Source organism: Halalkalibacter sp. APA_J-10(15), from assembly GCF_023017105.1.
In the GTDB taxonomy this organism is placed as follows: Bacteria; Bacillota; Bacilli; order Bacillales; family Bacillaceae_D; genus Halalkalibacter.
Genome location: NZ_JALKEV010000005.1, coordinates 1 through 57,671, shown reverse-complemented (window position 1 = coordinate 57,671; position 57,671 = coordinate 1). Strand labels below are relative to the sequence as shown.

General features: G+C 37.5%; 37 protein-coding genes, 3 pseudogenes and 1 other annotated feature (1 of these 41 running past the window's edge). Of the genes and pseudogenes, 9 read left to right on the top strand and 31 right to left on the bottom strand.

Going from position 1 to position 57,671, the window contains the following annotated elements; all coding sequences use genetic code 11:
* The 10 genes from MW695_RS22820 to MW695_RS07380 all read right to left on the bottom strand — a co-directional run.
* Window positions 1-1,850 carry the 5' portion of a rhamnogalacturonan lyase family protein gene (locus tag MW695_RS22820; protein ID WP_274169697.1) on the bottom strand. The gene continues 1,843 nt to the left of window position 1, outside the view, so 1,850 of the gene's 3,693 nt are visible here — the first part of the coding sequence; the start codon lies at window positions 1,848-1,850; its stop codon lies beyond the left edge, outside the window.
* Between the two features lie 170 nt (window positions 1,851-2,020).
* On the bottom strand, window positions 2,021-3,088 hold the full coding sequence (locus MW695_RS07425; protein ID WP_247104567.1) for a glycoside hydrolase family 88/105 protein: 1,068 nt from the start codon (window positions 3,086-3,088) through the stop codon (window positions 2,021-2,023).
* Window positions 3,066-3,728 (bottom strand): YesL family protein, encoded by a 663-nt coding sequence (locus tag MW695_RS07420; RefSeq protein ID WP_247104566.1) that lies wholly within the window; start codon window positions 3,726-3,728, stop codon window positions 3,066-3,068. Before MW695_RS07420 ends, MW695_RS07425 begins: the two co-directional genes overlap by 23 nt.
* A gap of 97 nt (window positions 3,729-3,825) precedes the next feature.
* Window positions 3,826-4,665 (bottom strand): carbohydrate ABC transporter permease, encoded by an 840-nt coding sequence (locus tag MW695_RS07415; RefSeq protein ID WP_035347025.1) that lies wholly within the window; start codon window positions 4,663-4,665, stop codon window positions 3,826-3,828.
* A gap of 3 nt (window positions 4,666-4,668) precedes the next feature.
* The gene (locus tag MW695_RS07410; protein ID WP_247104565.1) at window positions 4,669-5,613 is read right to left on the bottom strand and encodes a carbohydrate ABC transporter permease; all 945 of its coding nucleotides are present in this window, start codon (window positions 5,611-5,613) and stop codon (window positions 4,669-4,671) included.
* Between the two features lie 128 nt (window positions 5,614-5,741).
* Window positions 5,742-7,067, bottom strand: a complete 1,326-nt coding sequence (locus tag MW695_RS07405; RefSeq protein ID WP_247104564.1) for an ABC transporter substrate-binding protein — start codon at window positions 7,065-7,067, stop codon at window positions 5,742-5,744.
* 414 nt (window positions 7,068-7,481) lie between these two features.
* Window positions 7,482-8,600 (bottom strand): response regulator transcription factor, encoded by a 1,119-nt coding sequence (locus tag MW695_RS07400; protein ID WP_247104563.1) that lies wholly within the window; start codon window positions 8,598-8,600, stop codon window positions 7,482-7,484.
* Window positions 8,575-10,308, bottom strand: a complete 1,734-nt coding sequence (locus tag MW695_RS07395; protein ID WP_247104562.1) for a cache domain-containing sensor histidine kinase — start codon at window positions 10,306-10,308, stop codon at window positions 8,575-8,577. The genes MW695_RS07400 and MW695_RS07395 overlap by 26 nt, the downstream gene beginning before the upstream one ends.
* A 988-nt stretch (window positions 10,309-11,296) precedes the next feature.
* Window positions 11,297-11,974 (bottom strand): 4'-phosphopantetheinyl transferase family protein, encoded by a 678-nt coding sequence (locus MW695_RS07385; protein WP_247104561.1) that lies wholly within the window; start codon window positions 11,972-11,974, stop codon window positions 11,297-11,299.
* 27 nt (window positions 11,975-12,001) lie between these two features.
* On the bottom strand, window positions 12,002-12,367 hold the full coding sequence (locus MW695_RS07380) for a hypothetical protein (RefSeq protein WP_247104560.1): 366 nt from the start codon (window positions 12,365-12,367) through the stop codon (window positions 12,002-12,004).
* Window positions 12,368-12,473: 106 nt separating this feature from the next.
* Here MW695_RS07380 and MW695_RS07375 point away from each other — a divergent pair, with 106 nt between their 5' ends.
* The gene (locus MW695_RS07375; RefSeq protein WP_247104559.1) at window positions 12,474-13,421 is read left to right on the top strand and encodes an acyltransferase domain-containing protein; all 948 of its coding nucleotides are present in this window, start codon (window positions 12,474-12,476) and stop codon (window positions 13,419-13,421) included.
* Between the two features lies 1 nt (window position 13,422).
* Here the strand turns inward: MW695_RS07375 and MW695_RS07370 are convergent, their stop codons facing one another.
* From MW695_RS07370 to MW695_RS07335, 8 genes are all read right to left on the bottom strand, one after another.
* Entirely contained in the window at window positions 13,423-14,112 is a 690-nt protein-coding gene (locus tag MW695_RS07370; protein ID WP_247104558.1) for a response regulator transcription factor, read from the bottom strand.
* Window positions 14,090-15,592, bottom strand: coding sequence for a sensor histidine kinase (locus MW695_RS07365; RefSeq protein ID WP_247104557.1), 1,503 nt, complete (start codon window positions 15,590-15,592; stop codon window positions 14,090-14,092). Before MW695_RS07365 ends, MW695_RS07370 begins: the two co-directional genes overlap by 23 nt.
* Window positions 15,593-15,861: 269 nt before the next feature.
* Window positions 15,862-18,150 carry an MMPL family transporter gene (locus MW695_RS07360; RefSeq protein ID WP_247104556.1) on the bottom strand — a complete coding sequence of 763 codons (2,289 nt, stop codon included), beginning with the start codon at window positions 18,148-18,150 and terminating at the stop codon, window positions 15,862-15,864.
* Between the two features lie 109 nt (window positions 18,151-18,259).
* On the bottom strand, window positions 18,260-19,426 hold the full coding sequence (locus tag MW695_RS07355; RefSeq protein ID WP_247104555.1) for an acyltransferase family protein: 1,167 nt from the start codon (window positions 19,424-19,426) through the stop codon (window positions 18,260-18,262).
* Between the two features lie 75 nt (window positions 19,427-19,501).
* Complete coding sequence (locus MW695_RS07350; RefSeq protein WP_247104552.1) at window positions 19,502-28,639, bottom strand: type I polyketide synthase; 9,138 nt, start codon at window positions 28,637-28,639, stop codon at window positions 19,502-19,504.
* 17 nt (window positions 28,640-28,656) lie between these two features.
* The gene (locus tag MW695_RS07345) at window positions 28,657-29,820 is read right to left on the bottom strand and encodes an MFS transporter (RefSeq protein ID WP_247104550.1); all 1,164 of its coding nucleotides are present in this window, start codon (window positions 29,818-29,820) and stop codon (window positions 28,657-28,659) included.
* 16 nt (window positions 29,821-29,836) lie between these two features.
* Window positions 29,837-35,794: a non-ribosomal peptide synthetase gene (locus tag MW695_RS07340; RefSeq protein ID WP_247104548.1), complete on the bottom strand. Its 5,958-nt coding sequence runs from the start codon at window positions 35,792-35,794 to the stop codon at window positions 29,837-29,839.
* A 334-nt stretch (window positions 35,795-36,128) separates the two neighbouring features.
* Window positions 36,129-37,826 carry an RICIN domain-containing protein gene (locus MW695_RS07335; RefSeq protein ID WP_247104546.1) on the bottom strand — a complete coding sequence of 566 codons (1,698 nt, stop codon included), beginning with the start codon at window positions 37,824-37,826 and terminating at the stop codon, window positions 36,129-36,131.
* 965 nt (window positions 37,827-38,791) lie between these two features.
* Here MW695_RS07335 and rpsN point away from each other — a divergent pair.
* Both rpsN and MW695_RS07325 read left to right on the top strand, forming a co-directional pair.
* Complete coding sequence (gene rpsN, locus MW695_RS07330; RefSeq protein ID WP_247104544.1) at window positions 38,792-39,061, top strand: 30S ribosomal protein S14; 270 nt, start codon at window positions 38,792-38,794, stop codon at window positions 39,059-39,061.
* Window positions 39,062-39,094: 33 nt separating this feature from the next.
* On the top strand, window positions 39,095-40,123 hold the full coding sequence (locus MW695_RS07325; protein ID WP_247104542.1) for a GTP-binding protein: 1,029 nt from the start codon (window positions 39,095-39,097) through the stop codon (window positions 40,121-40,123).
* 207 nt (window positions 40,124-40,330) lie between these two features.
* Here MW695_RS07325 and MW695_RS07320 read toward each other — a convergent pair whose 3' ends face one another.
* The 4 genes and pseudogenes from MW695_RS07320 to MW695_RS23085 all read right to left on the bottom strand — a co-directional run.
* Window positions 40,331-40,882 (bottom strand): DUF2703 domain-containing protein, encoded by a 552-nt coding sequence (locus tag MW695_RS07320; protein ID WP_247104540.1) that lies wholly within the window; start codon window positions 40,880-40,882, stop codon window positions 40,331-40,333.
* 69 nt (window positions 40,883-40,951) lie between these two features.
* On the bottom strand, window positions 40,952-41,416 hold the full coding sequence (locus MW695_RS07315) for a MarR family winged helix-turn-helix transcriptional regulator (protein WP_247104538.1): 465 nt from the start codon (window positions 41,414-41,416) through the stop codon (window positions 40,952-40,954).
* Window positions 41,417-42,102: 686 nt separating this feature from the next.
* Window positions 42,103-42,513: pseudogene (locus tag MW695_RS07310) on the bottom strand (TetR/AcrR family transcriptional regulator); the annotation flags it as partial.
* 30 nt (window positions 42,514-42,543) lie between these two features.
* Window positions 42,544-42,991 (bottom strand): annotated as a pseudogene (locus MW695_RS23085) (DUF4277 domain-containing protein); the annotation flags it as partial.
* A gap of 473 nt (window positions 42,992-43,464) precedes the next feature.
* Here MW695_RS23085 and MW695_RS07300 point away from each other — a divergent pair.
* Both MW695_RS07300 and MW695_RS07295 read left to right on the top strand, forming a co-directional pair.
* On the top strand, window positions 43,465-45,090 hold the full coding sequence (locus tag MW695_RS07300) for an MFS transporter (protein ID WP_247104534.1): 1,626 nt from the start codon (window positions 43,465-43,467) through the stop codon (window positions 45,088-45,090).
* Window positions 45,091-45,189: 99 nt separating this feature from the next.
* Complete coding sequence (locus MW695_RS07295; RefSeq protein WP_247104532.1) at window positions 45,190-45,780, top strand: TetR/AcrR family transcriptional regulator; 591 nt, start codon at window positions 45,190-45,192, stop codon at window positions 45,778-45,780.
* Between the two features lie 579 nt (window positions 45,781-46,359).
* Here the strand turns inward: MW695_RS07295 and MW695_RS22815 are convergent.
* Complete coding sequence (locus MW695_RS22815) at window positions 46,360-46,662, bottom strand: hypothetical protein (RefSeq protein ID WP_274169696.1); 303 nt, start codon at window positions 46,660-46,662, stop codon at window positions 46,360-46,362.
* A gap of 507 nt (window positions 46,663-47,169) precedes the next feature.
* Between MW695_RS22815 and MW695_RS22670 the strand changes: the two genes are divergently transcribed.
* Window positions 47,170-47,343, top strand: coding sequence for an SDR family NAD(P)-dependent oxidoreductase (locus MW695_RS22670; RefSeq protein ID WP_373647161.1), 174 nt, complete (start codon window positions 47,170-47,172; stop codon window positions 47,341-47,343).
* Between the two features lie 314 nt (window positions 47,344-47,657).
* Here the strand turns inward: MW695_RS22670 and MW695_RS07280 are convergent, their stop codons facing one another.
* Window positions 47,658-48,551: a LysR family transcriptional regulator gene (locus MW695_RS07280; RefSeq protein WP_247104530.1), complete on the bottom strand. Its 894-nt coding sequence runs from the start codon at window positions 48,549-48,551 to the stop codon at window positions 47,658-47,660.
* Between the two features lie 132 nt (window positions 48,552-48,683).
* On the opposite strand from MW695_RS07280, the gene MW695_RS07275 reads away from it, so the two are divergent.
* Window positions 48,684-49,697: an alpha/beta fold hydrolase gene (locus MW695_RS07275; protein WP_247104529.1), complete on the top strand. Its 1,014-nt coding sequence runs from the start codon at window positions 48,684-48,686 to the stop codon at window positions 49,695-49,697.
* 285 nt (window positions 49,698-49,982) lie between these two features.
* Here MW695_RS07275 and MW695_RS07270 read toward each other — a convergent pair whose 3' ends face one another.
* The 4 genes from MW695_RS07270 to MW695_RS07255 form a co-directional block, all read right to left on the bottom strand.
* Window positions 49,983-50,540: a CBO0543 family protein gene (locus MW695_RS07270; protein WP_247104528.1), complete on the bottom strand. Its 558-nt coding sequence runs from the start codon at window positions 50,538-50,540 to the stop codon at window positions 49,983-49,985.
* Window positions 50,541-50,689: 149 nt separating this feature from the next.
* Entirely contained in the window at window positions 50,690-52,126 is a 1,437-nt protein-coding gene (proS, locus tag MW695_RS07265; RefSeq protein WP_247104527.1) for a proline--tRNA ligase, read from the bottom strand.
* A 62-nt stretch (window positions 52,127-52,188) separates the two neighbouring features.
* Window positions 52,189-52,405 (bottom strand) — a binding site (T-box leader).
* Between the two features lie 95 nt (window positions 52,406-52,500).
* Window positions 52,501-52,878 carry a DUF8051 family protein gene (locus MW695_RS07260; protein ID WP_247104526.1) on the bottom strand — a complete coding sequence of 126 codons (378 nt, stop codon included), beginning with the start codon at window positions 52,876-52,878 and terminating at the stop codon, window positions 52,501-52,503.
* Between the two features lie 68 nt (window positions 52,879-52,946).
* Complete coding sequence (locus MW695_RS07255) at window positions 52,947-53,585, bottom strand: TetR/AcrR family transcriptional regulator (protein ID WP_247104524.1); 639 nt, start codon at window positions 53,583-53,585, stop codon at window positions 52,947-52,949.
* A 337-nt stretch (window positions 53,586-53,922) separates the two neighbouring features.
* On the opposite strand from MW695_RS07255, the gene MW695_RS07250 reads away from it, so the two are divergent.
* On the top strand, window positions 53,923-54,087 hold the full coding sequence (locus MW695_RS07250; RefSeq protein WP_247104522.1) for a hypothetical protein: 165 nt from the start codon (window positions 53,923-53,925) through the stop codon (window positions 54,085-54,087).
* Window positions 54,088-55,091: 1,004 nt separating this feature from the next.
* Complete coding sequence (locus MW695_RS07245; RefSeq protein WP_247104521.1) at window positions 55,092-55,340, top strand: hypothetical protein; 249 nt, start codon at window positions 55,092-55,094, stop codon at window positions 55,338-55,340.
* A gap of 520 nt (window positions 55,341-55,860) precedes the next feature.
* On the opposite strand, the pseudogene MW695_RS07240 reads toward MW695_RS07245, so the two are convergent.
* The 3 genes and pseudogenes from MW695_RS07240 to MW695_RS07230 all read right to left on the bottom strand — a co-directional run.
* Window positions 55,861-56,004, bottom strand: a pseudogene (locus MW695_RS07240) (transposase); the annotation flags it as partial.
* A 57-nt stretch (window positions 56,005-56,061) separates the two neighbouring features.
* Complete coding sequence (locus MW695_RS07235; RefSeq protein ID WP_247104520.1) at window positions 56,062-56,454, bottom strand: hypothetical protein; 393 nt, start codon at window positions 56,452-56,454, stop codon at window positions 56,062-56,064.
* A 446-nt stretch (window positions 56,455-56,900) separates the two neighbouring features.
* On the bottom strand, window positions 56,901-57,140 hold the full coding sequence (locus MW695_RS07230) for a hypothetical protein (protein WP_247104519.1): 240 nt from the start codon (window positions 57,138-57,140) through the stop codon (window positions 56,901-56,903).
* Between the last annotated feature and the right edge of the window lie 531 nt (window positions 57,141-57,671).

Here is a 57,671-nt window from a genome sequence, read left to right as displayed (position 1 = left end):
AGTGGAATACTTAAATATTGCTCTGACCATACATCAACAATTTCTGTTAACGGATCACCGCTACCATTATTAACTCTCACTTGATACGTCGAATCAATCGTTCCATCTGTATCGACATAATTTGTACTAGAGGTGATTGGCTCTGAATTAATCTTCACTCCATCCCGGTAAACGTCAAAATGAACATGCGAAGGGTCTGTTCCAAGCATCCTCCAGCCGATATAAACCCCCTCTTCAGTCTTCGCCGCCACTAATGACCGATTCAAGCTCTCCATCTGTCGTAAACGCTGTTCTGTAATAGGTGATTCAATTGGTTCAGAACGACCCGATATTCCTCCATCATTCACAGCACGAACAACATAATAATAATGATTATACGTAAAGATAGAATCATCGGTATAACTTGTCTCAGAGCTCTCTCCAACTTTTGTATACTCGATTTCATAATTCCGATATTTAGACTGATCAAAACGAGAACGGTAAATATAATACTGGGTAGCTTCATCTACTTCATCCCACGAAATCGTCACTTCGTCTAATAAAGCTCCTTCGATGCTTAATCCTGTTGGAGCATTGGGAATTGTAACTTCTTCATCAACCATTTGCACAGTCACTTCATTACTGTAATCAGATTCAATCCCTAGTTCCGTAACCAACGTAACCGCATAATTGTAAGCGTAACCAATATTAACCGTATGATCTATATAGATTCCTTCTTCTGCTTCGTCAATAAGGGTAAAGTCGTTTTCCCCTACTAATTTCCGATAAACATGATACGTTTGCGCTGAAGAATCTTCATCCCACCGTAATGTAACGGCCGGTTCTGGTGATAACACCTTATCCACTACTTCAAGACTCGTAATCGCCGACATCGGAATGATCTCTAGCCCATTAATACGACCATTTTCTCCAATTTCAATATTTAATTGACCATCCTCTACCGTCGTCATCGCTGTTAATATTCCATACTCCCCTGCATTTGAAGTAATATTGCCTTGGTTCTCACCTTCAATGACGAAGCTTGATCGATTAAAGGCTATCTCATCTCCAGCAATAATTCGAACGAAATAATCTCCATTTGGTAAATCAACCATAAACTCATAATCATTATGAATAATGAAGTCTCGTCTAAGTGGATCAGGAGCTCCTCGGTCTCTTTGATCAACGTTCTTATTAATTCCATATCCTCTTTCATCAGTATATTGCATCGTATTGGTTACTTGTAAATACCCGTCCTCAACAGGACTACTGGCCGACCCAAAATCAAACATTAAATGTAAAGGCTCTTCAGGTAAATCTAGCTCTTCCTCTTCAGGTATTTGAATGATTTCTATCGCATTGATTCTTGCCCATTCATCGGAGAAATCAATTGTAATCTGTTCATCCTCTACAAGTGCAACGTCCTCATAAACAATAAACTCCCCTTCACCTGTACGCTCACCGCCCTTCACATTACCAGCTTGAAGAGCATAGCTTGTCCGATTGTTATCCCATTGAGAGCCAGTCGTAATCAATACTTCATACTCTCCATTTGGTACATCTATGGTAAATTGATTTCCGCTTGCCAATACAAAATCTCGTCTAAGATCATCTGGACCCTCTTGGTCTCTAGAATCATTAACTCTCACTAACTCAAAGCCATAACCTAACTCATTAGTATACTCTGTCATTTGTGAAACCTTCGTATAACCTTCAGCAACCGGGCTTGTCTCCGTTCCTAGATCAAACTTCAAATGTAGCATTTCCTCGGTCTCAGATAATATGCTCGTTTCAGCGAAGACACCGCTACTCGCAAACAATGAAAAAATCATTAAAAAAATCATTAGAACCGTCATCTTTTTTTGGATCATGCCCATCCTCCTCATTTTTTAACTCCTCACATTCATAATGAATAAAAAAAACGCATCGTGCTGAGCTGTTACAAACAAGTTGAATTTTACTGAAATGACTCCTTCCTCCACCTCGCCTCCTTCCTTCAAAAAATTTCTATACAAAATAGTGAATAGATACATAAGAAGTTCTATTCACTACTCGTATTGCCTCTTTCATAAGACTGTGCATTTTTATTTCTTAAGAGAACATGTGAAAAGAAGGTCAATGCTAATCCTTGCCCCCAGCCCTCAATTCTTTTTTTCGATGTTTGTAAATATCCTTCAACCGTATTCATAACAGCCGTTCCTGTTGACACATCTAAAACATTTCCATGCTTATCAACTTTCTCTAATATGCCTTCTAAAACCCTTTGTGCAGCACGATATGATTTAGGTGTATGACCTGTTAGAACAAGCGCTGCTCCTATTCCTGCTGATCCAGACGTTTCTTCATATGACGTTGGATCCGTCAAGACGGTGTGCCATAATCCTTTATCAGATTGTAACTCTATTAGAGCACTTAATTGATCTCGTAAAGAACCGTATATTTCCATAAAGGTAGGCTCTTTTACATCGATCATTCTTACAACTTGAGCCATCGTATACGCCGCCCAAGCATTACCGCGCGCCCAATAAATACTCGACATGTTATTTCCTTGAACTTGATCCCAGCCATGATAATATAGATTCGTAATCGGATCTTGTAGATACTTCTCATGTCCCTGAAATTGCAGTAAGCCATCCTGTGTATAGCGTTCATCTCTCAATTCTGTACCGATCCTAATAAGGAAGTAGCCCGCCATAAATAATGTATCGATCCACGCTTGTTCAGGAAAATCATTTTGTCCTACTCCGACCGTATGTTGCAGCACTCCTTCTGCAAAGCGAAGCGCATCGTTCAATAAATAATCAGCCTTATTTTGAGCTAATTCCAAATAGCGCGTATCACCAGTCTCTTGATATAAAGTTAATAAAGTATGACCCATCGAAACGATATTCACTGACATCGGAGGTAAACCAAACGCCATATATTCATCTATCCACTTCTGTAAACGTTCAATATACTGCTCCTTTCCTGTTGCACGAAAGGCCATACCTACGCCGTAAAATGCGACACCAGCTGGCCAATCCCACGAATGATCCATCGCAAACGTTCGTTCAACCATTCGATCAATAATCTGGATTATTTGTTCTTCATTCGCGACTAAAGGCTTCACGATTTTTCACTTCCTTTCGTTTAGCTTCACTTAACATCCCTTTCTTTCGTTGAATCGTTAGAAAAGCATGATGAGCAGGCATCATGATAACAAATGCAAACAAGCTCACACTTACAATAGGCATTAACGCTTGAAACATAAATAAGATATACGCTAATCCAAATGAACCAGCGATCATGGCGAATGTAGGAATCGGGTTAATGACCATCGTTAGAAAAGCTGTCTTTAGTACATTCAAAATAGATTCATCTTCCACATAAAGAAGCGTAGGAAAAACATAAAAGAGCATCAAACTATAGAGGAATACAAGAACAAGGAGAGGAATGCTTAAATAATGTAAAATGACATATTGTGACGAATTCATCACATACAAATCAATATACAAAACAACTCCCGTGCCACCAAACAAATATCCTAACACGTTGCTCGTTATAAAATACGTTTTATACGCATGCCAAAAGGATTGAAAGATCGCCACATCCGGTTTCTTATTTATCCACTGATACATAACGAAAAACGTCGCAATCAATGCTGGAAAAAAACCAAACAGGCCTAAGCCGAGAAGGATAAACAGCATCGCCAAAATATTGAGATACACGAGTTTCGTAAACCATTGTAATACGTTCAAAACAGCTATCACCTTTAATCCCCCCTCTACTAAATCTGTACGGATTAGACTTCCAACAAATTTCTCAACTCTATTATACAGGTGAACAAGCTGTATCTAACTCCAGCCATCACCCTTTTAACCCACTTGTACTAATCCCCTCTACGACATAACGTTGGAAGAAAAAGAACACAAGAAAGACTGGAACAAGTGATAAAATCGACATCGCAAACATCGCTCCCCAGTTAGAAACCGTTTCGTTGCTTAAGAACATGTTTAACGCTAGCGAAACCGTATATTTACTAGGACTATTCAAATAGAGGACAGGTCCTAGTAAGTTATCCCATGTCCAATAGAATGAAAATATGGCCGACGTCGCTAATGCTGGTGTAATGAGAGGAAGAATGATTCGATAGAAAATCTGGAACGTATTACACCCATCAATCGTCGCCGCTTCATCCAGTTCCCTTGGTATCGTTCTAATAAATTGAACAAGTAAAAATATGAAAAATGGGTGCCCGAAGTAAGCTGGTACAACTAGCGGCTTCAAAGAATTCAACCATCCAAGCTCTGAGAAAATAATATATTGAGGAATCATGACGACTTCATACGGTAGTAGCAACGTAAAAATCATCACCCCGAACCAAAATGACCGCCCAGCAAATTTCAATCTAGCAAACCCGTATGCAATCAGAGCACAAGAGACTAAATGTCCAATTAGTGTTAGCACAACGAAAACAGCTGTGTTTTTAATAAAAACACCGAAATGATGACCACCAAACCCTTCCCAGCCTTGAACATAGTTACTTAAGATAAAAGGTCTCGGAATAAGTGAATCAGCCGTAATAAAAATTTGCTCACTCACTTTAAAGGAACTCATTAATAACCATATAACTGGATAGAGGAGGAGGATCGCAAAGCCACCTACTAACAGATGATACAAAAACCATTTTGGAGTAAACTTATTCATCTGCTACTTCCCTCCTTCTGATTCATAATGCACCCAATATTTAGAAGTATAGAAGATTAAACCTGTTAAAATACCAATAATCACTAGCATCACCCATGCCATCGCTGATGCGTACCCCATGTTGAAGTATTCAAATCCTTGCTTAAAGAGATACAGTGAGTAAAGCAATGTTCCATCTAACGGTCCGCCGGTTCCTTTTGAAATAATATAAGCAGGAACAAACGTCATAAAGGCTGCGATTGTTTGCATGATCAAATTAAATAGAATCACCGGGCTTAACATCGGTAATGTAATCGATCTAAACTTCTGAAGAAAGCTGGCACCATCAACGCTCGCAGCTTCATAATAGCTGATTGGAATTGATTTTAGCCCTGCTAGAAAAATTAACATGGAGGATCCAAATTGCCATACCGATAGAAAGATGAGCATCCATAAGGCTGCTGTTGGATTCCCAAACCATGCAATACCATCTAGTCCAAAGAAACGAAGCCCTAAGTTTACGATCCCGTCATCTCCGAAAATATTTCGCCACATAATCCCTACGGCTACGCTTCCTCCAATTAGAGATGGTAAATAATACATCGTCCGATAAAGACCGACTGCACGCGAACCGGCATTTAATAACATCGCAATGAGAAGAGCAAACACTAGCCTCAACGGAACTCCACCAAATACATAAATAAATGTAATCGTTAATGACTGGATGTATCTTGCATCGTCTGTAAACATTTTTGTGAAGTTTTCAAACCCTATCCACTCAGGAGGTGCAAACAAATTGTATTGAGTAAATGAAAAATAAAGTGATGAGCTCATTGGAATGATCGTAAAGGCTAAAAATCCAATAATAAATGGAGAGATAAAGAAATACCCCCACAAGTTCTCTTTTAGCCGTAGATTTAAGTTCTTTTGCGGCGGTACATCGATGTTTTCTTTTAGCCGAGTATTCATGTACTCATCTCCTTTCTCTGTATAAAAATTGAGTAAATCAACTGTTAATAATGGCACTGAAGGAGTAAGCTGTTTACTCCTTCAGTGCCTTCTATTTAGTCGTCTTTAATGACAACTCTTTCACATCATTAATTCAAAATACCTTCTGCTTGCTGTCTAAAGCGATCAGCAGCATCTTCTGGCGTTGCTTGACCATACGCCATTTCTTCTGCTAAATTATCAAGCAAGTCAATGATTTGTCCTGCCTCTGCCGGATCTGGTGGTCCCATATCCGAGCTGTTCTGTTCAGCCCACTCAATATATTCAAAGATGGCTGCTTGCGCTTCAGATACCTCGCTCGCTAATGCATCTTTCACTGCAGAAGAGCCCGGAACTCCACGATCTCCTAAAATGATTTTGTTTGCTTCAATATCATTTACCCAAAAATCAATAAATTGAGCTGCTGCTTCTTTATGCTCTGAGTTTTCTGCAATGGAGAAATACATACTAGGCTTCAAGAACAAACCATCAGATGCCCCAGGCCCTGGCATTGGATGCATGTTAAACGGCACACCTGCGACTTGCTGAAGTCCAACAAACTGATTGGACCATTGCCAAATCCCTTCTCCTTTTACAACAGGGTCATCTTCAAAACCACTTAATTGTGCTAAATAATCTGGTGTCGGTGTAAGACCTTTTTCAACTTGATCTGTCACCATAGTAAAGAAATCAATAAATAATTGATCATCGTCATATCCCAATCCACCGTCTGCTCCATATAAAGAGTGTCCATGTGTACGTAAGTAGTAGTGGAAGAACACATCTGCTTTCATACCTGTATCAAAATAAACGCCTGCATCAGCTGCTTTTTCCGAAATTTCACTATAATCATCCCACGTCCAATCTTCAGGGATTTCATCTACCCCTAGCTCTTCTAAAAGAGCTGGATTATAATGAAAACCAACTGCATTAACTCCAAGGTTAAACCCATAAATTCCATCATTCACTTCTCCACCTGAAACAATTGTATCTGCAATATTTGACACATCAATCTGCTCGCCAATATACGGTGTTAAATCCGCTAATTGATTATTATCTGCATATTGTGTAATACGAGATAAATCCATTTGAATAATATCCGGCAGTTCATTAGCTGCCGCTTGTGGTGCTAGTCGTTGCCAATAGTCATCCCAGCCCGCATACTCAGGCTCAATCTTAATGTGAGGATTTTGCTCCTGGAACATTTCAATGACTTCATTTGTTAATTCATGCCTCGGTTGGTCACCCCACCATGCAATTCTTAATGTAATATCCTCTTGTTCTTCTACTGCTGTATCATCATCGTCAGTCTCTGCGACAGCTCCATTGTCCTCATCAACATCTGCTTCAACTGCTGCATCATCATTACTGTCTCCACAAGCAACAAGCATTACCATCAACATGAATCCAATCAATAAAACAAACCATTTCTTCATTGAATAAACCCTCCTTTTTTATAATTGAAAGCGATTACAAATCAACTATAACATTGACTTTTCCGAAAGCATTAGATAAAAAACAGACATCTTTGTTCAAAAACTAGACATGATGAGAAACGGTTTTCATTATATACCTTTTCTTATTAGCGTTGTGTGGAGCCGTTACAACGGGTTTATTTTATATGAAAGTGAGGTTCTGTCAGAAAAACGCGTAACGAGCGAAGCCAACGCTCTTCATTGAATGGTCCCGCTCTCTTCTTCGGTTCTTCTCACATTTTCTTTATCAAATTTTATACATTCTGATCTTTTAAAAAAAAGAGGCAGTGTCTTCACCTATACACTCCTTGATAAATTTCTAATACAAAAAAAAGATGTCCTTAAAAGCAAACGCTTAGAAGAACATCCTAATCATTACGAATATTTCATAATATCTGAAGGAGTGAACCCTGTAATTTTTTTGAAAAGTTGACTAAAATATTGCGGGTTCTCACCAAAACCTAGTCTTTCAGCTAATTCGCATACTCGAATCCCTCCTTCTGACTCAATCATTTCAACCGCTCTTTCTATCCGTTTATTCGTTACATAGGAAGAAAATTTTACCTTCATTTCTTTTTTAAAGAGCTTCCCTAAATAATCCGCATTCATGTACAGCTCGTTCGTAGCCACCCACTGCAAGGTCAATTGAGGGTTTCCTAATTTTTCATCAACAATCATGAGCATGTTCTGTATAACTTCGGAAGGATACTCTTTTTTCACTTGATTATTTAACGTTTGGAAACGCGTGAAGAAATCCTGAAAAAAAAGAACAAACTCATCTATCGTTTCAAGTTCCTCCATTTTGACGATTGCTCGAATTCGTTCTTTACTTGAAAAAGAGACACTTTTTTTAACAAGAGATAAATAAAGATGTGTAAAGTATGATTTCACTAAACTAGGGTGTAGCTGTATGCTTTTTATTCGATCCACCATATTTACAATTTCATCAACAGCTTGACTGATATTTTTAGACTTTAACAAACGAACTAGCTTTTGTTCATCATAACGATATAATTCACTATCATCTTCACTAAATGGTGCCGTTACTTCGTTTAAAGTGATATCATTTATTCCGTTATAAAACTCCTTAATTCTAGAAGGGTTTGCTTCCTGTGTAGACACTTCGATTTCTTTAACAGTTTCTCTAATCGCCTTTGAAATGATCTCCTCATTACATGGCTTCAATAAATAGTGCTTCACACCAAATCGCATCGCCTTTTGCGCATATTGAAATTCATTAAAGCCTGACAATAAAATCCACTTAATGTTCGGATATAGAGTTGAGCCTCTCTCAACTAACTGTAATCCATCTAAACCAGGCATGGTAATGTCGGTAATAACAATATGTGGCTCTTCCCTCTTAATAAATTCAAGTGCTTTCATTCCATTTTTAACTGCTCCAATTAACGTCACACCTTGACTTTTCCAATCTACAATAGATGAAATCCCTTCCAAAATCATCCGTTCATCATCGACTAACAATACTTTGTACATGTCGATCTCCCCCATTCATTGGTAATACAACCTCTACTCTTGTTCCTTTACCAACTTCACTATCGATCGATACTCCATACTCATCTCCGAATAATGCCACTATCCTCTCTTGTAAATTCCTCAATCCGATTCCATTTCCTTGCGATTCATAATCCCAGGTTTTGATTTTGTTTAAAAGCTGGCCAGCCATGCCCATTCCGTTGTCCTCTACTGTAAATAAGATACACTCGCCTTTTGACTTCGCTGAAACAGTGATGATACAAGTTCCAATCATTTGTTGAAGCCCATACCTAATCGAATTATCTACGAGTGGTTGTAAGATAAATTTAGGAACCTTACACGAATACAATTCAGAAGCAACATTCATTTCGAAATGTAAACGTTCTTCAAATCGATAAGCTTGAATCGTTGTATAACTTTCAACGATCTTCAACTCTTGTTCAAGTGGAATAAGTGCTTCTTTAACATTAATAGAGGATCGCAATATAAAGCCTAATGACTCTGCCATTTTTGAAATATGAAACTGCCCTTTCACTTTCGCTTCCCAATTAATTGAATCCAACGTATTGTACAGAAAATGAGGATTAACCTGTGCTTGTAACACTTTATATTCTGTATCTTTGATGATCGATATCTTTTTATAATTTTCAGAAATGAGAAACTCAATTTGTTTCATCATTTGTTTAAAATTCTCATGCATTTGCCCTGTTTCATCTTGAGGAAACTTCAAATAATCAGTCTCTAACATGTTATAATCACCCGTTTGAATCCATTTCATTTTGCGATTTAAATGTTCAATTGGATTCGTAATACTTCTAACAAATCGTGTTCCTATAAAGAGCACAACGATAAAAAGGAGGCTATATGTGACGATCACTGCATTTCTAACTGCTGTAATGGCCTCAAACAAATTGCTATACGGTGTAACAATCATATACATCCAATTTGTGCGATTCGATTGATGATACGTCACAAAATAACGTTCTCCCTCAGCCTTCATTAAATGATAACCGTTGTCTCCGTGTATTTGTCCGTTAAGGAAATGAGCAGAAAAAGGCGAATGAAGAGGATAAATAAAATCCCCATGTTCATCAAGAATCATCAAATTAGCTCCATCACCACTTACACTATGAGAAAAATGAGAAACAAGCGCTTCAATATCTAAACGAACCATTGCCATACCTAACGAATGAAGGGAAAGACTTAGCGGGGAATAAGAACGAATTTCACGCGCAATAATCAATGAAGGATCCTCTTCATTAGGTAAAACCCATTTGAGCCCACCATGTTCATTCGTTGCTTCCGTCTTCAACCTGTATAAGCGGTCCTCAGAAACCGCAACCGTTTGATTTCCAGATGCCATTTCACGATTGTCAAGATCATAAACTTGTAGAGAGAGCACATATTGATTTAATGCACCTACATCAAGTAAGCGCTTTCTTAAATCGGTACTTGACATAAATTTTTCATAATCAGATCGATCGCTGTTTAAAATGCGTAACGAGTCTTGAATTTGTAAGTCAGTGGACATCTGAAAAGAAAGTCTCTCCATTTTTATTAACTCATTTTCAATTGATCCTAGCGAAACTGCTAACGTCTGAGCAGATTGTCGGTAAATTTCCTCATTATAAGTATTAAATGCATACTGCAAAATAAAAAGTCCACCTGTACTAAAGGCAAGTGTCACACCTGAAATTAGGAACAACATCTTATACTTGATCCTAAGGTTAGCGTAATAAGACTTCAGCTTAGTCAGCATCTCATCACCTTCTTTTTTATCGTTTTAGGCGAGAAGACTCCATCCTCAAACGCAGTAGGGTGGATATGAATCGCCTCGGACAAGGGATGGTATTTGCCATCTCAATTACCCGACCATTTCAATTTTTGAAATAGTTCCCCCAAAAAATGATGATCATGGCATAACAGGAACATACGCTCCTGTTATGAGTGGGCGGTGAAAAATTCTTCGCAACCGTTACAACTTGCTTTCCATACCATTTTGCTTTGTATTCCTTCCAATCAGCTTGCTCTTGCTGTGGCTACCAAAACAAAGACGTTAAGAACCTTGCATTGCGTGAGTGGGATTGCCCAGAATGCAACACCCATCATAATTGAGATTTTAACGCAAGTATCAATCTTCGTAATGAAGCAATACGATAACCGTAGGAACTACGGGGATACCTAATAAATAATCGGTGGTTACACGGATTTTCTTAGGAATCTCCACTTCAATCAGACTGCAAGGTCGATAAGTGGTAAGAGTTTCAAGACAAACCTACTATCAGATTATGAGTTTTCAAGACAAATATGATGACCATGGAGCTTAATTAAGACTTTCCATTCGACGTCTTTTCAACGTTTCCTTTAAATCTTTTTTATTTATTGTTTTTTATAAGGTTTTGTTGTTTTTCAAAACAATGTGAAGAATGGATAAGCCTCACACCTTCCGAAAGGAGCAAAAAATAATAATAATAATAAAATAAAACACGATAGTTGATTTGTTAAGATGCATACGCTAAAAAAATGCGAACTTATAAATTCGCATTTTTATTTAATATGTTCGTTGATTTAATTTTCATTTCATACAAATGCTTTTTTTGTTTCCAGTAAGACTAACTTGACCTTAAACTTACAGATTTTAAGGTAATATGCTAAATTCCCTTATTACGACCACATACCTTTATTGCCCTTTATTGCTATCGAATCACCTTTTGTAATAACTCATCTAGCTTAACAATCTGTGCATACGGAGGAAACATCTTATTTTTTGAACATACAGATGTTACATACGTGGGATCAATATTAAATTGTTTAAATTGTAGATTTTGATCGAGGGTAGAATGATATTGACCTTCTTTTAATTCGATAGAAAAGGAGTCCGTTGCCATTGAGAGTCCGATACCAATATTTTTTAATATACTCTCTTTCATTGTCCAAATTAAATAGAAATAACGTACCCTATCTGCTTCTGCTTTGGATTGCAACCAAACGTATTCAGTAGTTGAAAAGAAACGTTTCGCAATTCCTTCGTCAATTTGTCTGACCTGCTCAATATCTACCCCGATTGGTACGTCATCAATGCCACAAACAATCCAATTTCCTGAATGCGATATATTAAAGTGAATATTTTCTCTATCACGTAGTAACGGCTTCCCATAATGATTGTACTGAAAGTGTATATCTTCTAACGCTATATTTAACTTTCTAGCTAACAAAAACCTGAGTAGTACATCTGCCATTAATGTAACCTCTGCATGCGATTTATTTACAAAACGATTGATCCGATTTCGCTTAGTACTTGATGTCAATGTGAGTAGCTGGGCAAACAACGAATCAGAAAGCGCGTTATTTAATTTCAATGCATAAATTTCCATTTAACCACTTCCATATTGGTAAATTCATTAAAACTCTGGTGAAAAACCTCTCTCCATACACGCTTCCCTCGGCTGGTGAACAACAATTGCTCTCTCAGATACAACCCGATAATCAATTTGCTGTCCATACAATTCAAATCCAATCATTCCAGTCGTACAATTTAAATGAAAATTCATCACATATCCTCTTCCTACAATTCCTTCATTAGACTCATCTAATGCACTAAAGTCAATTGGATTACCAGAATAATTTTCATACGGCGGCTCATAACCTCCACTCGTTTCATCGAATCGACTTATATCTAAATATAGACCAATGACCAAAAGAAGAAACATAACCATACCAAAAATCATAAAGCCCACCATCGTTATTTTCTTTATTGTTGCAGTCACCTTGTCACCTCGTTACTTCCCTTAAAATTATAAACCTTTTAAACATTGAAAAGTTATTGCTGAACGTGTATCCTACAAGTAAATCAATATGAAAAGAGGTTACTTTATGTCTTCCTCCATTATTTTTACTTGCGCTGGTCAAGGCTCTCATTTCCCTTCAATGGGAAAGAAATTAATAGAGCATTACCCTACTTTCAGAGCGACATTAACAGAATTAGATCGACTAGTGCAAAAGAAACTATGCATCTCAATTGTCGATATACTGTATACGATAAAGCCTCAACCTTTTTTAAAATTACTTCACACACATACGGCAATCTTTATGGTCGAATATTCACTAGCTCAATTGTTAATTCAAAGCGGAATTCAACCAAATAAAGTCATTGGAATGAGTTTAGGAGAATATGTAGCAGCAGCTATTACTGGAATGCTCAATCTAAATGAAGCACTTGAAGCTGTTATTTATCAGGCTCAATTAATTGAAAAGCATTGTTCACTAGGGGGAATGCTCATTATTATCGCTCAACCTGACCTTTATCAAAAATACTCTTTATCCAATCATAGTACGCTTATCTCTGAAGGAGACGGATCACATTTCATCGTCGCTGGCGAGCATAGCGACCTACTTTTTGTGGAAAAGCAATTAAAAGCTAATAAAATTCCTTATCAATCGCTTCCTGTTCAGTACGCCTTTCATACTCAAGAAATGGATCGAATTAAGGATTATTTCGTACCTTATTTACACTCTCTATCGTTCCATTCGCCAAAAATACCTTTTCTTTCAAGTTCGTCAAATGAGCATTTTGATCATCCACAGCTTCATTTTTGGAATGTTCTTCGTCAACCCATTCAGTTAGAAAAAGGATTTCGTCCTACAAACCTTACTTCAGATTATTTCATTGATTTAAGCCCAGGAGGTGTGATAGCACATTCATTAAAACGAATGTTTCCACACATTGATTCTCAACAAGTCTTTCCCATTCTTAGTCCCACCCACAAAGATGACGAAAATTTGCGCCATTTGCTTAAATCTATTAAACATGCAGCCACATAAGTTACGCATTAAAACGATAGCCTACGCCCCAAACCGTTTCAATATATTCATAGCTAGTAGACTGTTGAGCTATTTTATCTCTTATCTTACCGATGTGAACCGTTACTGTCGCATTGTCACTAATGGCATCCATGCCCCAAATTTGTTCAAATAACTCATCCTTTGTAAAAATACGACCAGGGTGAGATGCCATATAGAACAGAAGTTCAAATTCTTTCACTCTGAAATAAACATCATTTTCATTAACATATACCTTTCTCGATAACTGATCAATGACTAAATCTCTTATACGAATTTCAGATTTCCCCTTTTTATTTTCTCCTTTTAAGCAGCGATAGCGGTCTAGCTGAGCCTTAATCCGTGCCACAAATTCATTTGTGCTAAAGGGCTTCTTCATATAATCATTCGCCCCTAAACCGAGTCCACGGATAATATCAATTTCTTCCGTTCTAGCTGTAACCATCAGAACTGGCGTCTCCTTAGACTGACGAATTTCCTTACAAATATCAAAACCACTCATACCTGGTAGCATTAAATCAAGTACAATCAAATCATAATGGTGCTTTAGTGCTTGGTTTAATCCAGACTCTCCGTCATTTTCAATATCGACTTGAAACCCATTTAACTCAAGGTAATCTTTTTGTAGTTCAGCAATACTCAACTCATCCTCAATAATTAATATCTTCCCCATTTAAGTCCTCTCCTTCTTCCCAAACGTTCAAAGTTACAAAAAAGGACGTCCCTTCACCATAAGTACTCTCAATCGATACTTTCCCACCATGTGCCTGAATGATCTGTTTCACAATAGCTAATCCAATGCCACTTCCGCCATGTTCTGTATTTCTTGAGCTGTCCCCACGGTAAAAACGTTTAAATACATTAGGCAAGTCTTGCTCTTTAATTCCTTGCCCATTATCCTTAATCATAATGCTAATGTTATGATCCGTCCGTTTTAAAGAAATCATAATTTCCTTTTGTTCTTTATCTAGAAATTTCAAGCTATTAGATAAAATATTTCTAAGAGACCGCTCTAGTTTGTCTCTATCCGCTCTAATACACTCACCTTTGTCTAATGAACTCTCAAACTTCACATGAATATTCTGCTTTTCAAAATCCAACTTCATTTCTTCGAGTAAGACTTTAATAAACTCTACTATCTCAACTTTCTCAAAATGAAAAGCGACACTATTTAAATCCAGCTTGGAAAAAAGTAATAATTCATCAATTAAGCGATCCATGTGAATAGCTTTTGCCTGAATCGTTTTGCAATATTTTTCAAGCTTATCGTGATCGTCAGCAACCCCATCTAAAATCCCCTCTACATAGCCCTTTATAGAAGTAATAGGTGTTTTTAAATCATGTGAAATGTTGTTAATTAACTCTTTTCGATTATGTTCATATTTCACTTGTTTTTCCACAGAATCCTTTAAACGTATGCGCATTTCCTCAAATGCATGACTTAACTCCCCTATTTCATCATCCCTTTTTACAAAGATAGAATGCTGCAAATCACCACTTTTGATTCGATTAGTAGCCTGATGAAGAGCCTTCAATGGATCAATGATATGCTTCGAGACAACATACGTTAAAGCTCCATTTGTGATCATAAATGCTAATAGAAAGATAATGACTAAGGCAGGGACAACAGTACGGACAAATGAATATACTGGTTCAATATCAAGAATTAGATAATAAGAGCCTTCAGTCCCATCTGTAAAATGAAAATTGGTTGTCGTATACAGCCAAGTTCCTATGTCTGTATTTATAAAGCCTTGCTGATTGTTAGAAGCTTTAAGAACTTCAGATTCGTGTGACAAGCTAACAAGAAGTTCATCCTCTACTCTTCCCGATTGATAGATCACATCCTCCTCTTCTTTAACGACAAGCACGGTCCTTCTCTTATCTAATTGCTCTTCATATTGCTCTAAAAAATATGGATCTCTCAGTAGTTCTGGATCTTCCTTAGTATAATTTTGTAAATTTATATAGATTGGGAGATCGTCATTAAGCACTTCATCAAAAAAAGTCTTTTCCACATGATAGTAATGTCTCATTTCTTCAATATTGCCTACAAATAAATGAAACAGTAAATGTAAAAATAAAATAACTAGTACAATGGGTATGAGAATCATGCATATATACGAGATTAATAATTTTAAGCGAATTGACATAGGTGTCCTCCTTTGCTGTTCAACCCATTGAGACGAGTGTTTTAATCAAATAGAGCCCGCACAAACACATTGAGGTGCATACAAAAACAACTCCTGAAATATACTTCGCTTTCAGCGGGAAGCTAGTGAGCCTTTTCGTGCTGCGCGAGGGCACTGTGGGGTCTCACCTTTGCTTTTCATCCCGCCGTCTACGTATATTTCATCCGCTAGGTTCGCACAATGTCCATTCAAGACTAAACACTTTCGTCATATCCAAGAGCTAATCACCATTAAGATACTTCCCCTTTTCTTTCGGAATATCCTGTTTGGGATCTTCTTTTTCTACCCGGGAACCACCAGTTCCAGTCGCCTAATAGCTTCATTGTCGCTGGTACTAATAAGAGTCGAACAATGGTAGCATCTAGAGCAATTGCCACAACCATCCCTAAACCTAATTGTTGCATCGGAAGAACACCAGCAAAGGCAAAAGACGCAAATACTACGATCATAATTAGTGCAGCACCTGATATCATTGGGGCTGTTTGCTCTAAACCTAATGCCACACTCTCTTCATTTGATTTCCCATTCTCATATTCTTCCTGTATACGAGATAATAAAAACACCTCATAATCAGTACTCAGACTAAATAATAAACCTAATAATAATATCGGAATAAAGCTCTGAATGAAACCGAAATCACCAAATCCTAAAATACTGGACCCCCATCCCCATTGGAAGAAAGCCACAAGTATCCCGTAAGTCGCTCCTAATGATAGCACATTCATTAACATCGCTTTTAATGGTAATAAAATACTTCTGAATGTGATCGTCAAAATAATAAAAATTAAAATAAGTGTGAACACTAATACTTGTATTAGTGCACTATTTAAAGAGGCTGATGTATCTACCCCTTCAGCTGTTTCGCCTCCAACATACATTTGAATCGACTCATTCGATGTACTCAATATATCTCTGATTCCCTCTACAATATCTCTATTCGTATCGCTAGATGAATAATCATTTGTAATGACGTCAATGACAGCTATTCCTGCATCTTTACTTAATGAGCGACTCATCATTTGTGAAACATCCTCAGGAAATTCATCCCTTTGCTCTGATAACATTAGATGAATGGTTTCTTGATCCACATCAGGGAAATAAGATAGAAACGATGATACTTCATCGACATGTTCAATTGATTCGATCATCAGCTCTAATTCAGCAATATAATCCAAGTTCTCCACTGAAACAAGGGACTCCTCTTCAGATTCAATCACAACATGAATAGGAGAAGCAAACCCAACACCAAACTCATTCTGTAGATGACTGAGACCTTGTCGAATTTGTGTTGATTCTGGAAGCATCCGTGAATCCGGTGTGGAGACTTCTAATTCTAAAGCAGGGAACGCGATAACTAATAAAAACAAAACCGTACTAACTAAATAAATAACAGGACGCCGCATAATTTTATGTGACAAACGATACCAGAGCCCATGCTGAACTTGACTCTCCTTCTTTTTGAAAAATGGCACTCTTAGAGCATTTATTCTATGACCTAAAATGGATAATAGTGCAGGTAATAGCGTAAGTGTTGTAAGCATTAAAAAGAAGACAACTGCCATGACCCCTAAAGCAATTGAGCGAACCGCTGAAATGTCTGTAAAAAGAATCGCTGCCATTGAACCGATAATCGTAATACTAGAAAATAGAATGGAGTGTCCTGCATGTTGAAATGTATTGGACAATGCACGAATAACGTTTTCTCCCTCTTTTTCCAATTCTTCTTTAAATCGTTTCACAAAGATGAGAGCAAAATCAATTCCAACACCAATTCCTAACATTAAAGCAGAATCTAAAACAAAAACAGATAGCTCAATTTGTCCAGCAAGAAAGTACAATGACCCTAATGTTGAGACAATCGAAAAACCAGCTAATACTAATGGCATAACCGAAGATACTAAAGAACGGAATACCAATATTAAGACAAGTAATATAATAGGAAAAGCATATAAATGAGCTAACTCCAAGCCTTCCTGACTCAATTTCGTTGTTTCACCCCAAAATGCTGGAGCTCCTAAAATAAATGCTTCATAACCAAACGGTTCGACATATTCGACTAATCTCTCTTGTATATCTGGTAATACCTTCTGAGCAAATCCTTCATCTATGTTCATACCAATAAACCCAATGCTAGTACGTCCATCTTCACCTAAAAATTGCTCTTGAAGCTCTGGAGATACATCATTCCAAGTGTCGACACTACTAATCGTTTCTTCATCCTCTAACAAACTGGATACCGATTGGAGCATTTCAGTATATTCTTCAGTACCCGCCTCGTGCTCATCATGTGTCAAAACAAGTGTTAAAGAAGTAGCATCTCGACCATCAATATGTTCAATCATTAACTCATAGGCTTTAGTAGAATCAGCTTCAGGGTCAGCCCAACCTCCCCCTGTCAATAAATCATTGATTTGCATTGCAAAAAATGCACAGAAGATAACAAACACGATCCATATACCGACAATCCCCCAGCGAAATTGATATGTTGTTTTCGCATAACGTTCAATTCCTTTTCGCATATCTCCACACCTTCCCATCATTTTCCTCTTTTAACGTTAGAGTAACTGAAAAACCTATCATTTCTCGAAAAAAAAGATAATCTTTTTCTAAAATGTTTTCATTTATCACTCATATCACTTTTCGTACCCATCGACTTTGTCGGATAGCAAAGCTAAACGCAAAACTAAAAAGGATACCTAGTATCATTTCAATTGATACTTTCACGAGTATTGGTACTGGTAACTGAATGAGCAGAAATTGAATGATCGCGACAACAGGAACATGAAATATATAAACACCATATGTATTAGCAGATAGCCACCTTATCAGTCTACCCGTTCCATTAAGTGTTTCCCTAAACAACACAATGAGTCCAATACAAAGTGAAGTAGTCATCGTACAATCCCATATCGACCAAACCATTGAAGCCAAATTAAAGCCACCTGGCGTTAAAACAAAGGTAAAGTAATGTTCAAAAACAAATGAACAGACAAGTAAAATCACTCCGAAAAGAAGCCATTGAAATCCAGACCTAGTAGGGAATTCCTGTAACCAGTTCATTCGAAAAGCAATCAGTCCTACTAAGAAAAAGCTGATATATTTTGGCCAATTTGCATATTCAATCTGAATTGCCCCTAAAAAGCCATCCCAATAATCAAGAGGATACCAAATCCTAAGAATAAAGGTTAGTACGCTCAGTAAACCAATAAGTAATAATATGTGATTCGATTTAGGAGCAAGCTTTTTTTGTGTGAGCGAAAAGGAATATTTTTGTTGAATATAACGAAAAAAGGCATAAAATACTGCATAGATAAGTAAATGCTGTAAAAACCAAAAGTGAGCTACTTTCAAGTCAGGCCATACCGTTAACCAACGATCTTGACAAACTCCTTGCTCTCCTCCTATTCCCAAGAAAATGGTTACGGTATAATCCCAAATGTTCTCATATCCACAATTTCTAAACTGTAAATGATAAAAAAAATGGAGAGGAATGATAATAAGTAACACGCCTAGTAGAAATGGCAATCCAATACGTTTAAATCGTTCTTTTAGAAACATAGACATACCTTTTCGATCAAATGAATAAGGTAAGAAATAAGCTGATAACAAAAAAAACAACGTCATCGCAATTGGATTAATCAGCTGATAATAAACGAAAAGTCTTGTATTTTCTGTTTCATCCTTAAAAAACCACCAAATATCAGGAGCATAAGCAAGAGCAACATGCACTGTAACAATCGAAATAGCTAACAGTATTTTTAGATTATCTAAATAGTGGAGTCTATTTCTTTCCATAATCTTCTCCTCACATGTAACTAGTTTTGAAAAAGATTATCCCCTTAACCTTTGTTGTTTCTTTCAGTACTCTATCTATTCTTTCCTTGTGTAAAAGCCCTGAAATACGTTTAAATCTTTAGTCAAGCTTTCTAAATCACTAGCTTCATTAACAGGCTTCATTTCTTCTTGTTGATTAAAAAACTCATCCCTTTCCTTATACGTTACTTTATACTTTCTTCGCTCAAACGGATACGTTGGAAGTGGTACTTTCCGTTCATCGTGTTGAAAAACTCGTCCTGGATTATAAGAAACTCCTGCTACAAAAAGCTGCCCCATTACTTGTAAAATAGACTCAATAAGACTCGTGTTTCCATTCGATGTCACCACTTCTTGAAAATAAGCTGAAATTGATTCACTACTTTGCACTCTTAGATTCCCACATTCGAGTAGTAAATCACGCTCAGAAAGAATTTGATGTAGAAACTCCTTTTTCAATGGAGTTTCTAGCTCTAGAGTGAGTCCTTGAATCCATTCATCATTATTTTCTTTAGTCTTAATTCCTGAAGGAGTAACTAGTAAACAATCCCATGGAATGTCTTGATTCGTATTTGTTTTCGATGGTTTCATTTCTTTAGACTCCACTAGCTGCTCGATTAAATCTGTGATCGATACGTAACCTGCTAATACTGCCCCTGCCCAAATTCCTGTACCTTCGCAAATAATCGATTTAGGGTTTAAGCTAAAGCTTTTCAGCATTTCACCGTAAGCATATTGAATGGCAAATCGCTCTAATTTCCCCCTTAGCTCTTTAGCTTCAGCTTCTTCTGTATATTCGATTATACGATCCATACAATATCGATACGCCATTCCGAATTTAGGGAATCTAGTCGAAATAGTTTCAATATCTTTTTTCTCTATCCATATTGAGTCATTTAAATAAAGGTGTACGAATGTTTCTTTATAAGGACTTGATTTCCCTTGTAAAATAGCATCAGAGCGTTGTCCAGACTCAAGTTTTGTAAGTAAAGTAAAAAGGTCATTCTTTGAACTCACTACCATTGCTACTTTATAATTCATTTCCTTCTGCCCCATATTCATCGAGTAGCAAATATTTCCTAATGAGTACTTCTCCTTCTTTTTTAAAACAGTCTTAAGATCCTGAGCTATTCGCTTCACAACATGTTCGTTACGACCACTTATCTGTAAAAGTTGCTTTTGATGCTCAACTTCTTCTTGCTCACCAAATTTATAGACATTAGATTCCAATTTATTCGCCTCTTCTAGTATCACGTGAGCATTCGTTCCACCAAATCCAAATGCATTAACCCCAGCTCTCAGAGGGGTCTCACCCTTATTAACTAATTTTATTGGTTCTTTATCAACGACATAGAAAGGAGTTGATGAAAATACTACATTCGGATTGGGTTTCTCATAATTGATCGTATGTGGCACCGTTTTATGCTTAAGTGATAAGGCAACTTTGATTAAACTCGTCATACCTGAAGCTGCTAGCATATGACCAATTGCTCCCTTTACCGATCCAATACCACAAAATTGTGTTTCATTTGTAAAAGTCCGAAAGGCCTGAGTCAACCCTTCAATTTCAATCGGATCACCAAGCGGTGTAGCAGTACCATGAGCTTCAACATAGGATAGTGTCTCAGGATTTACTCCACTTTTCTCATATGCATCTCTTATCGCTTCAGCCTGACCTTGAGGCCTTGGTGCTGTTATCCCTTTCGAGCGTCCATCATTATTTAAAGCAGAACCTTTAACAACACAATAAATATAATCATTATCCTCTTTCGCTTTTTTAAGTGGTTTTAACAATACTGCACTCCCCCCCTCAGAAAGCACCATTCCATCTGCTTCAGAATCAAATGGACGACACTGACCAGTAGATGATAAGGCAGTGACCCTACTTAAGCTCGCAAAAGGAGTAGGCGACAGATTCAAATTAATTCCTCCCGCAATGGCCATTTCAGCTTGCCCTGTTCGCAAGCTTTCGCATGCATGATGTAAGGCGACTAATGATGATGAACAAGCCGTGTTCACAACCATACTAGGACCCGTTAAATTTAGGGAATGACTTACACGAGAAGCAACTTCATTTAACCCGTTACCAGCTACTGCATCTGGAACCAGTTCTCCTGGCTTTAATACATCAATCATCATTTTAATAAGTTCTTCTTTCTCTTTTCTACTCAATGAATGATAAACTTCACTTTGAAGAAATTTTTCTTTCCACACCATGTAAGATCGATACCCAATAAAATGTTCCATATACGTATTCTGTTCACAACCAACAAAAACACCTATTTTATTCGTCCGATGTCTATTACCATATCCAGCGCTTTGGAGCGCTTCCCAAGCTATTTCTAAAAATATCCTTTGCTGAGGGTCTGTCACTTCGGCTTCATTTGGTGACATCCCAAAGAAAAATGGATCAAAGTCATATGGATGATCAATAAATCCTCCTTCACTTGCATAGCTTCCATGCAGAAGGTCTCGACGGTTATGTCCCTGCTCTTTCATGTTCCAACGATCCTCTGGAACTGGACGAATCATATTTCGACCATGAATAAGTAGATCCCAATATTGATCAGGATTGTTCGCTCCAGGAACTCTTAAGCCTATACCGATAATAGCGATATCTTTGTCTTGTTCAATATTCTTTTCTCTTTCCGTGACAAGTAGCTTTTCCTTAACAGGTTCATTTCGTTTCACAAACGATTGATGAAGATATTGTATAAACTGTTGAGGAGTTTGATATTCAAATAATAATGTTGGATTTAGTTCAAGCTGTAAGTTGTTGTTTAATGTTTCGACAAATTTAACGGCATTAATCGAATCAATACCTAACTCTTCAAAATTCGCACTCGTATCAATTTGCTCAACTGGAAGAGAGCTAATGGTTGATATAAGCTGATAGACAATTGATCGTAATTCTCCTTCATTCATTGGATGTAAAAGCCGTGTCTGACTTTCCACCCTATTAGCGGTCAATTGTTCTTCAAACACATGGATCACAGAAGATTGGAAAGAGCCTAGTGCATTCATAAAGGCATTTCGACCATTTTCTTTTGACAGGACCTTTATTCCTTGTTTCTCTACAGCTGTTGAAGCCACCGAACCAAAAGCAGCTGCCATCGCACTTTCTTCCCATAATGAGTAATTAATCGAAAGTGACCGTCCAGGTGCATTCTGTGTCCTTCTAAAATAGCTATATTGATCGAGGAAGTAGTTAGCCGCTGCGTAATCGCTTAAGCCGGCAGCCCATCTTTTTTTCGAAGCCGACACTGACGAAATTAAAACAAAAAACTTTAAAGGCTCCTCCCTCGTTATTTGGTCTAAAACGATCGTACCATCTACTTTAGGTCTTAAGACTCTTTCAATAGTTTCAATATCCTTTTCCAATAAATTAGTAGCTTGATGTCCTTCAATGACTCCTGCAGCATGAATGACTCCATGAAGAGCACCATAATTCTGTTTACTATCCTGTATCACTTTCTTCATTTGCTCCATATGAGAGACATCGACTTCATAATAAGAGACATTCGCTCCTAATTGCTTTAAACGATTAATCCACTGCAGCTTTTGCTCATTAACCGTTTTTAGTTCTGTTCTTCCAGTTAATATGAGATTTACTTTCGCTTGTTCAGCCAATAACGATGCAATTTCCACCCCTACCGTTCCTAATCCTCCTGTAATAAGGAACGTATCACCATCTTCAACCTTAATCGATTGTAAATGATCTCGTTCTTTTTGAACCAACTGACGAACATAACGCTCTCCTTGACGAAATGCAACAATCGACTCTTCCGGTTCTTCATGATTTAGTTCCTCTACGATTATTTCCATCAATTGATGGTCTGTTATGTCATCAGCTTCCTTTACGTCTAAAATGGTCGTCATAATATGAGGGTTTTCTTGAGCCAATACTTGACCGAACATCGTTGAAATCGATTGAATTGGATTTTCGATCTGGTCATGATCTAATACAACAAAGGCTTGATTCGTAATGATCATATATTTAATTTCATGACGGTTTTCATGCATTTCTTTAGCTAAACGCACTAAACTTGTAGCACATTTTGAGTCAGCTCTTATTTGAATTTCCATATCATCTATTCTTTTAGCGCCTTGTTCATAGTTCCAATAATGAATAATAGCTACAATTTCTTTATTAATTTCTTTCATGATATTTTGATAATCATTTTGGTTTGTAGGATCAATGACAAACACATTCTTCTCATTATTTTTGTACTCAGAATTCCCTGTTACAAAATAGAGAGAATGGGCATCATGATCGAATTTTTCACTTAAGCTCTTTGCATTCTTCAGATCATCTGCAAATATGACAATGGCTCCAGGTTGTAATGGTCTCAAGGTCCGTTGTTCTGTAACTTTCCAACTCCATTCGTGATAATGCTCACGATGAAATCCGAAATGACCATTTCCACTAGTACCAAAATCAGGTGCATAGATTTTACGTTCAAATGGATACAATGGAAGATCTAATTTTTTTACAGTACTCTCTTCATATAAAGCACCCCAATGAATGGTTACACCTAATTCATATAATTTGCCGATCGTATTTAGAAATAATATCCATTCATCTTCTTTACGACTTAAGGTAGGAAATACATGATTCTCTTGAGTTTTTTGAAGCCCTTTTACCATTCCTGTTAGTACTTTTTCAGGACCTGCTTCAAGAAAAACATCCATTCCATGATCAAAGGCATAGTGAATGCTTTGTTCAAACTTCACGGCTGCTAATATATGCTCTAGCCAGTAATCAGCATCTAATGGTCTATCAATAAATTCTGCTCTTACATTTGAAATGATCGAATATTTCGGTGTTGAAAAGGTAGTTTTTTCTAACTCCTTTCTAAATTGTTCTAACATCGGTTCCATTAATGGCGTGTGAAAAGCTTGTGAAACGCTTAATCTTTTATGAGGAATTCCCTTTTCATTTAAATAGCTTGAAAACTTTTCAATATCCTCTTTCTTTCCTGAAACTGCTTGGTGAGTCACATTGTAGCCAGCAATCCATACGTCACCTGAAAATGACTCTAACCAACTTTCTACTTGTTCACTCTTAGCGAAAACCGCAAGCATAGCACCAGGCAATGAAAGTTCATTCATCAACTTCCCACGGATAGCTACTAAACGTATCGCATCTTCAAGTGATACCGCATCAGCTAAACATGCTGCAACCCATTCACCGACACTATGTCCAAGCATACATTCAGGCTCTACTCCCAAATCAAGTAATAGCTTCCCTATAGCGTAGTCAATCGTAAAAACGACTGGTTGTGTCACATCCGTTCTAGCAAGTAATACATCGTTTGCTTCTTCCCCGTAAATTAAACGTGAGATATCCTCATTTAAGTAAGGCAAAAACAGTTTGGTGCATTCTTCTACATATCTTCTAAATGCTGGAATATGATTGTATATCTTTTTAGCCATATTCACATATTGAGAGCCTTGTCCAGTAAACATGATCGCAATTTTACGTCTTTTTACCCTTCTTACTTCGTCTTTTACTAGCAGCTTTTCTTGTAATTCATTTAAGGAAGAAACGACAAAGCTTTTACGATATGGAAATGGATTTCTAGTCACATTTTCGGTATAACTAATATTCTTTAAATCAGCTTCTTTAAATCTGTGAAGGGACTGAGCTAAATTCTCACTCTTTTTTGTTAACGAAGGAGCAGAATTGGCAGCTAAACCGATGACATATGCAGGAGACTGGTGGTGTTCAGTTTCTTCTCGAACCTTTTCTGGAGCTTCTTCTACTAATAGATGACAATTAGTTCCACCGAATCCAAACGAATTAATAGCAGCTCTGCGAATGGTTCCGTTCTCCACCTCCCATTCAGATTCTTTTTCTAACAATGTAAATGGGGTTTCATCTAACTTAAGCAAAGGATTTACACTTTGAACATTCACATTTTGAACCATTGTTTTATTCTTTAATGACAATAGCACTTTCATAAAGCTAGCTATGCCAGCAGCAGCTAGTAGGTGTCCAATGTTAGACTTAACAGATCCTAATGCGATCGAATTTTGGCGAACATTCCAGCTTTTAAAAGCAGAGCCTAACGCCCTTACCTCACTAGGATCACCGATCTTAGTACCTGTTCCATGTGACTCCATATATTGAATACTACTCGGGTCAATTTGATGCTTAACATACAATGATTCAACGACTTGTTTTTGTCCATCTGGATTCGGTGACATAACGCCTATAGAGTGACCATCATTATTAATAGCACTTGCTTTAATAACTCCAGCAATCTCATCACCATCTGCCATTGCTTGTTCGAGAGGCTTAAGCATGACTAATCCTGCTCCTTCACCTGGAACAAACCCATCTGCATCGCGATCAAACACCTTCACTTCCCCTGTTTCAGACAAAGCTCCTGCTTGACTGAATAATAGATAAGGAGTCGGTGTTAACAATAAATTAATTCCACCTGCAATGGCTGCTTCACTTTCCCCTTTTCTAATTGACTCACATGCCATATGCAGTGAAATGAGTGAAGAGGAGCAAGCTGTATCAATAACCATACTTGGTCCTTTAAAATTAAACTCCTGTGATACCCGAGAAGCGACCATATTTAAAATATTATCGACTAATAGATTAGGATGATCACTTGTCTCACCAAATATTTGCTTCCATTCTGTTACTAGTTGTTCCTGTTGTTTTGAATCTAATGAAGCAAAACTTGAGAACTGTTTCAATTTCAGTAAATTTAACTTATTTAAATGATATTCATAATATGTATTGACACCAGCACCTATAAACAAACCTATTTTCTGACCGCTTACTTTTTGCTTCGTATAGCCTCCACGCTCCAATAGTTCAAAAACTAGCTCAAGCATTATTCTTTGCTGAGGATCCATTACCTTAGCTTCCTCATCAGAAATAGAGAAAAGCTCAGCATCAAAATGGTATGGATTTTGTATAAAGGCTCCTTTTTTACAATAGGATTTTCCCTGCTGTTTCAATTCACTATAAAGTTCATCGATATTAAAACGATCCCTTGGTATATCTCGTATACTTATTTTTTTATTTAAGAGGTTGTCCCAAAATTGTTCAGGCGTATCAGCATCAGGAAAACGGCACGACATAGCGATAACAGCAATATCTTGATGAAGTTCATGACTTTGCGAAGTTACCCTTGCATCTTCATCTACTCTCTTCGTTTGAAATCGCTTCTCCTGCCAATGCCTGCATAAGTAATCATCCATTTCCTGAACAGTGCGACATTGAATTAACAGATCATGAGACAAGGTTACTTGTAATTCTTCCTCTAATGCTGCTAGTACTTGGATCGCTTTAATTGACGTTCCACCTAATGTGAGAAAAGATTGATCTAAAGGTATGGAATGATTAGAAACTTGAAGAATTTCAGCCCACACCTTACGAACTAGAGGAATGTACATTCCTCTTGAAACATGATTCATTTGTTTATTCGTTACTTCCTGGACAACTCCTACAACATCTTCTGCCGCAATTGTTTCGTTTTTGAATTCGTCATTTTTAAAACGTTCTATAAGCTCAAATCGTCTAACTTTTCCACTTGTCGTCTTAGGAATTGATTTAATTGTCACTACATAATCAATTGGAATTCCAATTGTTTCATTAACATGACGTAAAATAGCTGAATAAAAAACGTTGCTTCTTTCTGCTTTCACACGCTGAGAAGTAAACAATGCGATTCGGTCCTTACCTTCTTTTTCATCATGCCATCCACATACTGCCATTTTCCCTTCTTTTACAACTTTTACTTCCTCAACCTTCGCCTCTATGTCATGTGCATAGAAATTTTGGCCGTTTAAGAAAATGATGTCCTTAATACGACCAACAACTGTTAAACGACCATTTAATAAAAATCCTGTATCTCCGGTCTTTAACCAGCCTTCTTGAAAAGCTTTTGCATTCGCTTCTTCGTTATTAATGTATCCTGAAGTAACATTCGGTCCTACAATTTGTATTTCTCCGATCACGCCTTCATCAACAACATAACCTTCATCATCAACAATTCGGATACTCATACCATCAATCGGAAAGCCTTCATCAGCCAATGCCATCGCTTGCTTGTTTGCTTTATTAACTGTTTCAACTATTTGCTCATTTGCTAATTTTTCACGATTAACATAGCGAATCGTTGGTTCAGTTCCACACGGTGGAAAGCTAACCGCCACACACGCTTCTGCCATCCCATAGACAGGGTACATAACATTTTCATTCAATCCATATGGTACTAACTTCTCTACAAAGTGATTAAGAATCGAAACCGAAATCGGCTCTGCCCCATTAAAAATCAAACGTAATGAGGATAGATCAAGTTGCTGTAGCTGCTTTTCTTTTACACGATCTAGAAATAGACGGTAACCAAAGTTCGGTGATCCGGTTAATGTAATTTTGTGTTTTGTAACGAGGTCCAACCATAAAAATGGTTTCTTGACAAATTTGAGCGGCGTCATATTAAATTGATTAATTTGAACAGCCATCATTGAAAAATGAAATCCAATTAACCCCATGTCATGATGGTAAGGCATCCAGCTCAAGGAACGATCTTCAATAGTAAACTTAGCTGAGCTTATAATAGAATCAATGTTAGCAAGAAGATTGTTGTGAGTCAGCACGACTCCTTTTGGGGTACTAGTACTACCTGAACTAAATTGAATAAATGCTGGGGAATCCGCTTGACTTAACGAAATAATTCCTTCTCGTTCATCGTCAAGGTTTTGTGAGTTGATTATATTCAAATCAGTATAACTAAATAGTTGATTTTGCTGTCCTTCTACTAATTTATTATCAGAAATAACAGCTGGCTTCTTAAGAAGCCCCCATATCGTTTCTAGCTTTTCCAATGAAGTATTTTGCACTTTTAATGAACTTGGATAGGCTAAAGGCGCAGCGATTATTCCTCCTAATACACAAGCCCAAAATGTAATCACAAATTCAAGATTGTCTTCAAGCACAATTAGGACATACTCACCAGGCTTAATTCCTTGACTTTGAAGTCCTCCTAAACGTCTACGTGCGCGTTCAAGTAGCTCTTTATAAGAAATAAATACTTCCGATTCATCATTCAAAATATACGTGATACCGTTCTCTGAATCCTCAGCAGCACGTATTAAAATATCAGCAAGATTGTGAAGCTTTGTATACTTTTTCGTCATCTTCTTTCCAATTGAAATAGATTCACCCATCATTAAACTCTCCTTTTTCACCCTGTTATTTGCTCTGTTTTCTTCTTTATGGTTAATTGGGTTAGTGTAAGTTGAATAAATAGTAATAGAAAAAATAGTAGACTTATCGTAAACAAATGATTAACACCAAATAACTGAATGGCTATTGCAGATAAGATCGGCCCCGCTGCTGAGCCGATACCATACGTAAATGTAAACAGGGCTGTACCCGATGAAAGCTCATCATTCTTTAAATCTTGAACGGTTAAAGCTAAGGAAAGAGCATACAAAGGTCCAACTGCAAAGCCTGTAATAAAGGAAAAAATAAGGATACCAGTAAAGCTTGTGAACGTCATAATACCGATTATGGATAAAACAGAAATAGCAACAGTTAGCCCATAGCACTTTTCACGTCCTATTCGATCCGCCAAATACGTAACCGGTATTGTTCCAAGAACTCCACCGAACACAAAAATTCCAAATGCAAAACCAATCATCGTGATTTCAATACCGCGCATGAGTAAATACATCGGATAAAGTGCGATGACGGTCGTTTCAATAAAGCCATACACAAATGCGCCATATAAAGGTAACTTAACACGCGTAAACACATTTCGCTTTTGATTAGGAGGAACAATTATGGCTCCCTTAAGCTTTAAATATATAAACCATGAAGTGACAAACAGAGCGAAAGATGCGATAAAAAATGGTATCCAATTATTCCAATCATAAATAATCGGCCCGCTGATCGCACTAATAACAAATCCACAAGCAAAAAATAACGAATAAACACCACTAACTAAAGCCTTTGAATCTGATTGCGTAAGTGAATGCATTGCTGTTTGTACACCAACTAAATTAAAGCTGATACCCATTCCCATTAAAGACATTAAAACAAGCCAAGTTATAGTTGATTGAACAAAAGGAAAAATCATTGAACATATAGCAGTCGTAACAAGACCCAAAATAATAATAATTGAAACATCTTTCCCATTTATCGTTCGAACTAAATAAATCGAGCCTAGCGCCATTGTAAGGAAGAAGGAAGAGGAAATAACCCCAATCCAAACACTACTCGTCTGAAGCTGGGTCATATATGTCGTTGCGATAGGGACAATCGTCCCCATCGCAAATCCAACTAGAAGCGCAATATGATAGATCACCCATTTACGGTCTCCAAAAAGCTTTGTAAACTGATTCATTATTCCGCTCCCCTTATTAAGGCATATTTGATGAATTCAATACTCCTTTTAGCACTGGCACTTGCTTTGAGCCAAACCAATACATGTCTTGCTGTCCATATACTTTTATTTCCTCTCCCGTTATACAATCTGCTTTATCTGATGCTAAAAAGGCTACTACATCAGCTATTTGATCAGTTGGTATTGCTGCTTTTCTAAAAGAAGACGGTGTCATCTCAGTATCTACAAACGCTGGGCAAACAGCATTAACTTGAATGTTATGAACCTTTAGCTCCTCCGATAGCGATCGTGTCAGCCCGAGAATGGCATGCTTTGATGCCGCATAAGCACTCATCAAAGGGTATCCGATAAGAGAAGAGTCTGAGCCAATATTAATAATCTTGCCTTCACTCTTTTCTAGAAAATGTGGAATCACCTGATAGCACACATTGTATGTTCCAATAAGATTTACCTCAATAATTCTTCTCCACTCATCAGGTGTCATTTCATGAATAGCACCTACTTTTGTGATTCCAGCATTATTTACCAAAATATCAATCTGCCCATAACGTTCCAGAACAAAATTCACAGCCTCTTCCACATTAGACATCTGGCTAATATCCGCCGATAAAATTAATGGTTCAACTCCTACACTTCTAAATTCTTCGGTTGCTTCTCCTAATGTTGCGACAGACCTAGACATTAATGCTACATCAATACCTTCACGTGCCATCGTTAATCCAATTGCTCTACCGATTCCACGACTCCCACCTGTAATTAGAGCTACTTTATGACTAGCGGTTCTTTTTACATATGGTAACGATTGCTTTTCACTCGGTTGTTTGTTAATTGAAGCCGAATGAATTAATTCCTCTAAGTAACGCATATATTGATTTCCTAAACGCTTAACTGTTGAACGTTGAAAAAGGTTATTAGAATACTCTATGTCCAGGGTGAATTGTCCATCAACGACCGACAGGAAAAACTCAAACACCGCTGCACGTTTTTGACCTCCATTTGAATAACGGCGGTCAACATGCTCTTTAGAAAACTCAAACAAATCAAGCTGTGGCAAATCTCTGTTTCCTAAATAATTGACTCTTATATCAGTTAGTTTGTTATCAGGATACAAGTGATTAGGTATTTGGTCAGAAATTAAGTCATAACTTACCCCTTTAAGAGGCACTTCATCCATTTTATGTTGAATACGTCGAACGAGCTCGAGCCAACCCTCCTTCTCATTCATCAGAATACCTAAAGGGTAGTTCACTGAAAAATTACCAGGAACCTCTATATATCGCTTGTTATCTCCTAGATCTCTTCCATGAACACGATGACTAATCATAATATTGTCTTGATTTGTTTCATAACGAATGAGCTTATATAAAGGCGCAAGTACAATTGGATAAAGGTTTGTTTGAAAGTCCTTTTTAACATTATTTCGAAGAATAGACGTTTGCTGCTTCGATAATATAAAGCTCTCCAATTGAGCTGACTCTTCGATATTTTCTCCTTTTTGGAAGTCCAAAGGCATTTTTAATCGATTAAAATCCATTAACTGTCCATTCCAATAGGAAACATAATTAGATTTATATCGATTTTTCTTTTCCTCAATATCCTGAATAAATTGTGTATAACTATGATCTGGCTGTAGTTTAACTTCTTTTTCCTCCAAAAGCAGCCTATAGACACTCCATATCTCCTTAAACAGTAGATGATTTGTCACCACATCAGAGATAAGGTGATGACCGACTACTGCAATGGAATATCTATCCTCGTCTATTTTCAATACCAAGACTTTCCATAAAGGCCACTGTTCAGCACTTAAACGCTCAATCGTTTGATCAATTAGCTTCTGCTGAAAGTGCGCACGTTCATCATCTTGTATAAATCTCGTATCATACCATTCAGCTTCTATTTTTTCGACTGAAGGGATTATATGTTGCCTCCAAACATTTCCTTCTAGTTGTAAAAAGCAACGCAAAACCTCATATCGATTTGCAATAATCGTTAAAGACTGATTAAACATTTCTAGCTGTAATGGCTGTTTATAAATGAATTGCGTATAGCCTGTCCAGCTATAAGGATACTCATAATAAGTTGTAAGCCACTTTTGAGCTGGAGCAAGTGGATACGTATAAGTTATCTTCCCCTTGGTATCACTTGCTAATTGATCAAGTAATACCTTTCGATCTATCTTTCCATTTAAGTTTTTGGGCAAGCGTATAAATGTCTCAATTCGATGAGGAATCATATAGCTTGGCAATTGATTCCTTAGATTTTTTAGAAGTTCTTGATGATCTCGGTTACCGACTATACACGCAACTAATTTAGGCTGAATATTCGTATCTTGAACAACGACTGCTGCTTCAACGACACCTTCTTGCTTCACTAAAACAGCTTCTATTTCTCCCAATTCAATTCTAAAACCACGAAGTTTTATTTGTGAATCAATTCTGCCATGAAATTCTAAGCATCCGTCCTCCCTCTCTCTTGCCAAATCGCCTGTTTTATATATATACTCACTATTCACGTCAGGAAATGGATTTTTGTAAAAGGATTCCTCTGTTTTTTTTCTATCCTTATAGTATCCTTTTGCCAGTTGGGACCCACCTATCCACAGGTGACCGGTCTCTCCTTTTTTGACCTCTCTCATTTGCTCATCTAATAGCTTAATAGAAACATTATCAATTGCATGACCAATTGGAACAATATTTTCGTCACTTTCTTCAGAAAGGCGATTGATTACATAACAAGTAACATCAATCGATGCTTCAGTAGGCCCATAAAGATTTGCTAAATTCACTTTCGTCCCATGCTGATACATCCACTTTCGTATTAACGCCATTGTCAAAGCTTCGCCACTGAATAATAGCCATTTTAAATGGCTAAATTGATAAGGTTCATTTTCCAATGCGTATAAAAATTCACCAAATAACGAGGGAACAAAATGTAAATAGTTTATTCGATTCACTTCAATCCATTTTGCTAACGCCCAAGGATTTTTAACAATACTATTTTCAACTGGACATACGGTTCCACCATACATAAGTGGCCAAAACAACTCCCAAACTGAGATATCAAAACAACATGATGTTTTCTGAGCAACTCGGTCTCCCTCTTGTAATTGAAATTGCTTTTGATGCCAGCTCAGTCGATTCATAAACCCACGCTGTGAAAGCATAACCCCCTTAGGGTTACCTGTAGATCCAGATGTATATAAAATAACCATGACATCATCAGCTGAGTATGATAACTCTAAGTCTGATTTCTCCTCTGTTATCCAATCTGCTTTTGAAATGAGAGAATGTTCTCTTTTCATATCCATTTCAATGTCATCTAATGACAAAATAGTTTGAACCGTTCCACAGGTTATTGCTTGAAGAAGAGTTTCTTGATCACAAATAATCGTCTGAACTTCCGAATGGGTTACAATATACTCTATTCGCTTATCGGGATACGTTGGATCAATAGGAATATAAGTGGCTCCTGCTTTCATAACGGCAAGCATGCCAACTATCATCGCTGTTCCGGGATAAACAAAGATACCAATATGTGAACCTTTTCGCACACCTAACGACCGTAAATAATGTGCTAATTGATTCGATCGTTCATGCAACTCTTTGTATGTTACTTGTTCTGTTCTATGTGATATTGCTATAGCATTTGGCGTCCTTTCGCTTTGCCTTTTTATTTGTTCATGAATCAACATTTCACCTGCTACTGAAATGTTTTTGTTCATCTTATTTATTTGCCCGATAAATTCTGATACCGTTCTACACTCAAATAACGATTGTCTGTCCGCATTACTAAATAGCTTTTCTAGCTTAGCTACAAGCCGAATACGTTCTAAAGAATCTAAGCCTAGCTCTGCATCTAAATCTTTATTAATCATGTCATCATTAACATGGATACCGCAGACTTCCTTCATCACGTTAGCTACTTTTTCTCTAATATTGGGTACATATTCAATGGATGAGAGCTCTTTCACTTCTTCAAGCTGCTCTAAATATGTAACTGTCTCTACCATTTCCTCAAGTTTATTAAGATGCTTCGTAATGAATTCTGCATCAAAAGAATATTGGTCATAGTTTGCGGTGAAAATCATTTGCCCATGGAAGCATTCCACGAGTAAATCAATAGTTCCAGGGTTTGTACACGTATATGATTCATAATCATATACGTGGCATTCACCGTACTGTTTTTCTAATTGAACCTCTCCTACATACGATAAATAAAGGTTTGATTTTAATGAAGATTGAACAAACCCTTTTGTTGTCGTTGACATCTCACCATTTATTAATTGAATTTGATCCTTCGCCATAAGTGCCGCTTGATGATTTTGCGCTCGATCCATACCTGAAGCAAGATGACCAATCATTTCTCGTTGAATACGTTGAACCATATCCTCTAAACTCTCGTCCTTACCTCTTAATTTAAAAGTTAAGGCTAGGTTTTGAGCAAAGGTTCCCAAAAGAGGTGAGGCATCCACATGAGGATAAACCTTTCCAGATGTTGGAATATTCAGTATAACCTGCTCGCTTTTTTCATCGTAAGCTTTTATCACTTCTAAGTAAGCTGTTAGTAATAATACAAATAAAGAAACTCGTTGCTGTTTTGCCACTTCCATAAGACGATTGACTGTTGATGCATTAAGAACTCTTTTTTGTATCGCTGTTGTTATAAATGCTTCGTTGTCTTCTGAATGCTCCTTCTTATATTCAGGTAATTGAAATAGATACTTTGGTCGACCTTGTTCGTGTAAATACTTCTTTAAATGACGCTGTTCACTTTCATCTGACCATTGATTTAATTTGGATATGATGTCGTTATATTCTATTGTAGTAAGAGGTGGTCTTTCTATCGTTTTTCCTGATACTATAGAATCATAAAAAGTTAGTAAATCTCGGATAAATATTTGATTTCCTAATCCATCCGATATTAAATGAACGTTTTCAATGATAATTTGAAAAGTAGTTTCAGCTAACCGAAATAATCGTACCCGATGAAGTGGCCACTCAAATATATTACATTTTTTATTTAATGATTCCTTAAAACATTCATTCATAAATTGTTGTTGTGCATTGGGAGTCATATGTGTGAGATCTTCTTGTATGATTTTTGGAGGTTTCACATGGTCTAGTAGACGAAGTTGAAAATCTTTAAAGCTATTAGCATGTTGTGGTTTACTAAAAACAGCTCGAAGAATAGGGTGATATTCAATTAATTTGTTCCACGCTTTCCAAAGGTGATCTTCATTTATATATCCTGTAAGTCTAACTCCGGTAGTAATTGAAAGAGTAGAAACGGCCTGATAAGAAATTAAAAATGTATATTGAGCATCAGCCATCTCTAACGTTCCATTTGAAAATCCCCCACTATTTGTGCCCTGAATTCGATTTGTAATCGCTAAACCTGTTTGACCATTTTCAAAGCCATCAACTTGATCCAATAATAAGCAAATATCTTCAACCGTTTCAAAGGTCATCAGTCGTTCCATAGGGAATTGCTCTTGAAACTCCGCCATTTTTTCTGGAGGTACTTTTTTCATTAGCTCGTTCATAAGCGTAATCATTTTTATTGAATCTAAACCTAAATCTGCTTCTAAATATAAGCCCTTTTCCATATCTTGAATCGGATAGCCTGTAATGTCTGAGATCATTTGATATACGTAAGTTGTATTTGAGGAATGTTGAGGATTCATCTTAGGGGTATTGTTCTCTTCCACTAAAGATACATTGAATAAATCACTAAGCTCAGCAAGGGTTTCTAACCGCATAATTACTTCAAATGGGTACTTTTTAACAAACATTTCATACTGAGATGCGGGGATTAGCTTCATAAGCTCATTTACAAGCGTGATCATTTTAATCGAATCTAACCCTAAATCACCCTCTAGATAAAAATCTTCTTCTAAGTCATCTATTTGATAACCAGTCACTTTTGAAATGACTTCATAGATTTTCATTTGTTTTTCAGACAGTTCTTTGATCATTTATCTCCCTCCTTAACATACAACTAATTGAAAACAGATTGTTATTTTTTGTACAACCTCAATATTACTCCTCAATTGTTATACTAAAATTTAGTTTCTTTTAATTTTATGTTAATTTTAGGTTTTTATAGAATTTTTTATTTTTGGCTTTCTACTATTGCTTAACAGTCATAGGCGGAGATTCCAACCAGCAAAGCTTGTTCGTTATATTGACATCATCTTCAGCAAATGCTCAGGACACCATTAATTCTTTTAGTAACATGTAAAATATAAAAAAAGTTCCTATAAGGTTATTTCTTCCCTCATAGGAACCCTTTTATCTTTTAACTCTTCATTAATTGATTCTAATTAAATCCCATTGTTGATGTAAGTCTCCACGGTACATATTTTGCTGCAGTTGAGCACCATCGGCCGATGATGAGCCAGCAACCTCGACTGCTTTGTTACTGTTTACATTAAAAATACTCCAATAACCATTACTCCGCCTAATTAACCTGAACTGTTGCGCACTATTTCCAAAATCACTCATCAATTGAATAGCCTCACCATTTTGGCTCGACCCATTTCGAACATCCATCACCTTGTTGTCTGATGAACTTACACTTGCCAACCTGTAAATATTATTATATGACCCCATATCATCTACGACCCATTGCTGTGCTGTCGCATTGTTGTCTGCCCACTGCTGAAGCTGAAGTCCATTGTTATTTTGACCACCTGGTACATCAATCATCTTTCCAGAAGCACGATTTTGCAACTTATAGGTCGCACCATTGTGGATACCATTCCAAACACCATTCCACGGATAGAGCTGTGCGCGTTCATAATACCACTCAAAAATAAACCGTGCCATCGCGTCCCGTGCAGGATCACCGTCGTACTTCAAATCAGCCGTCGGATCGGCAAACGTACTACGTAAACCAGGCTCTAGTAAGAAACCATTCATATGAACAGCGATGCTGACATTTCCTGCGTCAGTAAAAATACCCTTCGTATTTTTTCCGAAGCCTTCATTCGTCCCATCGAACAAGTGCCAATACTCCGGATCGCCTGGTTGCCATTTATACCAAGTCGTTTCCGTTATATTAATTGGGTAATGATCAGCACAAGGCTTAATGTTCGTATCCCATTGTTGCTGTAAGGTAGCGTAATCATCATTAGCACCATATCCAGGATACCAATGAACAGCATATCCTGTATTATTCAATGGATCAGTCAACGGATGCGAAGCACACAATTGATAATATTGATCCCAACCAAGTCCAGCAGCCCAGATGACGTTATCCGCTCCTTGATTCCGAATCGTCGCGATAATCGAATTCTGGAAATCTCTTAGTGCATTCCAATGATCGACAAAATCAGGGTCAGATGGATGTCCGCCCCACTTCCCATTCGCATAAGATAGAACTGGTTCATTCACAATTTCAAACATAACATGATCCGCACTTCTTAATTCAGGTCTAGATGCTAGGTAACCCCAAATTTCATTGAACTTGTCTAGATTCGATTGCGTCGTCGCTTGATCATTAAATAAAGTGAAATCCAATCCGAGCGTAACATACAGACCTTTAGTTTTCGCATATTCAACATAAGGAATGATGACATTTTGAGTTACTTCCTGCAAGCCGGCAAAATTGTATGTCCCAGCAGCGACATCCCCCATATCTTCGCGATCAATGAATAAGCGGATCTGATTCATATACCAGCCATGATCGTTTCCATACTTTGGTGAAGTATCAGTAAAAGTATCACTAATATCCTTCAAATACTCCAAATTTGCCGCATGTCGATTACCACCATTCCGATTCAAATAGTAGTCACTACCTTGATATGTCCAATAAGAGCCAGATGGTTGATGCCATCCATTCAGCAAAACTGTTTGTCCACTACTGTTCACAAGCTGATTGCCACTTACCTGAAGCTTGTCCATCGGCATCCCTGTCCATGCCTCTGCCGAATGACCACTCAGCAAAACCGGTATCACGAACATGACGACTAGCAACAATTTAAGCACTCTTCCTACTTCCTTCATAAAAACCATCTCCCTTATTATATAATATTTATTGTCAATTCCTGATCGCACGTAATGAAATTCTTTTTCGTTCAATTTTTAGCAATCACGTGATAGTAAGCATACTTCAATAATTGCCAATGATCTTCATGACAAAGAAAGTTGTCTATTAAACCGTTTTCATCTTATTGTAGCGGGTTTCCATAGCTCTATTTCTGACTTGACTTGTTAAGAGAATAGTAATAAAGGATAATCATTAGCGTAGTTAACAAGATGCGCTTGGACTCAATGGTAGGTTTCGGGGGCAATTAGCTCATAAAACTTGTCAAAATTCAGCAAAACTCTCTTCGTTTGCACTTTCAATTAAAGCTTACCACTGGAAAAAATGTGGAACAACCTGCTCAATTATTTGTCTATAACCGGACAAAATCTAGCTTTTGCTGCTAAGGGGAGACACTATTTGATAATTTTTCATTGGAGATTCATTTCCTGATCAATAAATGAAAGAGGCTAGTTATGCTCCTTAAGTAATTTGCATAACCTTTCCATCTTTAAAAATCCGTAACCATAATCAATTCCAACACCATATCTCATCGCTCACTTGGTGGGAAGTGCGATTTTTCTTGTTTTTTCGCCCAAGATAGCCTCCTCTGGCGTTAAGCTATAATTTGAACCACTAAGAACTTCTCGAGAAATGGACGGAAATTATCAGGTAATACAGAAGTCTGATTTAGAAAGTGTTAAATTTTAATATCTTTTGTGAGATCCTTCGCTTTATAAACATGTAGATTTTCAATCAATGGATAATCTAAATATTCAAATATACTGTCCTCAAACGATAATTATCCTTATTTTATCATTATTAGTTTCTTTTAGTGAATAATGGAATTTTTAACTTTCTTATTATTAAAACTTTACTTTACACTTGTAATCATTTATCATATAAATCGTAATGATTTTGATTATCATAGGAGAGTGGCTACATTATGGCAAAAAAATCGAAAATTGCAAAGGAAAAGAAAAGAGAAGAACTTGTTGCTCGTTATGCAGAAAAAAGGAAAGAACTAAAAGAGAAAGGGGATTATATAGCACTTAGTAAGCTCCCGCGAGATTCAGCACCTAGCCGTTTGACTAGAAGATGTGAGATGACAGGTAGACCTCGAAGCGTTCTTCGTAAATTTAGACTATCAAGGATTGCTTTTAGAGAACTTGCTCACAAAGGGCAAATTCCAGGAGTAAAGAAATCGAGCTGGTAAAATGCTTGAGAACAGGATAGGGATGTGTGCAGTTTGGAAAAACAAAAAACTCTCACCGTCATAACAGGCTTTTCTTTAAGAGATAAAAGCGAGTTCATAAAAAAAATGCTAGGAAAAGAATCAACTATTAAAGTGGTTCTCTATCGTCCTACGGATGTTGAGCTCGTTTGCCATTCAGATGAAGACCCCTTTTCTCTTTCACTTTTTATGACTGAAGCTATACACCATATAGAAGTAAATAAGACAGCCAATCTAATTCCTGTACTAGAAGAGGAGCTTTTTAGCGAACATGTCGAAGAAATCATTTTAGATTTGTATCCAATTGCAAATCTTGATGTTCTTATCGGAAGCCTAGCATCTTTAAGACACATTCATCATTCCCATATTCATGTATTAAACACTAGGGAATTTTGGAATACATTTTTTTCAGAATACAGCATTCAACCGAATGAAATGGACGCTGCACTTTCTCTGGAATATACGTTTGGCGAGACACTTATTCAGCAGCTTGAGCATGCAGGAACCATTTATTTAACGAACGCAGACCAAATTTCAGCTGAGCGCTTGGCTGAATTAACTTCGTTCATACAAAACTTGCAACCGAATGTCGCTATAAGGAGGTTTAACGAGATCACGAACTGGGACATGAATCTAGAGTCTCTCATTCCTATTAAAACAACTGATCAGTTGTATAGTGATCAAATTAAACTCTTTTTATCGAGGAGAAACTTAGACATGATTGGACAACATGGGATTGACACATTTGTTTATCAGAGCGTTTTCCCTATTGACTTTACACGATTAGAGAACTTTTTCAAATTACTGCCTAATGAGGTGTTTCGCATGAAAGGAAAATGCTATAATCCATCTACACACGAACAACATACCATTTCTCAAGTCGGAACCTCGATCCTAGTGGACACGATAGACGTTGATCCTGACAAATCAGATGACATCTTAACTGAATTCTTATTCATCGGTTCTGAATTGAACAATGATGAGATTGAAGACATGTTGAATAACTGTTTGCAAATAAGTAGTCAAAGAAAATTAGCGTACTAAACTTTAGAAGAGATAAATTGTTTCCTCCTTTATAGACACTATCATTAGTATTTTTTTACTGAAGCGCCTACAATGATTTTAAGGTCGGTTGAAAGTAAGACACTTTCAACCAACCATGACGATCATGTTTAATTGTATGAAACTATTCTGTTGTCCAAAGCATCTGAATCTGCCACGTACATGATCTCCTATATAAAAGTTTCACTCTTATGGGCAACCACAATCATTAGCTTTTTCAGTAGACAATTCATCGGTAGATTGTTTAGCAAAATATGCTTTTAGGGAGTTAGACACCTGAAAAACTTCAGTTGCCAATTCTGGAACGTTCTTATCCCCCACATAGGCTCGTAATAACGCATCGATAATTAAACCTGATGGTGGAGTTGGATGATCATTTCCTTGCCACTCCCAATATCTATCTTCTAAGCCAAGGACATCACCCTTTGTTGGGATTATTTCCGTTTCAGCAATCCTTATAGTAGGCGATGCTTTAAAGTGTAATGCCTTAGCCTGTTCTAAACTTTGAACGAGTGTTTTCTTAAACTCGATTATCGTATCCACCTTTTCCAAAATCGGTTTCACCTCTTCGAGAACTTGACTCACCTGCTCTTCTACGCTTGTGCAAGTACTGCAGCTCGATGCTCCAACACGCGTCATATCGAGCTCTAAAAAGTCTACAGTAATTCTACGTTTATCAATACTAGAAGCTGTTGTTGAAGATGTGGAACATCCACATTCAATCTTGTTTTGTCCATTCATGTCAAACCCCCCTCGAATAATAATTGATCAAGTCAACTATATACATAAAAAAATTTTAAGATATGCTAATCATTCATCCCCTCCTTCCTCGAGTTGAACCTGCTGCATTGCACTATTTAATGCCTGTAATGAAGCAATCACGACCTGGCACATTGCAGGATCAAGTTTCTTTAGAATATTTTCATTCCTTAGCGCTACCTCTACTTCTATACGATCAATCAATTCTGACCCCTGTGGCGATAACACAATACAACATGCGCGTCCATCTCCGGGATGTGTTTTACGTAACACGTATCCTTTATCAATCAGTTTATCGATTACACGTGTTGCTCCGCCACGAGTTATGTTTAATTGTTTTGCAAGTTCGTTCATCGTTATTGTACGTTCAGAATCGCGTTTAAGATAACTTAGTGTCCGGCATTCGGAAGCTGAAATATCATAACAACATAGCTGTTCTTGCTCACGTGTATGGAACCGATCACTAATTGAGTATAGAAGCTCAGTAAGCTCTTTTGATTGATTTTGAACATTCATTATCTGATCACCAAATTTCATCATATAGTTGACTAAGTCAAATAATATATCTTTATCGACTGGATGTCAATGTATAACTCGCCTAAAATTGATTTTTCGTTTATACCATTTCCATATAACTCAATGTAATTATTAACAATAGGCTTACGATTGCCTTTATTTCAATGTTTTCATCAGTAACATTATTGCAGAAAAAAGAAACTCTTTTTACTTCAAAAAGTTAGCTGCTATTTATTCATCAGATGCTCCGCAACCGATACATTATGAAGTGCATGGATTAGTCAAGTGGTAACCCGTCCAAATCCACTATAAAAGGACTTTTTCTTTGCAAATATGAAATCATTGAACATTTAGAGTATTTATAATAATCAAATTAATTAATGCAACACTAGTGATTCATCACCATTATAAGATACCTAGAATTTCGTTTATCCTTACGAGACTTAGTGAATAAATATGACCAAAGTAAAAAACGACTCAGCTACTCACTTAAATAGAAACTGCGCCGTCATAAGTTCTATATATTTATGGAGCAAAGGGGCTCGAACCGCTCTCCCTGTGTGAGCCAAATATGCACCTGAAAAAACCAAGCAAAATTATAAAATCCAATACCAAACACCAACATACGCCATGAGTATACATTTACCTTCTACAAAAACGCAGACGTTCACGGTAACATATTCTCATCATGAAATAGTTTGTAGAATTCGCACGATTTCGTCTTCTGCGACATGATCATCGATAAGATCTATATATTCTGGCTTAATCACTTGGAACTTTTTCAATTTATAAAAATCCAATAGTGCTTGTTTCAAAGTAAGATCATACTGAATTGAAAACATCGGATCGATAATCCGTCTCAGTACTGCATCATCTTGAATCATAAAAAGTGCTGGATTAATCTTGTTAAAATAACCTTCCTTCATACCTTCTTTAAAGAAAATCTCTAAATTCTTATTGCGAGTATGCTGAGCAGCCAAAAGATTATCAAATAAATGCGGATAGGATTCCTTGAGATCTTGTAAGAGCAAATCCGTGACATAGATCACGCACCTCAAAGAGTGTTCAAAAATTTTCTGAAAACGCTCGAAATAAGAATAGGAATGATTATTAACGGCGATATCCGCCTCTGCGCCGGGCCGATCGCGACTGTACCCTTCAACGATTTGCAGCGATTCGCTCGGTTTCATGTAGGCGCCGTAGACCGACATGCTTGTTGTATCGCCGTGGAACACACCATCGGAATCCCTTCATGTTGATACACATGCAGTTGGAACACTGAATACACCGCATGAATGTCGGCTGCGTGCAACCGTCCAGATGGTGTCCCAGCGCATCATCGTTAAACCAGGCCGCTTGCAGTCCATGACGAACGAGGGTCTCCATATCCAGATGCTCCGCCCATTTGTCGACATGGACTAAAGCATTGCGTCCACTCAGGATGTCCAGTACCAGCAACTGGACTGCGTCTCCCACTGTGGTCTGACATTGCGAGTCAACCGGGACGAGTTGATCGATTTTCCTACGCAACCCCAGTTGATTCATGATTCCACTGACCAACGGCAAGTAGCCCATTTCATACACGTGTTCGATTTCATCCCTTCATCCGCTCCCAACTCGTTTCTATGACTCTATCATACACCATAATTCGCCATTTTCAGAGTCATAGGGGTGCGGAATGTGAGTTTTAAAATTAGGAGATATTATTGAGATTGAGCAATACCAGGGGTATCGCCAACATTCCTTGTTTGTCTTAACTTCGATGTGAGAACTATTGGAATAAAAAAGTAATTCTTGACAAAATACAATACTGTATTGTATTGTTCTAGGTGTATCGATACAAAACTGTTTTGTATCGTTTCCTGTTAGGGAGCAAGCTTTGTTAATAGAACATCGAAAGGATGTGAGAACTATTGGAATAAAAAAGTAATTCTTAACTCAATACAATACTGTATTGTATTGTTTTAGGTGTATCGATACAAAACTGTTTTGTATTGTTTCCTGTTAGGGAGCAAGCTTTGTTAATAGAACATCGAAAGGATGAGATAATGAACAACTCAGGAAATAATCAAAGTAATACTGAAAAGAACTCTGCTATTGCAACCGACGTGCCTCTTCGAGCTGGGAAGCGGGAATGGATAGGGCTTGCCGTGCTTGCTTTGCCTACACTGTTGCTCTCCCTCGATTTAAGTGTCCTTTTCCTGGCTGCTCCTCACTTGGCGGCAGACCTGCAACCTACTGCCGCTCAATTGTTGTGGATTATGGACATCTACGGATTCATGATCGCTGGTTTTCTGATCACAATGGGTACACTGGGCGATCGGATTGGCCGCAGGAAGCTGCTGCTGATCGGTGCAGGTGTGTTCAGTATTGCCTCTGTAGCAGCCGCATACTCCATTAACCCAGAGATGTTGATCGTGACCCGTGCACTGCTCGGAATTGCCGGAGCGACTTTAATGCCCTCCACGTTGGCCCTGATTAGCAATATGTTCCGGAATCCTCAACAGCGCGCGGTTGCTGTAAGCGTGTGGATGACATGCTTTTTGAGCGGTGTAGCTATCGGCCCAGTGGTCGGTGGAGTGTTATTAGAGTACTTCTGGTGGGGCTCGGTGTTTCTATTGGGTGTGCCGGTGATGCTATTACTGCTTGTGACCGGACCCATATTACTTCCCGAATACCGAGACCCCAAGGCAGGACGGCTGGACCTGGCAAGTGTTGCTTTATCGTTGGTCGCCATCCTTCCGATCATCTACGGTATTAAGGAACTGGCCAAGGACGGCCTTGAGATACTCCCCGTCCTGTCTATGGTGGCTGGTCTAGTCTTTAGCGTTCTGTTTGGACTCAGACAGCGTAGATTGACCAACCCATTGCTTGATCTGCGTTTATTCGCTTATCGTTCCTTTAGTATCGCTCTCGGGACCATGCTGTTCGTCCTAATCACTGTGGGCGGCAATACGATGTTTTTCGCACAGTATTTGCAAATGGTTGAAGGACTATCATCGTGGTTGGCTGGACTGTGGATGGTGCCTTCGGCTGCTGCGATGATCATTGGTTCTCTCTTGTCTCCGCTTATCGCACGGCGGATACCCCCGGGATACATCGTCGGGCTGGGCTTGATGATTTCAGCAGGCGGTTTCCTGCTACTCACACAGGTTGACCAAACTTCCGGGGTGTCCCTGCTGATTATTGGCTTTGTCATTGCCTTCTTCGGCGTTAGCCCGACGATGGTGTTGGGCACTGACCTGGTTATCGGATCAGTTCCTCCTAAGAAGGCTGGCTCTGCGTCGGCGATATCTCAGACTTGCATGGAATTCGGTATGGCGCTAGGTATCGCGGTCTTAGGTAGTGTTGGTACTGCTGTGTATCGTAATCAAATGAGCGATAGCATACCTACCGGTGTCCCAGTTGAGGCGGCTGAAGCCATCCGTGATAATCTGGGCAGCGCTATTGCTGTAGCCGAGCAGTTACCTTCCGGGCTCAGCATGGAGTTGCTTGAGACCGCTCGTGAGGCATTTACGATAGGGTTTAACACTTCTGTCAGCATCAGTGCAGTTATTGGGATTGTGGCCGCGCTTTTCGCCGTGGTTCTGCTCCGGCATGTACGACCTAGCGGAGAGGCTCATATCGAACCAGATAAGCATAGCTCTTCCCTTGCTGAAGGTGAACGCTCGTGATACACTTTAAAACAAAGCGGTTAGGTGTGATAAGTTTTGTGGAAATGCCGCTTAACCAGAGCAAATTACTATATACTTTGAGATTGTTAGGTGAAAAATATGACAGCATCACGCTCACCCGCACGTCAACGCGTTCTAGAAGTGGCTTCCGGTTTGTTTTATCGTGAAGGCATTCGTGCCGTTGGTGTAGATACAATTGCTGAGCAAGCCGGGGTGGCTAAGACCACTCTCTATCGTCATTTCCCAACCAAAAATGATTTAATTGTTGCTTATCTTGAAGAACAGGATCGTATCCATTGGCAACACTTTGATGAGGCGATTGCTGAACATGAAGGCTCACCAAAAGCACAGTTGTTGGCCCTGATTGACGCCACTGCTGCTGAATTATTGGACCCTGAATACCATCGCGGTTGTACTTTTTTGAATGCCCTTGCTGAGTTTTCTGAAGAAAACCACCCTGCTCACCGTTTGGCGTTAGAGTACAATCGTGCACTACGATTACGACTTTCTCGTCTGAGCCAGCAGTTAGCTGTTGACGACGAAAGTTTGACAGATCAGCTTCTGCTGGTAATCAATGGTGCACTGTCTTCCGTTCCGGTTTTCGGCTTTGATGGCCCTGCTGCGCGTCTGAAAACAATGGCTAGGCAAGTGGTTGATAGACACCTTGAAAATGGAGAGAGAAAACGTTAATCAATAAACCATATATAACTGCATCCGTTCCATATTTTGTGTAAAGCAAAGTGTCCCCTGTAGATATCGAATGAGCTAAGCTTATTTCGACGAAACCCTATAGGGGATTTTTTTAGTCGAGGTGAAGTGGCTTCCTCATTATACCTGGGGTACCGTCAGGAAAATGCGGATTTACAACGTTCATTCTTATGTTACTTGAAGATCAACTAGCAAAGCGTATCGCCCTATTCCATCGCATCATGCAAGAGATATCACGACACAAGATACCGATCCGACCTGGAAGAAGTTTTAAACGTAATATGGTATTGAAGGCAAATAAATATTCCCTTAATAAGAAGAGATGTCTGTAAGCTAGTTTGTTTTAGTATCAAGGTCCCGATTACACTATTATACGGAAATTAGAGGAAGAAAACACGGACTTGTAAAAAAATGTCATACAAGCCCCGGGCATCCTATTGCCTTTTTTCCTAATTAAATTGAATTTATTTTTTCTAATCAAATGGTATGGTACCATTTGTAATTTATTGGTTCCTTAGCTTGATGACATTGGAGCCGCCGCCCCCATGAAGGTAACGTTTCTTATCCGCTTTCACCATGCCGATCACATCCAAACCGCGATCCCGCACGGCTTGAATCAGCGGAGCGTGCGTAAACCAACTGTCCATCAGGACGTATTATTGGTCCTTCTCCATCTGCAGGAAATCCTTCATTGTCTTCGGTACCCATTAAAAATTCTCCTTCAGGCAGGTAAATCATCTTTTCCTTATATTTAATCTGTTGACCTTGTTTTATTTTCTCAGTTTGTTTTTCTGTTTTCACTGTACTCTCAAAATCAACTCTACTTCCAGCACAGCAAGAACCTTGCATATTTTCATTATCCATTTATATCCCACATCCTTAAGTAACATAACAAGCACTTTCCTAAATCTTAAACATTGATCTTTATTGCTAGTGTACATTATTTTTGTATGATCATACCATACAGGGTTGGTAATACCCTTTTTCAAATAGGAAATATGCCAGGTCAAAACGTCTGTGAAAATGTTTTTACAGAAGATAGTGTATGAGAAAAATAGAGTAACATTAGGGCTCAGATACTGCAATTTTTCTCTCAATCTTTATTTTCTGTTCAAAGCAAAGGATTAAGACACAATTCCATTCAACATCTCCTGAACAACTTGACCAAAATCCCCTAAATTGGCTACTAATACAACCTAAAAGGATGACTACCCATCAGACTATCAACTTCTTCCAAAACACTTTTTTCTAATTCAGTAAAATCAGAAGTGTCACGTTCTACATCCTTTACAGCTAAAAGCTACGGTTCATTTACATGTTTAGTAAATATTTCTTGTCCCTCTTCTGTCATAAAACAATCAACAAATTCTCTTGATTATCTATAAACTTGCTCCGCTCATTCGAGATGGCGGATCAATCGTATTTACGTCATCCGTGGCAGATGAAGGCGGCACCCCTAGAATGAGTGTTTACGGTGCTTCAAAAGCGGCGATGCGCTCTCTTGCCTCAGGTTTTGCGACTGAACTAAAATGTGTGCGTTTTTGACGCTTACGAAGCCAAGGGTTTTCAAAAACATAACAAAAAACGCAGCCTGAACTGGTTGCGTTTTTCACATGAATGGAGCATAGCGTACCGAACCGTTGCCAGATATAAGCACCTTAATAAATACGGTTCAAACGGCTCAATCACACACAGTAGAGTTAATATAGTTCAATACAACAAACAAATGGTTAGCATGTGATCGTTTAATCATTATTAGATTGCATCAGAAAAATGTTATCTTTTTCGTGGTTCACACACTCCACATGGCTTGAGTAGTAGTGGCAGACATAAGTAAGGATGTAGCTGGTTGTTACATCTCATGAGCTTCGCTTTAATACATTTCGAGCCAATTCGATAAAGACCCTGATTGATGGTGAAATCCACTTCTCTTGATGCCATAGCATTTGCGTTGCAAATTTTATTTCAGATAAATCCCAAGGCAAGATAATCAGTTCTCCCCGTTCCACCTCTCTTTTAGTCGCCATCTCAGGCAGCAAGGCAATACCTAGCCCCATCATTGCGCATTGTTTAATAGCCTCTGCACTATTAAACTCTAGTTCGGTTAGGCTGTCAGCCCCTCTTCTCAACAATGTGCGATAGAAGTATGTCCGATAAGAGCAGCCCTTTTCGCTTAATAGAATATGTTCTCTATGAAAATCCTCTATGCGTAATGATGCCCGTGAAGCTAACGAATGGTCGGGAGAAACTACCATTAGAAAGGGTTCGTTCAGTAAAACCTCCGTATGAAGATCCGCAGATACGGCAAGTTCATCTAGCATAAAGACCACATCCGCATTACCTTCTCTCAGGCTCTGTTTCAAAATATGGCTCGACAGGGGCCGGAATAAAAGGCGAACGTGCGGATAGCGTTCACGAAAAAGCCGGATCAATGCGGGCAAACGGTACGTACAGAGAACTTCGTCTGCACCAATTATAACAGTGCCAGTCAACTCCTCACTCTGATTTGAAATATGCCGAGCCTCTTCTACGTTATTTAAGATTTTCATAGCATAGGGTAAGAACTGGCGACCTGCGTCTGTCAACACAACACTCTTGCCCAAGCGATCCAAAAGCTTAACCCCCAATTCATCCTCCAAGGCTTTGATTTGCATGGTTACAGTTGACGTAACATAGTTCAATGATTCGGCAGTGCGACTAAAACTGCGGGTGGAAGCAAGCGTCCAAAATGTTTTTAACTGGCGGATTTCCATCGGGTCAGCACCTCTCTATTCAAAAAAAATGAACTTAACTTTCAAAAACGTTTTGTTGATTTGATGCTAACAGTATCATAGTCTAAAAATCAAGGTTCACAATAAAAACATAATAGCGAGGAGAATTGGATCATGAAAGATTATGAAATTTATTCACTTGGAGATGTCGTGCTGCAATCGGGGCAAACGCTGCCTCAAGCTTTTCTTGCCTATAAAACTTACGGAACTTTGAATGCTACCAAGAGCAATGCAATTGTCTATCCAACTTGGTTCGCTGGCCATCATACCGATAATGAATGGTTGATTGGACCAGACAAAGCTCTCGATCCCGACAAGTATTTTATTATTGTACCGAACATGTTGGGAAATGGGCTATCTTCCTCACCTAGCAATACACCAGCCCCTTTGGATAGAAGCAAGTTCCCGCTCATTACGATTTATGATAATGTCCGGCTTCAACATCGAATCGTAACCGAGAAATTTGGCATTACTAAGCTTGCTTTAGTCGTCGGCTGGTCGCTCGGAGCACTGCAAACCTTTCAATGGGGAGCAAGCTACCCCGAGATGGTCGAGCGAATTGCTCCGTTCGGAGGAACAGCAAAGACCAGGCCACATGCTCAGGTTGTTTTTGAAGGGCTTATCGCGACATTACAAGCAGACTCTAATTGGAAAAAAGGCTTTTATACTAGCCAGCCTATAGCAGGACTCTCCGCGATGGGACGCGCTTATGCTCCTTGGGGGTTTTCTCAGGCCTATTATTTGGAGAAGCTCTACCAAGCAGAAGGATATTCGACGTTGGAATCTTATCTGAAGGACTATTGGGATCAAGTGTTTTTTTCCTTCGATGCGAACGACCTGATTGCCATGCTCCGTACAGGGGTCTACGGGGATATTAGCAATAATCCTACAGACAACGGTAATTTTGAACAGGCATTAAACCGGATCACAGCGCATGCACTTGTCATGCCAGGCTCAACCGATCTTTTTTTTACTCCTGAGGATAATGCGTATGAAATAGAACATATGCCGAATGCTATTTTCCAGCCTATTGAATCTAAGTGGGGACACTGTTTCGGGATCGGCCAAAACGAACAGGATTCTCTTATGATAGACAACCATCTGAAACAATTTTTACAATTGGGGTAATGGGCTATAAGCACGCTCGGATGTAGGGAACTAGTTAATCGTCTTCTCCGCACTTACATTCACTATTGCTGCAACACAGCTTTTTCCGTTTAGTGGAGGCGTTTTTGGAGTAATTTTCAAACCGTTTACTCAACTAAGTACCATCCAGAAGAGAGTGCACGTAGTCAAGGTTAAAAAAGCGCTTATGGTTGCAGAAGAAATGGGTGTCCTGATACTTATGACGACTTTGAGCGCTTATCCAATCTAGGACCACATGCGTTATTTCTGAAGCATATAGCGATTCTGTTACATTTTTTGTTCTTTATTTTCAATCTGTTTTATTTTGGAGATGAACCATTTACAAAAAACACCTATCCAAATATAAATGAGAAATGAGAATATATGTCTCCAATTGTTTAATTCATAAATACCTAGCCATATCGTCATTGGTTCAAAAACATATGCAAAAATAGCAGCCGTTATCGTCATTACAATAAAAAATGATTTCCATGTAGAAAAATACTGGTAAATGATCATATAAATGATGGGCAAATGTCCTATATCGATAGCAACAATAGGATGAACTAAAGGAGTTACCTTATTTGGATATCCCCATAAAATAAATGAAACTCCAACCACATCAAGCAATATCACTATTGTTGTTATGACAAATCCATACAATAGTATCTCCATCATTCGAGACTTGTCTAATAGGAGCCACCATAAAATAAAAAATAAAATCATTGTTATTAAAAGAAACCACCATGGAAAAGTAAACAAATTTTCATTAAGCCAATAATCAAAGTTTGTTTCCTTTAATTCCAAACGTAATTTATATATTTCGTTCCATGTTGGATTTTCCATAAAACACTCCCTTTAATTAAAGTATGTTTTACTTTCATTAGAAAATACATCTTCTTTATCCAACTCTACTGCTTCTTAGTGAAGTAAGTGAAGTGGCAGACCTTATTCAACCAACCGATCGTATAAGTGAAATATTTTACAAATGTAGATTAATAAGCACGAGCAAACCAAACTGTATATTTTGCTTTTTTACCACAATGAAGGCATGTTTGCTTTGGAGCTGGTCGGTTAAATGGGATATTCCGTGCTGAGAATTTTGTTTTTTCTTTTACACTTTCTTCACAAGAATTTTCTCCACACCAACCAGCTAAAACCCAACCTGGGATAGTTCCGTTTTGATGAGAGTCTTGTAGATGTTGCTCTAATTGTTCCATCGTATCAATATGTGTATGTGAATGTTCTTCATAGAAAGCCTTTGCTTTTTCAAATAATCGAGTTTGCATTGTTTCTAACTCTTGTTTAATGCTTTCTACTACAGCTTCTAAAGATACGGATACTTTATCAGCTTCGTCCCGAGCTTTCATTAAAACTTGGTTATTGTTTAAATCACGAGGTCCCAATTCAATACGCACTGGCACACCTTTTAATTCCCACTCGTTGAATTTAAATCCAGGTGATTGGTCAGAATTATCAAGACGAACACGAATGCCTTCTGATTTCAGTGCGTCGAAAATTTCATCTAACCTCGCGATAATTGATGGATTTTTCTTCCAAGGGCCAACAGGAATTAAAACAACTTGTGTTGGTGCAATTTTCGGTGGTAAAACAAGTCCTTGATCATCCCCATGAACCATAATAACGGAACCGATTAAACGTGTAGATGTCCCCCAAGAAGTTGTATGCACATACTCATGTTTGTTTTCTTTATTTAAGTATTTAATATCGAATGCTTCCGCAAATTTTGTACCTAAATAGTGTGAGGTTCCTGCTTGTACGGCTTTTCCATCTTTCATCATTGCTTCAATAGAGAATGTATCAATCGCACCAGCAAATCGTTCTAATGGTGTCTTTTGTCCATCATAAACTGGAATCGCAAGTAATCCTTCTACGACTTCTTTATAAATAGTTAACATTTGCATTGTTTCGTTACGTGCATCTTCTTCATCCACATGAGCAGTATGACCTTCTTGCCACAAAAATTCAGAGGTCCTGATGAACGGAAGAGTTTTCTTTTCCCACCGAAATACATTTGCCCATTGGTTAATTAACACTGGGAGGTCTCTATAGCTTTTAATCCAGTTTGAATACAAGTGTCCAATCATGGTTTCTGAGGTTGGACGGAGTGCTAAACGTTCTTCTAATTTCTCTCCTGCGGCTTCTGTTATCCAAGGAAGCTCTGGTGAGAACCCTTCAATGTGATCCTCTTCCTTTTGGAAGAAGGATTCTGGAATTAACATGGGGAAGTATGCATTGCGATGGCCTGTTTCTTTAAACCGTTTATCCATTTCTTCTTGAATGTGTTCCCATAATTCATACCCATCTGGCTTAAATGCAATACAACCACGAACGGGTGTGTAATCCATTAAATCAGCTTTTTGAATAGTATCAATATACCATTTTGAAAAATCGTTTGTTATTTGTGACATCGTCTTTTCCCCCTTGAGAAATAAAATACTTCTTAAAAATAAAAAAGCATAAAGAGTCCTCATTTAAGGACGTCTTTACGCTAATAGACGTGGTACCACCTTAGTTCGACATAATATAAAATATTAAGCCCTCTAAGCGTTTGTAACGAAACGACTCGGTTAGTTTTTTACTAACATCTCCGTGGTAGGGTTCAATAAGAAGAGGTGATATAGCTTTCAGCCAAGGCTATATTTTCTGTTTCACAATCCTTATTTACTTAGTCACTTCATTGATTCCATATTTTAAAAGTAATATAACAATTTGCTGAAAAAAATTCAAGACCTAATATGGTCAATAGTTGTTATAATTTCAACACCTCTAAAGCTTCCTGCAACTAAAGAATAGATACAAACACGATAACGGTGTAAATAGCTAAGCATGCATTTAGTATTTCGAAAAACATCAGCTGATTGGACATTTTTGTAGGCGACTTTGGATAAAACCCAGCTAAATCAATAGCATATACAACTAAGTACAGTACACCCAGTATAATACCAATGTAGACTCCGATAGCACTGCCCACCAATAACAAGTAACTAGCAATAAATGATGATACGCCTAAAGAAATTAGAAAAATATTGAATCCCCAAAACGAAGCTCCTCTCATTTTTGAAAAGTCTCTATTTTCTATAGGGCCTCCTGGAACCAAAACAGCTAGCATTAATACGTTTAAGAACATTAAGAAACTATATATAAAATTGATTAGTGACATATAAATTCCTCCCTTCATTGACTAATAATAACTTTATCCTTCATTTTCACTCTCCTTTTCTAAACAATCTACTCTGTGCCAGGACTTTCATTTATTCGAGATCGACCGATTTTTCCGCATATTACTTTCCCATCTAAAATAAATTCAACTTGGTTCCTGATTTCCTCCATCATCGATTCGTATGTCATTAAGTCACTATATACGAAATCATTAAAAATTGTAATTGAGCAGCCGTATATACACTTCACAGCCGTTTGAACATCAAAGTGAGCACTTACCTTTTTTGATTTTACTAGAGAAACAATTAAAGCTTCTAGATTGTTCGATATAATTTGATCTGCGTCAATTTGGCTTTGTCTAGTTGTTTGCGAATCAGTGTCTATCGCATCATACATAATAGAAAAATATTCTCTTAATAGTTTTTTATTAATCTGTTTTGCATTTTTCACATAATACTCAATGATTCGGACAATTTCATTGACGATTTGTTCTTCTGATTCTAGTCCGTCGCCATCCATTTCATATTGTACAAATGACAAATCATCAAATAAAGCAGCAATGAACAGTTCACTTTTCGATTTGAAATAGTTGAATAAAGTACCTTCACCTATCTCAGCAAGTTCAGCAATTTCCGATGTTCGTACGCTTTTAAATCCCTTCTTTTCAAATAATGACTTGGACACATCGAGAATTTTTTTCCTAGTCAACATTTTCTTTTTTTCTCTAAGACCAGAAATGTCAACCCCCCCTTTTTATGTGAGTATACTCATTTATGAGTATACTCACATTTTACTCACGTTAGACTATTCTGTCAAGGTGGGACATCAAGAACTTTGTCCCACCCTTAGGTCAGCCCCTTCTATTTTCCAAAGGAATTATTATCAACGAAGGAGGAAAATGCGAAATTAGAGGAATATACCCTGTAAAGCTCAAATAAATGGGATTTATTTTTATGACTGATATCGATATCGAAAATGAAAAACTACTTTTTATTACATAATATGATTACAAAAAAGATAACTTTAATTAGGGGGGGCAGATTTCATGAAACTTATCTATTTATTAGGGATTAGTTCTTTATTAGTTCTTGCTGCTTGTAGTGAACAATCCATTGAAGAAGACGTTGATGTATCAGGTGATAATCAATTAGAAGATAGCAATAACAATAGCAATGGAGAAGGCATCTACCGTTTCAACAATCTGTCATGATGTTTGAACTATCATTATAAAAAAGTCATATCACTTCAAACATTTTAAAGAGAGAAAGCATTTGTTGCAGATATAGAAGGATTTTTTTATAGCAACAGATTCTTAGGAAGTGATCTAAGTACTTTAATAATTTAGCTAAGACTTCTATAAGTTCAAAATAAAAGTAATCATTGATGAAACTTATTTACCACATACTCCGTACGTAAGAAAGGGTTCCTTAATTCTTGTTTCTACTCTTTTGAGAAACCATCAAATCTTAAAATAAAACAATTATTCGCATCGTGAGTACTCAGAACGTTTCTGCAATGCCATACATAAGGTTGATCTGAGAATTGATATGAGAATAATCGTTCACTCTATAAAAGTTTAAAGACAGTTATTCCTAAATCCAATTTCTTAAAGTACACTGAAATTATCTATATGTTTTCATTCATATTGTATAGGAGAATTAAAAAAATGTTTGAATTAACAAATGAACATCCCAAATGCTTAGGCATAACACCTGTTTCCTCCGAATGGGATTTAATTAAACTCAGGTTTGTATCAGGATGACGATACGTTTGTATATTTTGATAGAAATAGTATTTGCAAGCGAATCACAATAAGCGAAAACTCTTATGAGGAATACGATTTAAACGAGGAAACAGCAAGTGGTAGGACTGGGAGCTCTCCCAAAAACGAAACGAGGTAAAATTGTAAAGTTGACCGTTTCAACACTTAGTCAGGGGAAAAATACTTTGAGCTAAAAAATGGAAACCACTCTCTGTATTCACAATTTAGAAACAATCGTATTGGCATAATAGTAAGAGTCAAACTAAACTACCGATTTTAAAAGAATGTAACGAATAGCAATCAACCATATTGGGACCAGAATAATCATATAACAAACAACGATTTGAGAAATACTAAATATTAGGCAGATTATTGAAATAGATCAACGGAAAAATGAAACAATAGGTGATTTTTATGAGAATTTATACTGGTGTGCGTTTTTAGTATATAGAATGAAAGATATAAACGATGTGAATTTACTTTGGGCAGCAAAAAATATAGATTTTGATACCTATTGTGCGTTTGATATTCAGCTTATTATAGGAGCAGGACTAGAAAATACAATAGCGTATTTATCCGAAAAGAATGATGATTATTCACAAAAAGCACTCGAGTATATATTAAGCTGTAAAGAATCAGGAGATTTTGATGATATGGTATCATGGTATGACTGGAAATTTGACTATTTTAATGGATGGTAGATTTTGAATAAGGTAGTAACAACGTATAACAAAGTATCTTTAGATGAAGGGGTTAAACAATAAGTGTTTTCATTATCATTTTTCATTGTAGTTATCTTCGTATTGATTGTAGTGGGATCAATTCAATATACTGTCTATATCGAGAATGCAAAAGCTCAAAATAAAAGAACTCCAAAAAAATCTGCTTATTTATTACCTATTTCCGCAGTTATGTTCCATATCATCTTTATCTTGCTATATGTTTTCTATGAATACCACAATATTAATAAAGAGGTCTTTTTAGTTTTCGTGGGGTTATATGGGATATTTACTTATTTGTTTAGTTTGAAAAAAGGTTATAGCCCAATTTTCCAAATTTTTATATTTACTGTTGTGGCATTTAGTATATTGCTATTAAGTATGTACGTACTAGTAGTTCTGTTCGCAATGTCCATGTGATGAATAAAGGTTCCTGCTCCCCCCAATGCAATGGATTATCAGGACGAGTAGTATAATACTCATGCATGGCTTTAAAGGCTTAATCCTTAGCGACCAAAGGCTTTACAACTCGAAAAAGGAGAGCTCTGAGTTTCTTTCTCCCTCGTTTTGTAATGGTTGTGCTTCCTTTGTGAAGTCCTGGTGTATTTTCCCGTAAGTTTAGTCCAGTTAGTTTAATTATTTGCTGCGCAGCAAATGGTTCTACTACCATACATGTTCATAATCATTCTCTATAAATCTCAGTCTAATAAAATTTAAACGCGCATTCAGACAGGAGTACTTCATCACCTTCTGCAAGGACGAGGCTATTTTCAGAGACTCTTGCGACAGATAATCCAAGATTGGCTGCGCCTTTCTCAATTTGTTGACGCCACCCCTCAATATCTCCCTTATAGGAAATAGCAAAATAACACTCATCTGATGGCAAAGTAATTATGCATCCTTCATTTATTGCACCACCACTGGTAGCTAATGGTGGATCCACCTTACGTATAAGCTTTTTAAATAAAGTTGCTGTATTTGCGTTATGACTGCATTTGACATATCTATATTCTCTTTCTTCAGTACATGTTGTACCAGGTACCTTCCTAATTTTATCACTTGGACCTAGACCTAAAATATGTTCCAATTCACACATAAAAGCACCTCACGTTAATTCGTTATTATAAACCACTTGATAATGTATTCATATATTTTTTTGTACTTTTTGTCATTAACAGTTGCAATCAATTCTAAAGCCGATTGTTTGATAGACTCATCATTTTATTGGTCATATATGTTCCTCATGTTTTGTAGAAAGTCATTACGAATTAAAGTGAAGTTTTATTCATCCGTTCCCTTTTTAAAACGTCCAATCATATATTCCATAACCATTTCTTTTGGGGGTGTACCAGCAGTTCCGTTAGCGTTTCGGACAAATATATCCATATTTTTCTCCTACCTTTCAACAATTGTTAATTCAAAACCGTGTACTGTCTCGACTGGGGTGCTTTAAAAACTTTTCTACACCTTTAGTGAAAAGAGACTGTTCTTCTTTCACGATCTCACTCCGTTACTTTGAGTATATCTTTTCACAAACTATGTTTAATTCGCTTTCTTATAGTAAAAAAATCCATTCAATAGAATAAAAAGTGGAATAGTCAATAAAATTAAACCTGCTATAAAGTTAATATAAATCACCAGAATCCAACCTCCTAAAAGGTTAATACCCGATAATGTTAGAGAACTCCAAAAATACTTTTTATTCTTCTTCACCTTAAAAACATTAATGCTAATTATAATTGAACAAATAGCGATTATAATTGGGGCTAAATCCCACCACATTATGCTCCACCTCCCAGAATCACTTCTCTAAAGTACAACTACTATGCTCATATCTTTTTTTATTAAAGCTTACTGGAAACTTAACAAAAAGGTTAACACTCTACATCAAATGAGCGTACAAGTAAAATTCCTGCGAGAACGTTCAAAATAACTTGAACTTCAATTGTGAATATAAAGAAAAAATTATTAGGAAGAAGCATGAACCAATAGGGTCCAGGAACGAAAACTAATAAAATTAACAAAATTACAAAACTAAACAGTAGCCACTTAACCCTTATTTTCTTAAAATTAATTTTAATTAGCCTTTTAGTCTCAATTAAAATACCAAATAAGAAATACAAAACACTTAATAAAATTGAATAAATTAAAATCCATTTAATATTGAAAAAACCAAGCATTTGTTCTGAATGTAGTATAGATACATGGACACAACTTGGTTAAGTCATTAAAATTGAATGAACGAAAGGTCGTGTCCGAATTATGAGTCAAAAACGTTATAACCAAGAATTTAAACAAACAGTGATTGAGCTT

Coding starts and splice junctions, on each gene's coding strand:
- MW695_RS07415 (WP_035347025.1), bottom strand. CDS start 4,665: ATGAATAAGTTTACTCCAAAATGGTTTTTGTATCATCTGTTAGTAGGT.
- MW695_RS07410 (WP_247104565.1), bottom strand. CDS start 5,613: ATGAATACTCGGCTAAAAGAAAACATCGATGTACCGCCGCAAAAGAAC.
- MW695_RS07405 (WP_247104564.1), bottom strand. CDS start 7,067: ATGAAGAAATGGTTTGTTTTATTGATTGGATTCATGTTGATGGTAATG.
- MW695_RS07400 (WP_247104563.1), bottom strand. CDS start 8,600: ATGTACAAAGTATTGTTAGTCGATGATGAACGGATGATTTTGGAAGGG.
- MW695_RS07395 (WP_247104562.1), bottom strand. CDS start 10,308: ATGTTGTTCCTAATTTCAGGTGTGACACTTGCCTTTAGTACAGGTGGA.
- MW695_RS07385 (WP_247104561.1), bottom strand. CDS start 11,974: ATGGAAATTTATGCATTGAAATTAAATAACGCGCTTTCTGATTCGTTG.
- MW695_RS07375 (WP_247104559.1), top strand. CDS start 12,474: ATGTCTTCCTCCATTATTTTTACTTGCGCTGGTCAAGGCTCTCATTTC.
- MW695_RS07370 (WP_247104558.1), bottom strand. CDS start 14,112: ATGGGGAAGATATTAATTATTGAGGATGAGTTGAGTATTGCTGAACTA.
- MW695_RS07365 (WP_247104557.1), bottom strand. CDS start 15,592: ATGTCAATTCGCTTAAAATTATTAATCTCGTATATATGCATGATTCTC.
- MW695_RS07360 (WP_247104556.1), bottom strand. CDS start 18,150: ATGCGAAAAGGAATTGAACGTTATGCGAAAACAACATATCAATTTCGC.
- MW695_RS07355 (WP_247104555.1), bottom strand. CDS start 19,426: ATGGAAAGAAATAGACTCCACTATTTAGATAATCTAAAAATACTGTTA.
- MW695_RS07350 (WP_247104552.1), bottom strand. CDS start 28,639: ATGGGTGAATCTATTTCAATTGGAAAGAAGATGACGAAAAAGTATACA.
- MW695_RS07345 (WP_247104550.1), bottom strand. CDS start 29,820: ATGAATCAGTTTACAAAGCTTTTTGGAGACCGTAAATGGGTGATCTAT.
- MW695_RS07340 (WP_247104548.1), bottom strand. CDS start 35,794: ATGATCAAAGAACTGTCTGAAAAACAAATGAAAATCTATGAAGTCATT.
- MW695_RS07335 (WP_247104546.1), bottom strand. CDS start 37,826: ATGAAGGAAGTAGGAAGAGTGCTTAAATTGTTGCTAGTCGTCATGTTC.
- rpsN (WP_247104544.1), top strand. CDS start 38,792: ATGGCAAAAAAATCGAAAATTGCAAAGGAAAAGAAAAGAGAAGAACTT.
- MW695_RS07320 (WP_247104540.1), bottom strand. CDS start 40,882: ATGAATGGACAAAACAAGATTGAATGTGGATGTTCCACATCTTCAACA.
- MW695_RS07315 (WP_247104538.1), bottom strand. CDS start 41,416: ATGAATGTTCAAAATCAATCAAAAGAGCTTACTGAGCTTCTATACTCA.
- MW695_RS07300 (WP_247104534.1), top strand. CDS start 43,465: ATGAACAACTCAGGAAATAATCAAAGTAATACTGAAAAGAACTCTGCT.
- MW695_RS07295 (WP_247104532.1), top strand. CDS start 45,190: ATGACAGCATCACGCTCACCCGCACGTCAACGCGTTCTAGAAGTGGCT.
- MW695_RS22815 (WP_274169696.1), bottom strand. CDS start 46,662: ATGGATAATGAAAATATGCAAGGTTCTTGCTGTGCTGGAAGTAGAGTT.
- MW695_RS07280 (WP_247104530.1), bottom strand. CDS start 48,551: ATGGAAATCCGCCAGTTAAAAACATTTTGGACGCTTGCTTCCACCCGC.
- MW695_RS07275 (WP_247104529.1), top strand. CDS start 48,684: ATGAAAGATTATGAAATTTATTCACTTGGAGATGTCGTGCTGCAATCG.
- MW695_RS07270 (WP_247104528.1), bottom strand. CDS start 50,540: ATGGAAAATCCAACATGGAACGAAATATATAAATTACGTTTGGAATTA.
- proS (WP_247104527.1), bottom strand. CDS start 52,126: ATGTCACAAATAACAAACGATTTTTCAAAATGGTATATTGATACTATT.
- MW695_RS07260 (WP_247104526.1), bottom strand. CDS start 52,878: ATGTCACTAATCAATTTTATATATAGTTTCTTAATGTTCTTAAACGTA.
- MW695_RS07250 (WP_247104522.1), top strand. CDS start 53,923: ATGAAACTTATCTATTTATTAGGGATTAGTTCTTTATTAGTTCTTGCT.
- MW695_RS07245 (WP_247104521.1), top strand. CDS start 55,092: ATGAAAGATATAAACGATGTGAATTTACTTTGGGCAGCAAAAAATATA.
- MW695_RS07235 (WP_247104520.1), bottom strand. CDS start 56,454: ATGTGTGAATTGGAACATATTTTAGGTCTAGGTCCAAGTGATAAAATT.
- MW695_RS07230 (WP_247104519.1), bottom strand. CDS start 57,140: ATGTGGTGGGATTTAGCCCCAATTATAATCGCTATTTGTTCAATTATA.